This is a genomic window from Streptomyces sp. NPDC051921 (genome assembly GCF_040680975.1).
Lineage (GTDB): Bacteria > Actinomycetota > Actinomycetes > Streptomycetales > Streptomycetaceae > Streptomyces.
This window is the reverse complement of record NZ_JBFAXU010000001.1, coordinates 1-55,203: the sequence shown is the minus strand read 5'-3', so window position 1 is coordinate 55,203 and position 55,203 is coordinate 1. Positions and strand designations below refer to the sequence as shown.

The following is a 55,203-nucleotide window of genomic DNA, read 5'->3' as shown; positions in this document are numbered from 1 at the left end:
CCGACGAGGAGGAGCCCGCCGGCGGCCAGGAGCAGCGGGCTGCCCGGGCGCAGCCCGCGGACGCGGCCCGCGCGGCCGGCCGGTGCCCGTTCGGACCCGTCCATCGGCTCCGCGTCCTCGGCCCCGGCCGCGCCCGCGTCCTGCCCGTCGGCCTCGGCCGCGTTCCCGGCCCCGTCCTCCTCCTCGTCCTCCTCCGGCCGCGGGGGCCTCAGGAGTTCGGGGATCTCCACGCCGCCGACGAAGCCGGGGACCGCACCGGTGTCCGTGGCGCCGTCCTGCCACCAGGCCGCCGCACGCGGCCGGGGGGCGCCGGAGGCGGCGCCCTTCGGGGCGGCCGGGCCGGCCGGGGCCTGGCGCGGGAGCGCCGTCGGTGCGGAGGTCCCCGGGGCGACCCGGCCGACGACCTCGTCCGGCGACCCCAGGTCGCCGAGGATGCCCGGCACCCCCTCGCCCTTCACCGCGCGCCGCCGTTCGATCTCGTCGCGCAGCCCGGTGACGAGCTCGCGGCGTTCGGCCGCGGGCACCTGCCGCTGCTGGGCCAGGTCGCCGATCCGGCTCAGATAGTCGAAGACCAACCGGTCGTTCTCGTTCCCCTCGTTCCCCACGGCACGACGTTAGCGCCTGCGCAGGGGCTAACGTGGTGCGGATGGGGATCGGTGAGCTCGACCGGGAGGCGCACGTGCCCGACGCAACAGGCAACGGCGCGGCGCCGCGCACCCTCGCGGAGGCGCTGCGCTCCGGCGGCGACGAGGCACTCGGCGCGCTGCTGCGGGCCCGCCCCGACCTGCTGTCCCCCGTCCCCAACGACCTGACGCAGCTGGCCACCCGGGCCGGCACCCGTGCGTCGGTGGTGCGGGCCCTGGAGCGGCTCGACCGGTTCGTCCTCCAGACGGCCGAAGCGCTCGCCGTGGCCCCGGACCCCGCCCCGTACTCCGTGCTCCTCGGCCTGCTCACCGGTGACGCCGCCGACGCCCGGATCGAGGCGGCGCTGCCGCGCGCGGTCGCGGTGCTCCGCGAGCAGGCCCTGGTGTGGGGCGACGACGAGCGGCTGCGGCTCGTCCGGACCGCGCGGGAACTGCTCGCCCCCTCACCGCAGCACCCGTCCCCCACCGGGCTCGGCCCGACCGTCGCCGAGGCCACCGCGGGCATGTCGCCCGGCCGGCTCCAGGAGATCATCGCGACCGCCGGGCTGCCCGCGACGCACGACCCGGTGTCGGCGGTGGCCGCCTTGACGGAGCTGTTCACGGACCGTACGAGGATGGCGGCGCTCCTGGACACCGCGCCGCCCGAGGCGCTCAAGGTGCTCGACCGGCTGGTGTGGGGTCCGCCGTACGGCGAGGTCACCGCCGATCCCGCGCCGCCGGTGCGGTGGCTGCGCGACCGCGGCCTGCTGCTGCCCGCCTCGCCGCGCACCCTGGTGCTGCCCCGCGAGGCCGCCCTGCACCTGCGCGGCGGGCGGGCGCACCGGGCGCCGGAGCCGACGGCACCGGTCGTCGAGGTCGCCCGCGACTACCGTCCACAGGTGGTGGACAACGCGGCGGCCGGGCAGGCGTACACCGCGCTCGCGACCGTCGAGGAGCTGCTCAAGTCCTGGGACCAGGGCGGCCCGCAGGTCCTGCGGGCCGGCGGTCTGTCCGTCCGGGACCTCAGACGCACCGCGACCGCCCTCGACGTGCCCGAGCCGACGGCCGCGTTCTGGCTGGAGCTGGTGTACGGGGCCGGGCTGCTGGCCTCCGACGGCGAGGCGGACGAGCGGTACGCGCCGACGCCCGCCTACGACGACTGGCTCGACCTGCCGCCCGCCGAACGCTGGGCCCGGCTCGCCTCCGTGTGGCTGTCGGCGACCCGCACCTCCGGCCTGGTCGGCACCCAGGACGCCAAGGGCCGCACCCTCGCCGCCCTCGGCCCCGGCCTCGACCGCGCGCCCGCCCCGGAGGTCCGCCACCGCGTCCTCGCCCTCCAGGCGACCCTGCCACCGGGCTCCGCCGCCGACCGGGAGTCGGTCCTCGCCCGGCTGCGCTGGGACCGTCCGCTGCGGGGCGGGGGCGCCGGAACGGCGGGCCCGGCCCGGGGCCCCGGCGCGGCTCCGGGCTCGGGAACGGCGACGGCCGCGGGAGGCGGCGCCGCCGGTGGCGCGGGCCGGGCCGTCACCGCGGGCACCGGACAACCCGGCGGCGCCGCGGCGGACGGAGGCCCCGTCGACCTCCGCGAGCAGCTCGCCCGCTGGACCCTCGACGAGGCCGAACTCCTCGGGATCACCGGCCGCGGCGCGCTCGCCTCGCCCGCGCGGGCCCTGCTCAATCTGCCGCTGGCGGAGGCCGCCTCCGACGACGCCCTCGGGGGACACGACTGCGAGCCGGCCGTCGCCGCCTCCCGCGCGGCGACGCTGCTCGCGCCGCTGCTGCCCGAGGCCGTCGACCACGTCCTGCTGCAGGCCGACCTGACCGCCGTCGCACCGGGGCCGCTGCGCCGGCCGCTCGCCGACACGCTGTCCGTGCTCGCCGACGTCGAGTCGAAGGGCGGCGCGACGGTCTACCGCTTCACGCCCGCGTCCGTACGCCGCGCCCTCGACGCCGGGCGCACCGCCTCCGACCTGCACGACTTCCTGACCGCGCACGCGCGCACCCCGGTGCCGCAGCCGCTCGCGTACCTCATCGACGACGTGGCCAGGAGGCACGGCCACCTGCGGGTCGGGGCCGCTTCCTCCTACGTGCGGTGCGACGACGAGACCATGCTCGGCGAGATCCTCGCCGACCGGCGCTCGGCCGCGCTGCGGCTGCGCCGCCTCGCGCCGACGGTCCTGGCCGCCCAGGCGGACCCGGCGTCGATGCTCGACGGGCTGCGGGCGATGGGCTACGCGCCCGCCGCGGAGTCCGCCGAGGGCGACGTCCTGATCACCCGCGCGGACGCGTACCGCACCCCGCCCCGCACCGCGCCGGAGCCCGTCCCGGACGGACCGCCGTCCCCCGACGCGACGCTGCTCGGGGCGGCGGTCAAGGCGATCCGGGCGGGCGACCGGGCGGCGACGGTGGTGCGCAAGGAGCCGGCCGCCACCCCCGTCGCGGCCGGTTCCCTGCCCCGCACCTCCGCCGCCGAGACCCTCGCCACCGTGCAGGCCGCCGCGCTCACCGGCTCGGCCGTCTGGATCGGCTACGTGAACGCGGAGGGCGCGGCCAGCCAGCGGGTCATCGCCCCGGTCCGGGTCGAGGGCGGCTTCGTGACGGGCTACGACCACACGGCCGACGAGGTCCGCACGTATCCGCTGCACCGGATCACGGGTGTCGCCGAGCTGGCGGACGAGGAGACCGCCTAGCCCGACCCGAAGGGCCTGGCCCCAGGTCGTGTCCGCGAGGTGGAGCGCCGCCCGCCCGCAGGGCGGCTCGCGGCGTCCGGTACGTGCGACCGCCCTGTCGGAGGGGCGCCCCCGTACCGGGCGTACCCGGGCCGTCCCGACGACGCGGCGAGCGTGGGTGCCAGACGTCGCGAGCCGGGCGGGACTCCACGGACACGACCTAGCGGGCGAAGGTCGTCACCACCGCCGCGTGGTCCGACGGCCACGCGTTCGCCGCCACGTCCGGCCACGGCGCGGGCGTGCCCGTGACCAGCGTGCGGGAGTCGAGGACGCGCAGGCCGCGGGCGTTGTGCAGGACGTAGTCGATGCGGTCCTGCGGCTCGGGGCGCCCGGCCCGCTCGCCCTCCTCCGGGTGGACGGGGTGGACCGGCGACCAGGTGTGGCCCGGGTCCCGCACCGGGTCGGGACGGGCCTCCCGGTAGGAGTCGCGGAGCCCGGCCTCCTCGGCGGACTTCGTCACCGGCCAGGCGACGTCGGGCCAGTCGAGGTGCGAGGCCGCGTTGAAGTCGCCGACCAGGACGACCGGCCGGTCCTCCCCCGCCTCCTTGGCGATCCGCTGCAGCGTGTCCCGCATCTGCGCCAGCCGCACGTCCTCGTGGGCGATCAGCTCGGCGTCCCGCAGCCCGTCGAAGGCCGCCTCGTACGGCCCGTACGGGGTGGGATGGAGGTGGGCCGTCCACACGTCCACCTCGTGCTCCCCGTCGACGAGGACCCGGGTGCCCGCCGCACCGTAGAAGCCGACGTCCGGGTCGCCGAGTCGGGCGACGATCGGGTGGCGGCTGAGGATGCCGAGGTTCTCGCCGGCGTGGTGGTGGTGCCAGCCCAGCGCCTCGGCCAGCTCCTGGGTCGCGGTGCCGCCGGTCTCCTGGAGCCCGACGACGTCCGCGCCCGACGCGCGGATCGCGGCGAGCTGCTTGGCCCGGTGGTCCCCGACCATCGCACCGCCGAGCCACAGGTTCCAGCTCATGACGGTGAGACGGCGACCCGCCACGGCCCGCAGCCGGTCGGGAGTGACGTCGGTCAGTCCGTCCAGGACCGTCCGGCCGGGCGCCGCGTCGATCGGGGTGACCGAAGGGACCGCGAGCACCACGCAGCCCGCCGCCTCGGCGGAGGCGACTCCGGTGGGGGTGTCCTCGACGGCCACGCAGTGCGCGGGGTCGACGCCGAGGGCACGGCAGGCGGCGAGGTACGGGTCGGGCTCGGGCTTGGTGCGCCCGGTGTCGTCCGCGGTGACCGAGACGGCGAACTCCGGCGCGCCGAGCGCCCCGAGGGCGCCGAGCACGGTGTCGGCGACGGCCCGGGGCGAGGCCGTGACCAGGGCGGTCGGCACCCCGTCCCGGGCGAGCGCGGCGAGCAGCGCGAGCGCACCGGGCCGCGGCACGACACCGGCCCGTACCCGGTCGGCGAACTCCCGGTGCAGCGCGGCCGCGAGCTCGTCGGCCGGGACGGGAACGCCGCTGTCGGCGGTGACGCCGCCCGCCGCCGCCAGCCACGCCGCGGTGTGTTCGACCGGGCGGCCGAGGACGTCCGGGCGGTCGGCCTCGGTCAGCGGGCGGCCCGCGACCTGCTCCACCGCCTCCCACCACAGGCCCTCGGTGTCGACGAGCGTGCCGTCCATGTCGAACAGGACGGCTTGCAGGCGGAGTTCGCTGGTCACTCTGTTCGCTTTCTCTTGCGTGTCGTACGAGTCGGGCAGTCCGCACCACCGGTCAGGTGCCGCGGTGCGGACCGCCCGAGGGGCGGCTCGCGCCACCGGTCCAGTTGTCGCGCGAGCCGCGGTCTCAGGCGGCGCGGGCCGCGACGAGGACCGGGCGCTCGCGCGGGGTCACCGTCACAGCATCCCCCGCCGCGAGGGCGGCCGCCTCATGGGTGGGCAGATCCGCCTTGACCTCGGTGGCGTCGGCGAGCCGTACGGTCAGCCGGGTGGTCGCCCCGAGGAAGGCCGTCGCCACGATCCTGGCCGAGCACGCGCCCTCCGTGGTGACCCGCAGGTCCTCGGGCCGCACGAGCACGTCGACCTCGCCCGCCGCGGGGGCCTCGCCGTCGACGGGGAGCCGGCGGCCGAGCACGTCGACGGTGCTGCCGTCGAGGTGCCCGGGGATCCGGCTCATGGTGCCGACGAACTCGGCGACGAAGGCCGTCGCCGGGCGCCCGTACAGCTCGGCGGGCGGGGCGCACTGCTCGAGACGGCCGGCCCGCATCACGGCGACCCGGTCGGCCATGGACAGCGCCTCCTCCTGGTCGTGCGTCACGAAGAGGGTGGTGATGCCGAGTTCGCGCTGGATGCGGCGGATCTCGTCGCGCAGGGTGAGCCGCACCTTGGCGTCGAGCGCCGACAGCGGCTCGTCGAGGAGCAGGACGCGGGGGCGCAGGGCGAGCGCGCGGGCGAGCGCGACGCGCTGCTGCTGGCCGCCGGACAGCTGGTGGGGGTAGCGGCCGCCCTTGTCGCCGAGGCCGACGAGTTCCAGCAACTCGGCCGCCTGCCGGTGCCGTTCGGCCTTGCCGACCTTGCGCATGCGCAGCCCGAAGGCCACGTTGTCGACGCAGTCGAGGTGGGGGAAGAGGCTGTACGACTGGAAGACCATGCCCGCGTCGCGCCGGTGGGCGGGCACCTGGGTGATGTCCTGGCCGTCGACGAGCACCGCGCCGGAGTCGGGGGTCTCGAAGCCGGCGAGCATGCGCAGGGCGGTGGTCTTGCCGCAGCCGGAGGGGCCGAGCAGGGCGAGCAGCTCGCCGGGTGCGACGGTCATGTCGAGCCCGGCGAGGGCGGTGGTCGCCCCGAACTGCCGGCGCAGGCCCCGGAACTCGACGGTCGCGGCCTCGGCGGCGACGGCGCCGGTCGTGACGTCGGTGGTGGTGACGGTCATGGTTATCCCTTGGCGGTACGGGTGCGGCGGGCGCCGGGGGCGCGGCCGCCGGCCCCGGCGAGGGCCAGGAGCAGCACCCAGGTGACGAGGAGACTGAGCACGGAGACGGCCACGGACATCTGGGCCTGCGAGCCCGACCCGGTCGGCGCCCGGCTGCCCGCCGAGACCGAACTCGCCGCCCAGTACGGCGTGTCCCGCGGCACCGTCCGCCAGGCCGTCGCCGCCCTGACCGCCGAGGGCCTCATCGGCTCCCGGCAGGGCGCCCGCCGGGTGGTGCTGGCCGGCCGGCGCAGCCAGAGCTTCGCCGAGCTGCGCAGCTTCGCCCAGTGGGCGCAGGCGATAGGCCGCGAGGCCACCGGCCACGTCGTCGCCCAGGAGTACCGCCCGGCCACCCCGGAGGACGCCGCCCGCCTCCACCTCGCCGAGGGCGTCCCGCTGCTCAACGTGCTGCGCGTCCGCGGCCTCGACGGCGAGCCGGTCCTGGTCGAGCGCACGGTCTACGCCGACTGGATCTCCCCGGCGGTCGAGGCCATCGCCCCCGACTGCGCCTCGGTCACCCAGCGCCTCTACGACGAGACGGGCCTGGTCTTCGCCCACGGCGAGCACGTCATCGACGCGGTCGCCGCCGGCGCCCAGGACGCCGTCCTCCTCGCCGTTCGCCGCACCAGCCCCCTGCTGCGCGTCCGCCGCGTCACCACCACCCACGACGGTCGCCCCGTCGAATGGTCCGACGACCGCTACCGCCCGGACGCGGTGAGCTTCACGGTCCACAACGCGATCGGCCACAACGCGCTGGTGCGGACGACGGCGGGGTGAGCGGGGCGCGAGACGGGGCGGGCGGCAACGGCGACGCCCCCTGTCACCGGCGCTTCGGGCTCACCGACGCTTCAGGCTGACCGTCGCTTCGGGCTCACCGACGCTTCAGGCTGACCGGCGCTTCGGGCTCACCGACGCTTCGGGCTGACCGGCTTCGGGCTCACCGACGCTTCGGGCTGACCAGCGCCCCGGGGGCGACCTCGACCGGGAACGGCTTCTCGATCAACGTGCGCCGGGCGGCCTCGGCCCCGAGCGCTTCCCCCATCAATTCACGACGTACCCCGCGGTCCTCCCCCAGCGCCAGGATCTCCTCCGTCGTCCAGGGCCCGTAGTGTGGATCGTGCGCGACGCTCATCTCGCCACCTCCCTCTCGGCAGTCCGTCCCGTTCAGGGTGGCAGCCCCCACCGACATCGGCCGGCATCGGGCAGACTGGATGTTTGGCCACTTTCGGCCCGCGTGGAAGGGGATGCACGACACGTGAATGGTCCACTCATCGTCCAGAGTGACAAAACGCTCCTGCTGGAGGTCGACCACGAGCAGGCCGAGGCCTGTCGGCGGGCCATCGCGCCGTTCGCCGAGCTGGAGCGGGCGCCCGAGCACATCCACACGTACCGGGTGACCCCGCTCGGGCTGTGGAACGCGCGGGCGGCCGGGCACGACGCCGAGCAGGTCGTGGACGCGCTGGTGGAGTTCTCGCGCTACCCGGTGCCGCACGCGCTGCTCGTGGACGTCGCCGAGACCATGGCGCGCTACGGGCGCCTGACGCTGTCGAAGCACCCCACGCACGGGCTCGTGCTCACCAGCACCGACCGGCCGGTGCTGGAGGAGGTGCTGCGCTCGAAGAAGGTGCAGCCGCTGGTCGGGCAGCGGATCGACGAGGACACCGTCGCCGTGCACCCCTCGGAGCGCGGTCAGATCAAGCAGACCCTGCTCAAGCTGGGCTGGCCCGCCGAGGACCTCGCCGGTTACGTCGACGGCGAGGCGCACCGGATCGACCTCGCCGAGGACGGCTGGTCCCTGCGGCCGTACCAGCAGCACGCCGTCGAGGGCTTCTGGCACGGCGGCTCGGGCGTCGTCGTGCTGCCCTGCGGCGCCGGCAAGACGCTGGTCGGCGCCGGCGCGATGGCCAAGGCCAAGGCGACCACGCTGATCCTGGTGACCAACACCGTCTCGGCCCGCCAGTGGAAGCACGAGCTGGTCAAGCGGACCTCGCTCACCGAGGACGAGATCGGCGAGTACAGCGGGACGCGCAAGGAGATCCGGCCCGTCACCATCGCCACGTACCAGGTGCTGACGACGCGCCGGAAGGGCATCTACCCCCACCTGGAGCTCTTCGACTCCCGCGACTGGGGGCTCATCGTCTACGACGAGGTGCACCTGCTGCCGGCCCCCGTCTTCAAGTTCACCGCCGACCTGCAGGCCCGGCGGCGGCTCGGCCTGACCGCGACGCTGGTGCGCGAGGACGGGCGCGAGTCCGACGTCTTCTCGCTGATCGGCCCCAAGCGCTTCGACGCGCCGTGGAAGGAGATCGAGGCGCAGGGCTACATCGCGCCCGCCGACTGCGTCGAGGTGCGGGTCGACCTCACCGACTCGGAGCGGCTCGCGTACGCGACGGCCGAGCCGGAGGAGAAGTACCGCTTCTGCGCCACCACGGCGACCAAGCGGCGGGTCACCGAGGCCCTGGTGAAGAAGTTCGCCGGCCAGCAGATCCTCGTCATCGGCCAGTACATCGACCAGCTCGACGAGCTCGGCGAGCACCTGGACGCCCCGGTGATCAAGGGCGAGACGTCGAACGCGCAGCGCGAGAAGCTCTTCGACGCCTTCCGCAACGGCGAGATCAGCGTGCTCGTCGTCTCCAAGGTCGCGAACTTCTCGATCGACCTGCCCGAGGCGACGGTCGCCATCCAGGTCTCCGGCACCTTCGGCTCCCGCCAGGAGGAGGCCCAGCGCCTCGGCCGCGTGCTGCGCCCGAAGGCCGACGGCCACCAGGCGCACTTCTACTCGGTCGTCGCCCGCGACACCATCGACCAGGACTTCGCCGCCCACCGGCAGCGCTTCCTGGCCGAGCAGGGCTACGCGTACCGGATCGTGGACGCGAGCGAGCTGCTCGCGCCCTGAGCGGCGGCTCACCCGAGCGGTGAGCGGCCGTGGGGCCCGCCCGGATGCTCCGGTCGGGCCCCTTCCGCGCGGGGGCGGGCCCCTTCCGCGTCGGCCGTCCTCAGCCCGCCGGGTTGAGGACGATCTTCGCCTGGTCGTTGCGCGGGTTCGGGTCGAAGGCGAGCGGCGTGTCACCGTACGGCGGCTTCAGCGCCACATTCATGATCTCCTCGTTCGTCGTCACGGCGGTGCGTCGTTACGGCGGTGCGGTGAGGAGACCTACGGGGAGGGGGAAGGTGGCGCCCGATCGGCGCTGTTCAGGCGCTGTTCAGGTGCGCGGGGCGGGGGTCGCGGACACCGGCGCGTCCGTCGTGGTCCTCGTACGAGCCGAGCAGGACGACGCCGACGGCGGCTGCGCCGAAGGCCCGTATCGCGCGGAGTCCGAAGGCGAGGCGGTGCGGGAGGGTGGTGGCGGCGGTGGACGCGGGGGTGAGGGTGGTGGCGGTCATGCAACCATCATCCGAAACGGACATTCCGAACACATCGACCTGCGGGTGGAGCCAGGGTCCACCTTGAGGCAGACCCCGACCCCTACGGGTCCTCACTCGACGGTCGGAGCCCCCGCCCCCAGGCGCAGCGCCAGGCCGTCGAGCATGACGTCCAGGCCGTAGGCGAACTTGGCGTCGCGCATGACGGACGGGTCGAACTCCCGGACCGCGGCCTCGGCATAGGCGTCGGCCAGGTGTTCCCGGCCCTCCGCGGCCTGCTGGGCGGCGGGCATCAGGCGGGCGATGAAGCCGGCCTCCGTCTCGCCGGACCTGGCCACGGTGGTCAGCCAGGCCGCCTCGCTGCTGCTCATGCCGACCACGTAGGCGATGAGGGCGTCGATCGCGCGCGCGGGCTCGGGGAAGCCCGCGTCGACGAACAGGGCCGCCAGCCGCTCGGAGAACGCCATCAGGTTGGGGCCGAGGTAGGCCAGGCCGGCCTGGCCGAGCACGGAGGAGAGCCACGGGTGGCGCAGGGCCGTCGCCCGGAAGGACCCGGCGGCCTCGACGGCCGCCTCCCGCCAGCCCGCGGAGCCGACCGGCGGTACGTCGATCTCCCCGAAGACCTGGTCCACGGCGAGTTCCATCAGCTCGTCCTTGGTGGCGACATGGCGGTAGAGGGAGGTCGCTCCGGCGTTCAGCCGGGCGGCCAGCTTCCGCATGCTCAGCGCCTCGGTGCCGTCCGCGTCCAGCATGGCGATCGCCTCGCGGACGATCGCCTCCTGGGACAGCGCGGGCTGCTCCGCCTCGCGCGCCCGGCGGGCCCAGACGGACGGGATGGGCTGCTGCTTCTTCTCGGCGGCCATCGGCCCGCCTCCTTTGCGTACGTCGTGCACATCAAGCGTACAGACTTCAGGACTTGCGAACACTGTACGCATGAGCGTACGGTGTTCGCATCGCCCGGAACAGTGTGCGCACCATCCGGAACGGTGTACGCACCGAAGTGCCGAAGTCCCGAAGATCCGTAGCCCCGAAGTCCCGAAGTCCGGAAAGGACACCCCGATGAGAGCCGCAGCCGCAGGCCCCGAGCCCCGCAGTCCGCACCGCTGGTGGATCCTGATCGTGCTGTGCCTCAGCACGCTGGTCCTGGTCGTCGACAGCATGGCGCTGACCGTCGCCGTACCGGCCATGACCGAGGACATCGGCGCGAGCCCCCAGCAGATCCAGTGGATCCTCGACTCCTACGTGCTGGTCTTCGCCGGCCTGCTGCTGACCTCCGGGAGCCTCGGCGACCGCTTCGGCCGCCGCAAGGTGATGATCATCGGACTGCTCCTCTTCGGAGCGGCCTCACTGGCCGCGGTCTTCTGCACCACCCCCGGCGAGGTCATCGCCGTCCGCGTGGCCATGGGCGTCGGGGGTGCGCTGATCATGCCGTCGACCCTGTCGATCCTCATCACCGTCTTCGACGAGGAGGAGCGCCCGAAGGCGATGGCCGCCTGGGGTTCGGTGTCGATGCTCGGTCTGGTCGGCAGCCCGGTGCTCGGCGGCGTCCTGATCGACCACTTCTCCTGGCACTCGATCTTCTTCATCAACGTCCCGGTCGTCGTCCTCGCCGTCGCCGCCGGTCTGCTCCTGATGCCCGAGTCCAAGGCCCCCTGGCAGAAGCCCGACCCGCTCGGCGCCGTCCTCTCCGCCGTCGGCATGACCGCCCTGGTCTGGTGGATCATCGAGATCCCGCAGCACGGCGCCTTCGAGGGCCGCGGCCTCGTCACCCTGGCCGTCGCAGTCGCCGCCCTGACCGGCTTCGTGATCTGGGAGAACGTCACGGCCTCGCCGATGGTCCCGCTGGTCCTCTTCCGGCACCGCGACTTCAGCGGCGGTTCGCTCTCGCTCGCCCTGGTCCAGATCGGCAACGGCGGTCTGCTCCTGGTCCTCACCCAGTACCTCCAGTCCGTCCTCGGCTACTCCCCCGTCAAGGCCGGTCTCGCCTTCACCCCGCTGGCCGTGGCCGCGCTCATCGGCAACGGTGTCGGCGCGAAGCTCGCCTCCAAGGCCGGCCACCGCGCCCTGATCCTCACCGGCATGCTCCTGATGGCCGGCTCCTTCGGACTCCTGACCACCGTCACGACCGACAGCGGCTTCACCGTCCCCGCCCTCGCCCTCGGCCTGCTCGGCCTCGGCGCCGGCACGGCCATGCCGGCCGCGGTCGGCGCGCTGATGAGCACCATCCCGGCCGACAAGGCGGGCGTCGGCTCCGCCCTCAACGACACGATCCAGCAGGCCGGCACCGCGCTCGGCATCGCCATCCTGGGCTCGCTGCTCACCAGCACCTTCTCCGCGAAGATGCCGGCCGGCGCCCCGGAGCAGGCCAAGCAGTCGATCAGCGGTGCACTGGCCGCCGCCCGGAACGACGCGGGCCTGGCCCACGCCGCCAAGGAGGCCTTCACCTCCGCGATGTCCACCACGCTCACCGTCAGCGCCGTCGGCGTCCTGGCCGCCGCGCTGCTCGCGGTCGTGGTCATGCGGGGCGGGAAGAACGCGACCCCGGCGGAGACGGAGACGGCCCGGGACGCGCAGGAGGGCGCCGAGCGCGAGGACGAGGTCGTACCGGCCGCCTGAGGCACATCCCGCACAGCACACCGTTCCGCGCGGCGAGGCCGGCACCCGAAAGGGCGCCGGCCTCGCCGCGTCACCGGGGGGTCGGCCTCCGCGCGTCACCGTGAGTCTCCGCGCGTCCCGGCGGCCTGCCTCGCCGCGTCACCGGGGTCGGCCTCCGCGCGCGGGGCGGAGCGCGCGGGCGGGAGCCGCCGCCCGGAGCCGCCGGCCGGAGGCGCCGGCCGGTCGCCCCGCCGGCGAGGGAAATCCGTTCGCGCGCGGGAGGACCGTGGGGCTACACTCGCCTGCTTCCCCGCCTCCCGCTCGTGGAGCGCTGCCGTCCGGTCGGAAACCGGCGGCCACCTTGACGTGTCCGCGTACCCGACCCGGAGGCTTCACCGTGTCCGTAACGTCCCCAGCAGACGATCCGCTCGCGCGGGAGCGTGCGCACCTCACCGAGTCACGCGCCGCCCTGCGCGCGATGCGGGAGGACGTGGAGTCGCTCGACATCAAGGACGTCACCGCCAACTGGGTCAACTCGGTCGTCCTCACCCGCCAGATCGAGGAGCGCATCAAGGCGCTCGCCGACCTCGCCGACACGCCCCTGTTCTTCGGTCGGCTCGACTACCTGCACACCACGCAGGAGGGCCAGCGCTTCTACATCGGCCGACGGCACGTGCACGACGCCGTCGGCGACCCGATGGTGATCGACTGGCGTGCGCCGGTCTCGCAGCCGTTCTACCGGGCGTCGAAGAAGGACCCGCAGGACGTCGGGCTGCGCCGCCGGTTCGGCTACACGGGCGGCGACCTCACCGCGTACGAGGACGAGCACCTCTCCGATCCTCAGGAGCTGGAACGGACCAGCCGGCTGCTCCAGGCCGAGATCGAGCGGCCCCGCGTCGGCCCGATGCGGGACATCGTCGCGACCATCCAGCCCGAGCAGGACGAGATCGTCCGCTCCGACCTGTCGGGAACGATCTGCGTCCAGGGAGGCCCGGGCACCGGAAAGACGGCCGTGGGCCTGCACCGTGTCGCGTACCTGCTGTACGCCCACCGGGAACGCCTCGCCCGCACCGGCACGCTCGTCATCGGACCGAACCGCTCCTTCCTCCACTACATCGAGCAGGTGCTCCCGGCCCTGGGTGAGCTGGAGGTGCAGCAGGCGACGGTGGACGACCTCGTCGCGCACGTCGAGGTGCGCGGTACGGACGAGGCGGCGACCGCCGTCGTCAAGGGCGACGCCCGGATGGCCGAGGTGCTGCGGCGGGCGGTCCGGTCGCACGTGACGCTGCCGACGGAGCCGCTGATGGTGGTGCGCGGCTCGCGTCGCTGGCGCGTACCGGCGTACGAACTGGAAGAGATCGTGCGCGAGTTGACGGAACGCGACATCCGGTACGGGGCGGCTCGGGAGGCCCTGCCGCAGCGCATCGCGCACGCCGTGCTCGTACGGATGGAGCAGGCGGGCGAGGCGCCCGACGACCGGGTGCAGAACGCGGTCGCGCGCAACGCGGCGGTCAAGGCCGTCGTGAAGGAGTGCTGGCCGGAGGTGGAGCCGGCCAAGCTGGTCCTGCGCCTGCTGGGCGACGCCGAGTTCCTGGCGGAGCACGCGGCGGGGATCCTCGACGACGAGGAGCAGAAGCTCCTTCTGTGGGCGAAGCCGTACCGGAGCGTGAAGACGGCGAAGTGGTCGGCGGCCGACGCGGTCCTCGTCGACGAGGCACGGGACCTGGTGGAGCGCACCCACTCGCTCGGCCATGTGGTCCTCGACGAGGCGCAGGACCTCTCGCCCATGCAGTACCGGGCGGTCGGGCGGCGCTGCACGACGGGTTCGGCGACCGTCCTCGGCGACCTCGCCCAGGGCACCACCCCGTGGGCCACCGCCGACTGGACGCAGGCGCTCGCGCACCTGGGCAAGCCCCAGGCGGTCGTGGAGGAGCTGACGGCCGGCTTCCGCGTGCCGCGCGAGGTCATCGCGTACGCCTCGCGGCTGCTGCCGCACATGTCGCCGGGGCTGGCGCCGGTGGAGTCGGTGCGGGAGAACCCGGGCTCGCTGGAGGTGCGGCGGACGGCCCCGGAGGCGCTGGACGCGGACGTGGTCGCGGCCTGCGTCGCGGCCCTGGCGCACGAGGGCTCGATCGGCCTGATCGCCGCGGACGCGCGGATCGCCCCGCTGGCCGAGGCCCTGGGGGCCGCCGGCCTCGCCCACCTGTCGCCCGGCGAGGAGACCACCGCCGCGTCCCGCCTGACCCTGGTGCCGGCCTCGCTGGCGAAGGGCCTGGAGTACGACTACGTCGTCCTGGACGAGCCGGCCGCCGTGGTCGACGGCGAACCGGACGAGCGCACCGGCCTGCGGCGCCTGTACGTGGCGCTGACCCGCGCGGTCTCCGGCCTGACGGTCGTTCACGCGACGGACCTCCCAGCGCAGTTGGGCTAGCCGACCGGCGGGATCCGGGTCGCCCCGGCAGCACCGCTGCCGGGGCGACCGTGATCAGACGGCGGGGCCGGCCGTCACTTCGGGCAGGTGTCCTGGGTGACCTTGCCGCCCGAGGTGGCGGCGGTGGCCGGGTCCACCGACAGGCACAGGCCCGTCCAGTTGTTGACGAACCTGTAGGCCGCCCTGCGCTCGCCCGCCACCTCGACGGAGGTCGGAACGACGTTCCACATCTGGCTGCCCGAGAACCAGCGGGTCTCGCAGTCCCACCAGAACAGCTGGGTACCGGCCCCCGGCGGGGTGCCGTTGTTGTACGGGACCGTCAGGCACTTGCCGTTGCTCGCCTTGATCCAGTAGTAGCCCTTGCCGTCGAACGAGGAGGGGCGCTCGGCCCCCCACTGGTGGCTGCTGGGCGCAGTCGACTGGCACGCGCGCTGGGTGACCAGGCCCCCCGTCCTGGAACTGTCGAACTCGGGCCCGCGCACCATGCACCGGCCGTACTTGGTGTCGGCATACGTCTTGTCGGCCCTGACCTGCCAGATCGCCTGGTGGCCGGCCGTGACGAGTTGGCCCTGGTTGCGGGCGATGATGTTGTCCACCAGGGCCCAGCCGGGGAAGTCCATCATGACGACGCCGAGGTGCCCGTTGCCGCCACCGTTGTTCAGGTACTGCATGAACCGGTAGTTGACGCCGTGAACGGCGGGCTGCTGGTTGTGCCACCCCCAACCGCCCGCGAACATGGCCGGCGAGAGGTCGGGAACGGTGGACGCGGAGGTGTACGTCACGAACATCTCACCGCTGCCGTCGCGGACCGCCCGCTCGATGTTGTCCCTGACGTACCCCCACTTCTTCTCCGGGTGGGAGGCGTTCCAGGTGTCCTCCTTGTGGTCGTTGAAGGTCCTGATCCCGTAGTCGTCGACGTCGAGCCCGTCGAAGCTGCCCAGCACGATCTTTCCGCGGACCTGCGAGAGCCGGGGGACCCCCGTCCTGCCCTTGGCGACCGACGGGCTGTAGAAGAGGCCGGGGTACCGGGACACGTAGCTGCCGAAGATCTCTTCGAGCCTCCTGCTGTCGACCGTGTCCGGGTCGTTCTTGCAGTCGAAGGCGCCGCCGCCGCTACGAGGACACTCGGCCCTCAGCCGCATCACGATCGTCTCGCCCTTGTGCTGGCCGAGGAAGGCCTGCGCCTTGCTCAGGACGTCGTCGAAGTTGGCCTGCTGGTAGGCCGAGCCGTGATGGACCACGAAGTAGCGGTTCTCCGTGACGCGGACCCGTATGTCGATGGCGCGGATCCCTCGTTCCAGCTGCGCCGTCAGGGTGTTCGCGCTGTCCCCGAAGTCCTCCTGCGTCTGCGCGGCCGGGCCCCCGTGGATGGAGAGCGTGTCGTGGGTGCCGGGCAGGGACACCGCCGCGAGCCACGTGTCGCTCGCGAGGCCCTTCATCCAGTCGGCCCGGTTCGCCGGCCCGAGATTGCTGTAGGCGTCGGTGTAGGTCGTCCCGCTCGCCACGGCGGGACCGGTCGGAAACAGTGCCGCACCCGCGGCGACACAGGCCGTCACGAGGCGCGCCAGCCGGCGCGCGTGGCGTCGCGGCCCGCCGCGGACATCGCGGGAGGAGGATCGAGACATGGGACTCCTGTCCGGGATCAACGGCGGTGGTCAGCCGCCGTGACGGATCGCGACGGTGGTCGGCCGCCGCGACGGATCACACCGGTTCGACGGTGCGGGCCCCAGGCTCCTCCCCCGCCCTGCCGTACCGCTGCCGCCCCGCTTGCGTCCCGCTAACGGCCGGCGGACGGGGCCGCCCGGCCGGGCAGCGGCGCGTACTCCGGCAGGGCCTGGGTCCAGGAGCGGTGGGCGACGTCGGCGAGGACCGGGTTCTTCCCCCGGTAGTAGTGCTCCGTCACGATCCCCCAGCACAGCGCCCAGCCGCGCCCGCGCGCCCAGGTCGCGTCGTCGACCTGGGCGGCCTCGCGGAAGAGGGGCCGGGTCTCCGGGGTGAACAGGGTCCAGGCGGCCATCATGTCGCAGGCAGGATCGCCGACGCCGAGGGCACCGAAGTCGATGACGGCGCTGAGACGTCCGTCGCGGGTGAGCAGATTGCCGGGGAGCAGGTCGCCGTGGATCCAGACCGGCTCGTCCTCCCACTGCGGCAGCCGGAGCACCGACTCCCAGGCCACGGTGGCCAGTTCACCGTCGAGCGTCCCGTCGTCGGCGAGGTCCCGCAGGGCCCCGGCCATGGCTCCGCCCTCCCATGCGGTGACGGGCCCGCTGCGGGGGGACACGGGTCCCCCGGCCGCGTCGGCCTCCCTCAGCATGGCGCCGAAGCGCCCCAACTCCACGGCGGCCTGCGCGAGATCCTCCACCGGCGCGGTGTAGGCGTCCCGCCCGTCCAGCCACTCGTACACGGACCACGACTGCCCGAACCCCTCCCCGGGCAGTCCGGCCCCGACGGGCACGGGCACGGCCAGCGGCAGTCCCGGCGCGATCCTCGGCAGCCAGCGCTGCTCCTTCTCCACGTGTCCCACCGCCCAGTCCGCCTTGGGCAGCCGCACGACGAGCCCGTCGCCGAGCCGGAACATCGCGTTGTCGGTCCCGGCGGAGGCGACCTCTCGTACGGGGAGCCCGGACCACTGCGGGAACTGGGCGGCGACCAGCCGGCGTACGAGACTCGCGTCGAGGGGAGTGGATGTCATGCGCGGGAGGCTAACGGCGGCGCGGCCCGAGTCGCCACGGCTTATTCCGCTCACTCCGCGGGGGCCTCGGCAGCCGACCGGGAAGCCCCGCCCGCACCTGCCACCCCTCCGCCGCCCCTCGCCCGTGCCCGGTCACGGAACCGGACCACGGCGCCCACCAGCACCGCCCCGCCCCGTCACCGCGCGGCGCGGCGCGCGGTGACACCGCGCCGACTCCCTGGTGGGCGCCCGCGTCACCTCCGCCAGAACAGGTGGTGCGTCACGCCGCTGGGGCTGGGCACGACCTCCAGGTGGAACCGGTCGAGCAGCTCTTCGGGGGACTCCCAGAGCCGCAGTCCGGACCCGAGCTCGACCGGCGACACCGCCACGTGAAGGGTGTCGACGAGGTCGGCGTCGAGGAACTCCCGGACGGTGGTGACCCCTCCCCCGAGCCGGACGTCCTTGCCCTGCGCCGCTTCCCGTGCCCGCTCGAGGACCGTGGCGGGGTCGGCGTCGACGAAGTGGAACGTGGTGTCGGAGAGCGTGAACGAGGGACGCGTGTGGTGGGTCATGACGAACACCGGCGTACGGAACGGGGGCTCGTCGCCCCACCAGCCGCGCCACTCGTGGTCCTGCCAGGGCCCGCGCTGGGGTCCGAACTTGTTGCGGCCCATGATCTCGGCGCCGATGTTGCGGGCGAAGTCCCGCGTGAAGTAGTCGTCGAGCCCCCGGCTCCCTCCGGGATCCGTGCGCATGGGCCAGCTCGCCGTGGCACCGGCCCAGGCGAACAGCTCCTCGGGATGGTCGAAGCCGAAGGGCCTCTCGAGGCTCTGGTGCTCACCGGCAGCGACGCCGTCGCTCGAGACGTTGAAGTTCATGACTCTCAGCAGCTGATCCATGTGTCTCCTCGTCAGGTCCTGCCGCATCATCGCGCGGCGCGGCGCCGCACATCCTGACGTCGAACGGGACACGCCCGAATCGACAGCGGTCGGCCTCCCCTTTTCCGCGGGTGGCGTCCGCCGCATAGCGTTCACTCTTCACCTGTTGCAACGAGCGCGAGCGGGATGTTGCGTTAGATTCATAAGCGTTGCAACGATTTAAATACTCTGACCTGCACTTATATACTTCTCTCGCAACGAATCCGTTGCCCAGTTCTTGAACGCAACGTAGTGTTTCCGATGTCAGAAACGACGAGCGCAGCGCTCGGAACAAGGAGAACACCATGCAGAAGTTCGACACCCCCGCCCCGATCACCACCGTCCTCGACATCCCCGCCGGGCTCCTCACCTTCCTCGCCGGCGACCGGGCCGACACCACCGTCGAGGTCCTTCCCGCGAACGCCGCCAAGAGCCGTGACGTGAAGGCTGCGGAGCGGGTCGAGGTCCGGTACGCCGACGGTGAGCTGCGGATCGCGGTCCCGGACGGGGGGCACCGGATCCTGGGCGACTCCGGGTCCGTCCGGGTGACCGTACGGCTGCCGGCCGGCTCCCGGGTCGAGGCCAGGGCGGCGGCCGCCGAGCTCCGCGGCGAAGGGCCGCTCGGCGAGGTCGAGTTCGAGGGCGCGCAGGCGACCGTGACGATCGAGGACGCCGCGAGTGCCCGTCTCACCGTGCAGGCCGGCGACATCACGATCGGGCGCCTGGGCGGACCGGCCGAGATCAGCACCCAGGCCGGCGACCTCCGCGTCGTCGAGGCCGTCAGCGGCACCGTCACCCTGCGCACCTCGAAGGGCGACATCGAGGTGGGTGCCGCCCACGGGGTCTCGGCGACCCTCGACGCCGGCACCGCCCACGGCCGGATCCACAACGCCCTGCGGAACAGCGAGGGCGCCGGCGCCGGCCTGACCCTCCGGGCGACCACCGCCTACGGCGACATCACCGCCCGCAGCCTGTAACCGACCCCCGAAGCCCTCCAAGGAGAACCCCTCATGAGCAAGCCGGCCATCGCAGCGAGCGGGCTGCGCAAGTCCTACGGCGACAAGGTCGTGCTCGACGGCGTCGATCTGGCGGTCGAGGAAGGGACGGTCTTCTCCCTGCTCGGCCCCAACGGCGCCGGCAAGACCACCGTCGTCAAGATCCTCTCCACCCTCGTCTCCCCCGGGGCCGGCAGCGGGCCGATCAGCGTCGGCGGCCACGACCTCGCCGCCGACCCGCAGGCCGTGCGCTCCTCGATCGGCGTCACCGGGCAGTTCTCCGCCGTCGACGGCCTGATCACCGGCGAGGAGAACATGCTCCTGATGGCGGACCTGCACCACCTGTCCAGGAGCGAGGGGCGGCGGGTCACCGCCGAACTGCTGGAGCGCTTCGACCTCACGGAGGCCGCGAAGAAGCCGGCCTCCACCTACTCCGGCGGCATGAAGCGCCGCCTCGACATCGCCATGACCCTGGTCGGCGACCCGCGGATCATCTTCCTCGACGAGCCGACCACCGGCCTCGACCCGCGGTCCCGGCACAACATGTGGCAGATCATCCGCGAGCTCGTCACCGGCGGCGTGACCGTCTTCCTCACCACCCAGTACCTGGAGGAGGCGGACCAACTCGCCGACCGCATCGCGGTCCTGAACGACGGAAGGATCGCCGCCGAGGGCACCGCCGAGGAGCTCAAGCGGATGATCCCCGGCGGACACGTCCGGCTCCGCTTCACCGACCCCCTCGCCTATCAGCGTGCCGCCGGCGCCCTCTCCGGAGCCACGCGCGACGACGAGGCCCTCGCCCTGCAGATCGCCGGCGACGGCAGCCAGCGCGAACTGCGCGCCCTGCTCTCCCGGTTGGACTCGGCCGGGATCGAGGCCGACGAACTGACCGTGCACACCCCCGACCTCGACGACGTGTTCTTCGCCCTCACCGGCGCCGCCGCCGTCCCCGCCCAGTCCAAGGAGTCCGTCCGATGAGTTCCCTCTCCCTCGCCGTCCGCGACTCGAAGACGATGCTCCGGCGGAACCTGCTGCACGCCAGGCGCTACCCGTCGCTCACGCTGAACCTGCTGCTCACGCCGATCATGCTGCTGCTGCTCTTCGTCTACATCTTCGGCGACACCATGAGCGCGGGCATCGGGGGCGGCGACCGCGCCGACTACATCGCCTACCTCGTGCCCGGTCTGCTGCTGATGACCATCGGCAGCACCACCATCGGCACCGCGGTCTCCGTCTCCAACGACATGACCGAGGGCATCATCGCCCGCTTCCGCACCATGGCCATCCACCGCGGTTCGGTCCTCGTCGGACACGTCGTCGGCAGCGTCCTGCAGTCGGTCGCCAGCGTGGTCCTCGTCGGGGCCGTCGGCGTGGCGATCGGGTTCCGCTCCACGGACGCCACCGCCCTGGAGTGGCTGGCCGCCTTCGGGCTCCTCGTCCTCTTCGCCCTCGCGCTCACCTGGATCGCCGTCGGCATGGGGCTGATCAGCCCGAACGCGGAGGCCGCGAGCAACAACGCGATGCCGCTGATCTTCCTGCCGCTGATCTCCAGTGCCTTCGTCCCGGTCGACGCGATGCCGGGCTGGTTCCGGCCGATCGCCGAGTACCAGCCCTTCACCCCCGCCATCGAGACCCTGCGCGGGCTGCTCCTCGGCACCGAGATCGGCAACAACGGCTGGATCGCCGTCGCCTGGTGCCTCGGCCTCGCCGTCCTCGGCTACTTCTGGGCCACGTCGAAGTTCGACGACACGAAGTGAGCACCGTGACCGCGCCTCGAGGCGGCGTACCTTCCGACATCGCGTCGGGGTACGCCGCCTCCGGCGTTTCCGGGGCGCGCGGCGCGGTCCGCGCCGTACGCCTACGCGTCCACCGCCTCGCGCCAGGTCCGCACCGCCGCCGAGGAGACCGGGGCCGTCCAGCCCTCGGGGCGGGCGGCGCCGCCGATGTGGAAGGCGGTGAGGCCGGCGGCGCGCAGGGTCGGGAGGTGGTCGAGGCGGAGGCCGCCGCCGACCAGGATCTGCGGCTCGTAGCCCGGTTCGCCCGCGCGGGCCGCCTCCGCCCTCAGGGTGGCGAGGCCGTCGTCGACGCCGGTCGCCGCGCCCGCCGTGAGGTAGGTGTCGAGGCCCGGCAGGTCGGCGAGCTGCTTGCGCAGGGCGTCGCGGTCGGCCGCGCGGTCGATCGCCCGGTGGAAGGTCCAACTGCAGCCGTCCAGAACGGCGATGAGGCGCTCCACCGCCACCAGGTCCGGGTCGCCGTCGGGGGTCAGGAAGCCGAGGACGAACTCGTCCGCGCCCGCCTCCCGGAGCTCGCCCGCCCGGGTCACCAGGGCGGCCACGTGCTCGGCGTCCCCCGCCGCGAAGCCGTCCGTCAGCCTGAGCATCACGCGCAGCGGGATGTCCACCGCGGCGCGGATCGCGGCGAAGCCGGTCGTGGACGGGGTGAGCCCGTCCGCCGCCATGTCGGTGACCAGCTCGAGGCGGTCCGCCCCACCGGCCTGGGCGGCGACCGCGTCCTCCTCGTCGAGGGCGATCACCTCCAGCACTGCACGGTTGCTCATTGAGCCCATTCCTCCACGGATCGCACGGTACAGGTCTAGTCCAATGTCCAGACTAGCCGTGCGCGTGGCCCGCCGCATCGTGCGGCGCCGCACCCGTTCCACCGGCGGCCCCGCCCGCACCCGCGGCGGCCGCTCCCGCGCGGACCGTGAAGGCGGCCGTACGGACCTTCCCCTCGTGCTGGAAGTCGAGGAACAGGCGGTACGTGCCCGCGCTCGGCGCGGTCGCCGTGAAGGAGACGTCCGGGCCGGGGCCGCCCTCGTTCGGGTGCACGTGGAGGTAGGCGAGGTCGCCGCCGCGCAGCGCGACCAGGTGCCCGTACGCGCCGAGGTAGGGCTCCAGGTCCGTGACGGGCTTCCCGGCCTTCGTGACCGTGAGCCGCAGCTCCCCCGCCTCGCCCGGGTCCAGCGTGCCGCCGAGGCGCACCTGGTAGCCGTCGACCTCGGCGGTCGGCGTCACGGGCGGCATCGCCTTCGGGGTGTACGCACCCGGGACGGACAGGTCCACGCCCAGCGTCACGCCCTTGGCGCCCTTCACCGCGGGCTTGAAGTCCGCGAAGGCCTTGTACGCGCCCGCCGCCGGCAGGTCCGCGGCCACCGACCAGGTGCCGTCGGCGGCCTTCACCGGGTGCAGGTGGCGGAAGACCGTCAGGTCGCGCGAGGCGACGATGAAGTGCAGCTCCTTGCCGTGCTCGGTGGTGAACGCGGTGACCTTCCGGCCCGCCGCGTCCTTGATCGAGAACTTCAGCGTGCTCGTGCCGAGCGCGGGGGTCGGGGTGTCCAGGGCGAGGGTGTAGCCGCCCTCGGAGACCTGCAGGCCGCCGGCCGCGGGCGCGTTCGCCGCCTCGGCGTGTCCGCCGTGGCCACCGCCCTCCGCCGCGGGGGCGGCCTGCGAATGGCCCGCGTGCTCCGCCTTCTTCGGCTCCTCGACGGGGCCGACCCCCTTGCCGACCCCGTACGCGGTCCCGAAGGTCGCGGCGAGCGCGGCGGCAAAGGCAGTGATCTTCACTCCGGTGTTCATGACTGCTCTCCTGCTCTCCCGTACGCGGGGCGTCCAGGGTGACGTGATCGGGAACCTCCACTGCACTTCACCATACCCCTGGGGGGTATCAAGTCAAGTCGGATCGACACTTGCGTGGGATACCGGCGGGGGGTATACATGGACTCACGCAGATACCCCCCGAGGGTATCCGATACGAGGGAGAAGACCATGGGTTCCTGCTGCACCCCCGACAACAGCTGCTCGACCGGCACCGTCGAGATCTCGACGGCCACCGCCGTCGCCGACAGCACCAGCACCGTCTACGCCGTCAGCGGCATGACCTGCGGCCACTGCAAGACCGCCGTCACCAACTCCGTGAGCGCGCTCGACGGCGTCATCTCCGTGGACGTCGACGTGGCCGCCGGCCTGGTGACCGTCACCACCGGCGGCGAGCCGGACGACGCCGCGATCACCGCGGCGGTCGACGACGCGGGCTACGAGCTGACCGGCCGCGCCTGACCGGCGCACCACCGCCGACCGGCCGCCGGGGCTCGCCCACCACGCCCGGGCCCCGGCCCCCGACCCGTACGAACGAGGAGCAGACCTCATGACCACGACGACCCCCGGCACCGCCCAGGTCGAGCTCGCCATCGGCGGCATGACCTGCGCCTCGTGCGCGGCCCGTATCGAGAAGAAGCTCAACCGGATGGACGGGGTCGAGGCCACCGTCAACTACGCCACCGAGAAGGCGAAGGTCACCTTCTCCGCCGACATCCCCGTCACCGACCTCATCGCCACCGTCGAAGCCACCGGCTACACCGCCCAGGAGCCCACGCCGCCGAAGAGCGGGACCCCGGGCGCCGAGGGCCCCTCCGAGGAGGACCGGGCCGACGAGGAGCTGCGGCCGCTCAAGCAGCGGCTGATCACCGCCGTCGCGCTCGCCGTGCCCGTCATCGCCATGGCGATGGTCCCGGCGCTCCAGATCGAGTACTGGCAGTGGCTGAGCCTCACGCTCGCCGCGCCGGTCGTCACGTACGCCGCCTGGCCGTTCCACCGGGCCGCCTGGACCAACGCCAGGCACGGCGCGGCCACCATGGACACGCTGATCTCGGTCGGCACCATCGCCGCGTTCCTGTGGTCGCTGTGGGCGCTGTTCTTCGGCACCGCCGGCACGCCCGGCATGACGCACCCCTTCGAGTTCACCATCGCCCGCACCGACGGCGCCGGGAACATCTACCTGGAGGCCGCGGCCGGCGTCACCGCCTTCATCCTGGCCGGCCGCTACTTCGAGGCCCGTTCGAAGCGCAAGGCGGGCGCCGCCCTCAAGGCGCTGATGCAGCTGGGCGCGAAGGAGGTGACCGTCCTCAGGAACGGTCAGGAAGTCACCGTGCCGACCGCCGAACTCCAGGTCGGGGACCGCTTCCTGGTCCGCCCGGGCGAGAAGATCGCCACCGACGGCACCGTCGTCGAGGGCTCCTCCGCCGTCGACGCCTCCATGCTCACCGGCGAGTCCGTGCCGGTCGAGGTCTCCGCCGGCGACTCCGTCACCGGCGCCACCCTGAACGCCGGCGGCCGCCTGGTCGTCGAGGCCACCCGCGTCGGCGCCGACACCCAACTGGCCCGGATGGCCAAGCTCGTCGAGGACGCCCAGAACGGCAAGGCCGCCGCCCAGCGCCTCGCCGACAAGATCTCCGCCGTCTTCGTGCCGATCGTCATCGCGCTCTCGCTCGGCACCCTCGGCTTCTGGCTCGGTACGGGCCAGGGCCTGACCTCCGCCTTCACCGCAGCGGTCGCCGTCCTGATCATCGCCTGCCCCTGCGCCCTCGGCCTGGCCACCCCGACCGCCCTCATGGTGGGCACCGGCCGCGGCGCCCAGCTCGGCATCCTGATCAAGGGCCCCGAGGTCCTGGAGACCACCCGCAAGGTCGACACCATCGTCCTGGACAAGACCGGCACCGTCACCACCGGCCGGATGACCCTCCTGAAGGTCCACACCGCCGCCGGCACCGCCGAGAACGACGTGCTGCGCCTGGCCGGCGCCCTGGAGCACTCCTCCGAGCACCCGATCGCCCAGGCCGTCGCCACCGGTGCCACCGCCCGCGTCGGCACCCTGCCCACCCCGGAGGACTTCGCCAACATCCCCGGTCTCGGCGTCCAGGGCGTCATCGAGGGCCACGCCGTCCTCGTCGGCCGCGAGAAGCTGCTCGACGAGTGGGCGATGGCCCTGCCCGCCGAACTCAAGGCCGCCAAGGACACGGCCGAGCAGGCCGGCCGGACCGCCATCGCGGTCGCCTGGGACGGGGAGGCCCGCGCGGTCCTGGAGGTCGCCGACGCCGTCAAGGAGACCAGCGCCGAGGCCGTCGGGCGGCTGCGCGCCCTGGGCCTCACCCCGATCCTGCTCACCGGGGACAACAAGGCGGTCGCCGAGGCCGTCGCCGCCGAGGTCGGCATCGACGAGGTGATCGCCGAGGTCATGCCGCAGGACAAGGTCGACGTCGTCAAGCGCCTCCAGGGCGAGGGCCGTTCGGTCGCCATGGTCGGCGACGGGGTCAACGACGCCGCCGCGCTCGCCCAGGCCGACCTGGGGCTCGCGATGGGCACCGGAACGGACGCCGCCATCGAGGCCGGCGACCTGACCCTGGTCCGGGGCGACCTGCGGGCCGCGGCGGACGCCATCCGGCTCTCCCGCAAGACGCTCGGCACCATCCGCTCGAACCTCTTCTGGGCCTTCGCCTACAACGTGGCCGCCCTGCCCCTCGCCGCGGCCGGACTGCTCAACCCGATGATCGCCGGCGCCGCGATGGCCTTCTCCTCGGTCTTCGTGGTCGGCAACAGCCTGCGCCTGCGCGGCTTCCAGGCCGCCGACGGCCCCACCAAGTGACCGCACGCCACCGCCTGCTGTAACTGTCCGACAAGGAGGCCGCCGTGGCCGGTTACGTACAGCACAAGGAAGACATCATCAGACGCCTCCGGCGCATCGAGGGTCAGGTCCGGGGGGTGCAGCGGATGGTCGACGAGGACGTCTACTGCATCGACGTCCTCACCCAGGTCTCCGCCATCAACGCGGCGCTCCAGTCCTGCGCGGTGGCTCTCCTGGACGAGCACCTCAGCTGCTGCGTCACGGAGGCCATCGAGGCCGGCGGGGACCAGGCGAAGGTCAAGGTCGGCGAGGCGTCGAAGGCGATCGCCCGGCTGATCCGGACCTGACGAACTCCCACAAATGAACAGGCGCTCAACCGCCCTTGCGCGAAAGGCAGTCCGCGGTCAGCCCGACGCTCAGCCGAAGACACAGGCCGAGCACCTGACGGAGCAGCACGAGCTCCACCGAACCGGGCGGCCCGGGGACGCAGGCCTTCGCGCAGGGGCGGTTCTTCGTGAGGCTCGACATGAGGGTCGGCAGGAGGGTCGTCACCCCTCAGATCGTACCCCTGGGGGGTATACCTGGCCGGGTGGAGCGGCCCGTACGATGAGCCGCCCGTGAGCGGGGAGGGGATGCACGTGCGCCGGCTGGGAGAGCTGGAGGCCGAGATCATGGACCGGCTGTGGGCCTGGCAGCGGCCCGCGACGGTCCGCGAGATCGTCGACGACATCAATCTGGGACGCCGCGTCGCCTACACCACGGTGATGACGGTCGCCGACATACTCCACCGCAAGGGCTGGCTGCGCCGCGAGAAATCAGGCCGGGCCTGGCTGTACGAACCGGTCCGCAGCCGCGAGGAGTACACCGCGGGCCTCATGCAGGACGCGCTCGGCGACAGCCAGGACCGGCCCGCGGCACTGCTGCGCTTCGTGGAGACCATCTCCGACGAGGACATGGCCGCGCTCGACGCGGCCCTGCGCACCGCCCGGCGCGCCCAGGGCGGCGAGGACCGGTGAACCACCACGTCCTGCCGCCGCTCGGACTCGTCCTGTGCACCGGATTCCTGGTGCCCTGGCTGCTCGTCCGGGCCCGCTGGGCCCAGCAGGTGCCCCGGCTCGCGCTCACCGTGTGGGCGGCGAGCGGCACGCTCTTCACCGGCTCGGCCGCACTGCTCCCGGCCCAGCTGATCCTGCCCAGCCGCACCGGACACCGCCTCAGCGACGCCCTCTTCGCGCTCCAGCTCCCCCACCCCGAGCGCCTGTCGCACCTCACGGGCCGCGAGTACGTGGCCGTCGCGGTCGCCCTCGTCGTGCTCGCCGCGCCGCTCGCCGGCTTCGGCCGCACCCTCCTGCGGGCCCGCCGGGAGCGGCGGCTGCACGACGAGACCCTGCGGCTCGTCGGCCGGTACGACCCGGCCATCGGCGCCACCGTCCTGGAGCACGACCGGCCCGCCGTCTACTGCCTGCCCGGCCGCTCGCGCCGGGTGGTGGTCTCCTCCGGGGCCCTGAACACCCTCACTCCCCCACAGCTCGCCGCCGCCCTCGCGCACGAACGGGCCCACATCTCCGGCCGGCACCACCTGCTCGTCGCGGCCGCCGACTCCTTCTCGGGCGTCTTCCCGCACCTGCCACTGGCCCGGCACGGCGGTACGGCGGTGCCGCTGCTGGTCGAAATGACCGCGGACGACCGGGCGTTGCGCCGCTGTTCGCGCGACGCGCTGGCCACCGCGCTCTACGCGCTCGCCTCGGGCCAGGCGCCGCGGGAGGCCTTCGCGGCGGGCGGCCCCTCGGCCGCCCTGCGCATGCGCCGTATCCTCACCCCGCAGGCCGCCGGACACCCGGTGCTGCGCGGGCTGTTCACGATCGCGGCGGCGGGCCTCTCGGCGGCTCCGCTGATCATCGCCTGCTGCTCCTTCCCTAATTAATACTAAGGGAATTCGTAGATTTCACATCGGTCACACCCGCCCGAATTCCCGGCTATTGTGGGTACGTTGGTGTTCAGCTCGGCACGTGGAAGGGTACGGACCAATGCAGCTGGCCGACGTGCGGGCGGCCGAGGCCGCCGACGCGACGACGATATCCAGGCTGCTTGCGGAGTCCATTCGGGGCAGCTACACGGAAATACTCGGCGAAATCCCGACCCGCCGACTGATCTCCGCGCAATGCGCACTTCCCCGTATCCGCGCGGAAATTGAAATTCCCGGCGGAGCACCCGGCTGGCTCGGCTGGCTGGTGGCGACCGGACCGGACGGCACCCTGATCGGGGCGGCCGCCGGCGGCGTGCCCGTACCCGGCGAGGGCGAGCTGTACGCGCTCGCCGTGACGCCCGACGCGCGCCGCGGCGGAGTCGGCACGGCGCTGCTCACCGCGGCCGGCGAGCGGATGCGCGCCTTCGGCGCGACCGAGCAGCGGGTCACCCTGCCCACCGAGCAGGACCCCTCGCTCCCCTTCTACGCGCACCAGGGCTTCACCCCGATCGGCAGCACGCGCCTCAACCGGCCGCTCTGACGGCCTCCTCCGCCCGCAGCTCCGCTCCTCGCACGGCCGGGCGTGGCAGAGACACGCCATCGCGTGTTCACGCCCCGGGATCCACTGGAACCCGCACTCCGCCCCAGGTCAGGATGGAGCACAGCGGCGCGGACCCGGCGGCACGGGTGCCTCGCCCGGACGGCACGGACCGAGCGAGCCCTGGAGGAGCGATGCACACACCGAGCGGCACTTCCCTGCCCGTCGTGCCCGCGACGCTCGCCCCGGTCCTGCCGTCCCGGTACGAGGGTCCCGGCCACCGGCACTCCCGGCCCGGCCCGCACGGCCCCCTCGAACAGCCCGCGCCCGGCGCCGGGATCCGGCTCGCCCCCGACGCCCTGCCCGGCCTGGAGACGGTCGCCCCCGGCGACGAGGACTCGGTCTGGCTGCACGACGCGCTCCTCGGCCCGCACAGCGCCGACATCGTCCGGTACCTCGGTCTCGCCCGGTCCACCGGCGGCCCCGTCCTCGATCTCGGCTCCGGCGCCGGACGGCTCGCCGTCCCCTTCGCCCGGCACGGCTTCGCCGTGGAGGCCGTGGACCGGGACGGCCCCGCCCTGGAGCGCCTCGAGAACTGGGCCCGGCGCATCGGTCCGCAGGTCGCCGGGCTGGTCGTGACCACCCGGGCCGACCTCACCGAGCTGCGGCTCGACGGCGACTACCGGCTGGCCCTGCTGGCCGGCGCGATGGTCTCCGCCGTACCGCCGCGGGCGCGGCCCCGGCTGCTGCGCGAGATCGCCTCGCACCTGGGGGCGGGCGGAGCACTCGCGCTCGACTACACCTCGCACCTGCTGCCCGGCCTGGTCGCCGAGCCCCGGCGGACCTGGGCCTTCCAGGTGCCGAGGTTCGACGGGATCGACGAATGGGTGGTGGCCCGGCAGGACTTCGACCTGCGCACGATGAGCGAGCGGATCACGTACTACACGGCCAGGACCGGGAAGCTCTCCACCGAACGGGTGGTGCTCTCCACCGACAAGTGGATCGTGGACGGCGAGCACCTGGCGGCCGAGCTGCACTCGGCGGGCCTGCACATCGAGGGCCGCAGACGGCAGCGGATCGACGAGCGGACGGAGAGCGTGCTCCTCGTCTGCCGCACCGACGACTGACGCCCCCGCCGACTGACGACAAGGACCGCCAAGAGGTACGATGCCCACAAAAGTTTGGGCCGACCAGGTGGCGGGCGGAGAAGATGGCAGTCGCGGAAGACCTGACGGGACGCGAGGCGGTGATCCAGCGCCTGCGCGACGTCGGCCTGCGCGTCACCGGTCCGCGCCTGGAGGTGCTCACGGTGCTCGCCGCCGGCGGCCATCTCGACGTCGAGGCGATCACCGCGACCGCCCGCGAGCGGCTCGGCACCCTCACCAGCCAGGCCGTCTACGAGATGCTGCGGCACTTCCAGGAGACGGGCCTGGTCAGCAAGTTCGACCGCCCCGGCCTGCCTGCCGTCTTCGAGATCTCGGGCCCCCCGCACCAGCACGCGCTGTGCGTCCGGTGCGGCCGGGTGGAGAACGTGACGGCTGCCGCGCCCCAGGCGCCTCGCGGCAGCCTGCCCGACTGGGCGGTCAGCGACGCCGAGGTGGTCTTCAAGGGCCTTTGCCCCGAGTGCCGGGAAGCAGCCCCTTCGCGCTGAAAACACGAGAACACCGTGCACCCTGTTCGAATGTGTGGCAGGGTCTAGCGGGGCGTTTCAACGGGATCCGCGCGATCCGAGGGGAGTCTGCTGCGCCGTGTCCAAAAACGCCGCCGGAGGGCGTACGGGAAGCGAGCAGGCCCTCGCCCTCTACCAGGAACTTCGCGGCACGCCCCACGAGCCCTTCGACACCGTGGCGCGGCGACTCGAACTGACCGAGACCGAACGCGACCGCTTTCGCGCGGAGTTGATCGACCTGGGCCTCATCGAGCCGACGCTCGCCGGCCCCACGAAGCCCGCCGACACCGTTGTCGCCCCCGACGTCGCCCTGTTACGGCTGCTCCGGCACGAACGCGACCGCCTGGAGCGCCGGTTAGCCGAGACCAGCCGCGCGCACACGACCCTGGAGACCCTGGCCGGCCCCTTCCTCCGGGCGGGCATGGAGCCGGGCTCCGAGATCGAGGTCGAGATCGTCGACGACCCGGCCAGGGTCCGCCGCGAACTCACCGATCTGACGCACACGGTGCACGACTCCCTCCACGCCATGCTGACCGGGTCGGTCCGGCGCGAGGAGACGTCCCAGGAGCTCGCCCACGACCGCGACCTGATCGCCCGCGGGGTACGGATCCAGGCCATGTACAGCCACCGGGTCGGCCAGGTCCCGGAGATGGTCCAGCACCTCGCCGACCGCACCGCGCTCGGCGTCGAGGTGCGCCTGTCGCCCGTCGTCCCCATGAACATGGTGCTCGCCGACGAGAACTTCGCACTGCTCCCCACCGACTCCCGCGACCCGGACTCCGCCGCCCTCCTGGCCCGCGGCCCCGGCCTGGTGCGCTCCTACCGCGCGCTGTACGAGTACTGCTGGCAGGCGGCCACCCCGTACGGACACGAGGAGAAGCCCGAGCACGGCGGCGACGGCCTGTCCGAGCAGCAGCGCGCCGCGCTGCGGATGCTCGCCTCCGGGATCAAGGACGAGCAGGTGGCCCGGAACCTGGGCGTCTCGCTCCGCACGGTCAGCCGGCTGATCTCCGAGGTGATGCAGGAGCTGGGCGCCGCCAGCCGCTTCGAGGCCGGTGTGAAGGCGGCCCGCCTCGGTCTGCTCGACGGCGAGCCCCTCGAGCACACGACGTAGCGTGACGGTGGAGGACGCACGCGCGACGCACCGGGGCGGTGGTCCCGCCGGGCGGGGGACGTGGTGCGCCGGCGGATCGCCGAGATCGTGCGCGAGGGGGCCCGGAGCCGGGGCGCGACCTGGTGACTTGCGACGACCGGACCACGAAGAGAAGGGGAACCCCGCGTGATCACGACGGGTGGCGTCATGGGGGACGGCAGGGCGGACGACCGGTCGAGGGGGCCGGTGGACGGCCGCCTCCTGCCCCTCTACCAGGAACTGCGCCGACGCGGGGTGTCCAACTACTCCGAGGTGGCGGCCTCGTTAGGCCTCGCCCCCGAGGAGTACGAGCGATGTCGGGACGAACTGATCGCACTGGGCCTGATCGTCCCCACCACCAGCACCCACGCGCCCCCGCGCGACCTGCGGGGCACCGGTTGGCGGCCGGACACGGACGCGGTCGCCTCGGTCGACCCCGAGATCGCGCTGCTGCGCGTCCTGGACCGGGAGCGGGAGCGGCTGCGGGAGCACCTGGCGGAGGCGGACCAGGCGTACAGCACCCTGGAGACGCTGGCGGCGACCGTCCTGCGACCCGGTGCGCTGGCCCGCGCCGAGATCACGGTCGAGGCGATCACCGACTACCGGCGCATCCAGCAGGCACTGGAGGACATCGTCGACGTCACTCAGCGGGCCTCCTGCTCGATGTATCCGACCGGGCCCGCGCGGCAGGCCCCCGAGCGGATCTTCGAGCGCGACCGGCGCAAGCTCGCCCAGGGCGTGCGGGTGCGCGCCATCTACCGCAGCTGGGACGCCGCCCGGCCGGAGGCGGCGGAGGTGCTGCACCGCCGGGCCGAGCTGGGCGTCGAGGTCCGCGTCGCACCCGAGCTGCCGATGACGATGGTCATCGTCGACGAGCAGTACGCGCTGGTGCCGCTGCGGCCGGAGGCGCCCGGCGAGGGCGCGATCCTGGCCGGCGGGCCGCTGCTGGTCCGCTCGTTCCTGAACCTGTACGAGCACTGCTGGCACACGGCCACGCCGTTCGGTGACGACGTCGCCCCCGAGCGGGGCGGGGACGGCCTGTCGGAGCAGCAGCGGAACGCCCTGCAGATGCTCGCGGCCGGCATGAAGGACGAGAAGATCGCCCGGAACATCGGGGTCTCGCTGCGCACGGTGAGCCGGATCATCTCCGAACTCATGCAGGAATTGGGGGCGTCGAGCCGATTCGAGGCGGGGGTGCGCGCGGTGCGCCTGGGCTGGCTCGACTAGCGGACACAGGAATTCCCCGCGATCGTGGCAGGCCGATCGCGGGGAATTCCTGTGCCGGGGCGCGCCGTCGTCGGCGTCAGTTGACGGGCGGCGCGGTGGTGGGGGCCGGGAAAGGCCAGTCGTCGTTGGCGCCGGCCCGCTGCTGCTGCCCGGTGGGAGCGGCGTCGGGGGCGGCGACCACCGCGGCACCGCCCGCGATGGCCATACAGGCCACGAGTGCGACCGCGAACTGGCCGACGGTCCGGCGAATTCCGGAGTTCTGCTCAGCGGACATGATTCCTCCAGGAGTAGGAATGTGAATTCCGCCTTCCGGGGCCCGTGCCGCCGGGCGTTCCCTGAAGACATCTCCATTCTGTCGGCGCCTCCGAAGTGAATCCAGGGATCGTCGATGCGTGGACCCGCCATGGCGTGAGTGCGTCAATGCGCCGCCCTTTCAACGGAATTGGCGAATCCGGAGCGCATCTAACCTTTGGTCGGACCAAAAGAGATGCTAGACTCGTGCTACGGCCTTCTCGTTCCTCCAGGAGAGAGGGGCCGCCGGGGCAGGGGCGTGCCGCCGCCCTTGCCCCACCCTCGGCGCCGTCCGCTCCGGAGCCGCCAGCGCGCCCTCGTAGACGTCGACCGTCCGCGCGGCGGAAGCGCGCCAACTCATCCCCCGCGCGTGCCGGACCGCCGCCTCCCCCATGGACACCCGCGCCTGCGGGTGCCGGGCCAGCCAGAGCAGCCGGCGCGCGTACTCCACCGGGTCGTGGCCCGGCACGAGCAGCCCCGACACCCCGTCCCACACCGCCGTCGGCAGCCCGCCCACCGCGGAGGCGAGGACGGGCGTCCCGCAGGCCTGCGCCTCCAGGGCCACCAGGCCGAAGGACTCCGAGCGCGAGGGCACCACCAGCACGTCCGCCGCCCGGTACCAGTCCGCGAGCCGCTCCTGCGGCACCGGCGGGCAGGCCCGCAGCACGTCCGCGACCCCCAGGTCCGCCGCGAGCCGCCCGACGACACCCTCGCGGCTCGCCCCCGAATGCCCGCCCACCACCGGTACGAGCAGCCGCCCGCGCAGGTCCGGTGCCATCCGCAGCAGCTCCGCGACGGCCCGCACCAGGACGTCCGGTCCCTTCAGCGGCTGGATGCGCCCCGCGTACAGCGGCACGAAGGCGTCCGCCGGCAGCCCGAGCCGGGCCCGGGCCGCCGCCCGCCCGTCCCCCTTGCCGAAGGTCCGCAGATCCACCCCGGGCCGCACCACCTCGGTCCGCACCGCCTCCGCCCCGTAGAGCGAGCGCAGCGCCTCCGCCTCGTCGGCGGTGTTGGCGATGAGCCGGTCGGCGTCCCCCACCACCTGGCGCTCGCCGCGGATCCGCAGCTCGGGCTCCGGGGTGTCCCCCTCGGCCAGGTGGGCGTTCTTCACCAGGGCCAGGGTGTGCGCGGTGTGCACCAGCGGTACGCCCCATCCGAAGGAGGCGATGCGCCCGGCCTGGCCGGACAGCCAGTAGTGCGAGTGCACCAGGTCGTAGCGCCGGTCCTCCTTGAGCAGCGCCAGCGAGAAGGGCACGACCAGATCCGGCATGGCCTCCTTGGGCAGCGCCCGGCGCGGGCCCGCGTGCAGATGCCGGACCCGGACCCCGGGCTCCAGGTCGACGAGACCGGGCAGGCCCTCGCCGCGGCAGCGGGTGAACAGGTCGACCTGCACGCCCTGTTCGGCCAGGGCGCGGGACAGCTCGACCATGTAGACGTTCATCCCGCCGGCGTCCCCGGTTCCGGGCTGGTGGAGCGGGGAGGTGTGGACGCTGAGCATGGCGACGCGCAGGGACACGTGGGGCTCCTGTGGGGTGGGCGCCACGTGTCCCTGCGCGTCGCGCGCACGGTCACGCGGCAGGGGATGAGATGAGGAAGTACGCGACTTCTTAGCGGCTTAGAAGTGAGCGGCTCGGGCGGGAGCGGCTCAGAATCCGAACACCGGGCCGGAGGGAGGCGCGAGCCGCGTCCCCGGCAGCGGGGCGATCAGGGCGGACCAGTCGACCGGCCGGCCGGGCTCCACCTGGAGTGCCGCCGCGAGCCGGTCGGCCCCCTCCGGCATGGCCGGCCGCGACCAGGCCGACAGCGCGGAGGCCACGGCCAACTGGGCTGCCAGAGCGGGCAGATGGCGGCAGGAGGTGGTGGGGCGGCAGCGCTCGTGGGCGTTGACGTAGCCGAAGTCGGCGACCGACCGGACCATCTCGTCCAGGACGGCGACCGCCCGGCGCGGGTCGAAGGCGTCGGGGCCGTACGCCTCGCGCAGATCGTCCACGCCCCGGTGCAGCCGGCGCTCCAGGATCTCCCAGCCGGTGCCGCCGGGCAGCGCCTGCGGCGCGAGCCCGTCGCACTCCTCGCGGACGGCCGCGAAGAGCCGGCCGAGCCAGCTGTTCCAGCTCTCGTCGAGCTCCCGGCGGGCGGCGGCGAGCCGCTCCCGCTGGAAGACCGTCCGGCGGCCGGTCGGCCGGACCTGCAGGACATGGCGGCGCAGGGTGTCGGAGCCGTACTCGGTGAGCAGGTCGAGCGCCCACACGTTGCCCCCGCGGACGCCCTCCTCCACCACGTACGACTCGTTGACGTTGAACTCCTGCGGCAGCTTGACGTCCTGCGCGAGGAGCAGCACCGGCAGCAGCACCGCGTGGCAGAAGGCGTGCCCGAAGCCGCAGAAGTGGATCGCGCGGCGGGGCAGCGGGCCCTTGGTGTCGTAGCCGAACAGGTGCATCGCGGCGGCCTCGAAGCAGCCGTCGATCCGGTGCTCGGGGAAGCCCTCGACCGGCACCGGGAGGCCCCAGTCGGCGGGATGGCCGACGGCGATGTCCGGCAGCCCGTCCTCCACGAGCGACTCGCACAGCGCGGCGAGCCGCGGCGGCAGACCGGCCGCCGCCCAGTACTCGGCCAGCGTGTCGCGGAACGGCTCCAGCGGCACGTACAGCCGGCGGCAGCGCCTGGCGAGCGCGGGGGTGTCGCACAGCGAGCAGCGCGGCGATAGGAGGTCGCCACCGTCGTTGGGGCGGGCGCACTCGTGGCACATGCCGCCGTCGCTCCGTGCGCCGCAGTGCGGGCAGGTGCCGGTGACGTGCGCCCCGTACAGCCAGCGCTCGCACGGCTCGCAGTACGGCAGGAGACGGGTGCGGGGGGCGATCACGCCCTGCGCGTAGAGGCGGCTGAAGAGGTCCTGCACCCAGCGCCCGTACCCGCGGTCCCTGCGCGGTCTGACGATGTGGTCGAACTCGACTCCCGAACGCAGCCAGTCCGCGGTGATCGCCGCGCGGTAGCCCTCGGCGACCTCCTCCGGCTTGCGGCCCAGGCGCAGCGCCCGCACCTCGACGGAGCTGGCGTGGTCGGCGGTGCCGGTGGTGAACCGGACGGGTTCGCCCTCGGCGCGCAGGTAGCGGGTCAGCACGTCGGCGGCCACGTACGGTCCCGCGAGGTGACCGATGTGCAGTTCGCCATGGGTGGCGGGAGGGGTCGCGGTGATCCAGACGGGGGTGCTCATGGGACCTCCTGAGCGTCAGCGAGGTTCGAAGTGGAAGGAGCGGATGAAGCAGTCACGGGGCTGTTCGACGGCGTAGACGATGCATTCGAAGAGCGCCTGGGTGGTGAGCTTCTCGTCGGGGGCCATTCCGTCGGGATTCGAGCCGTCCCATTCCGCGAACCGCGGGTCGGAGGTCGAGAAGTCCGGTGGATACAGGGAGAACACCCGCACCCCGGAGGGCCGCAGACGGCGGGAGAGGATGTCGGCGAATCCCGCCTGGGCGCTCTTCGCCGTCCAGAACGCCTCGTGGGCGGCGGACGCCGTCGCCGCGGAGGCGCCCTCGGCGTCGCGCACCGCGACCATGTTGACGATGTCGGGGCGCAGCGAGCCGCGCAGCAGCGGCAGGAAGTGCTTCACCATGAGGACCGTGCCGCCGGCCGTCGACTCGATCGTCTCGACGATCTGCGCGTCGCTGGCCGCCTCCAGGTCCATGCCGTCCAGCCAGCGGGCCCCGTTGTTGACGAGCAGGTCGACCCGGTCGGTGCGCTCGCCGACCCGGGCGGCGAACTCCCGGATCTCGGCCGGCCGGCTCAGGTCGCAGCCGAAGGCGTGGATCCGGTCCCGGGCCGAGCCCATCACCTCGGCCCGGGTCCGCTCGGCCGTCTCGACGGTCCGGGCCGACACGTAGACCTCGGCGCCGAGATGCGCGAATCCGACGGCGAGCGCGCGGCCGAAGTAGCGGGACGCCCCGGTCACGACGACACGCAGGTTCTCGAATTTCATGAGTGTCTGCTCTCCCCACGGAAACGCACGGATACGGCCCTTATTCGGGTGCCGGGAAGCCGGGTTGGCGGTCGTCGTTCAGCGTGGCAGAGGAAAGCGGCGGTCAGCCCGGTGGAACGGCTGCGCGTTCACGCCGTTGCGTGGACACGCCACGGCAGCCGGAGCCGGTCGACGAGGTGGGCGCGCTTGGCGTGAACGCGCACGTGGCCGGGTCCGGTGGACACGACGACGTCCCCGCCGGGCGTACGGATGCTGCCGACCGGCCCCGGCACCACGGTCCCGTCGATCGCCCCAGCAACAGCGAACGCGGCGGCCCCGGTGAGCGCGAGCCGTGGATGCCAGCCGCCGACGGTGAGGGCGCGCACGAACAGCCCGTCGGGGGTGGGGGCGAAGGCGGCGATCTTGGGGAGCGGGGAGTGCGGCGGGTGCCCGAGGAGGACGGCGGCGTGCGCGCGGAGCCGCAGGAGGCGCGCTTCGAGACCGGGGGCGTCGTGGACGCCGTGAGCGCCGGAGGCGCCGTGGGCGGGCAGGTGCCGGGTGTCGACGAGGACGTAGGGATTCCCGTACCGCACGAGCGAGACGGGCACGCCGTCGAGGACGTCGACGGGGCGGCCGGTGGGCAGGGTGCCGGGGGCGGTGGGGGCGCGCAGGAAGTCCAGGTCGTACGCGCCGCCTCGGGGCCGGCACAGGACGGTGTCGCCGGTCGTCAGGGCGCGTACGGCGACGGGCCCCGCCCGGCCCTCGGCGACGACACAGGCGAGGAGGGAGTGCCCGCAGCCGGTGCGGAAGTCGAACCGGCCGTCGGGCAGGGCCTGGACGAAGCGGTAGTCGAGGTCGGCGGCACCGGGCCGCCGGGAAGGCCCGTACAGGGCGATCTTGTTGAGGTCCCGGTACGGGGTCCGGGCGAGGACCCGGCGCAGATACGCCAGCTCGCCGGCCGACGCGAGGGCGCCGGGCGGCAGCCGGTCGAGCCGCACGACGAGCGTCGGGCCGGGGGCGTCCTCGGCCCGTACGACGGTGGCGTCGGCCCGTAGGAACGTGGCTTCGGCCCGTACGACGGTGGCCTCGGCCCGTAGGAGCGTGGCGGCCGTCCGTACGGAGGTGGCATCGTCCCCTGCAGCGGCGGCGTCGGCCCCTGCGGCGGTGGCGTCGGCCCGTACGGAGGTGGCGTCGGCCCCTGCGGCCGTGGCGTCGGCCGTGCCCGGGTCAGGCGGCACAGCCCACCGGGATCCGCATGCCCTGGACGACCTCCGTCCACAGCTCGTGGACGGCGAGGGCCCACAGCGCCAGGGCTATGTGCTGGTTGGGGCGTTCCAGGTGGCGGGCGAGCAGCCTGTCGACCCGGTCCGCGCGGATCTTGCCGCCCAGGACCAGGCGGGCCGGGGACAGCAGTTCGCGGACGGTGTCGAGGAGCGGCCCGCCGGGGGCGATCATCGCGGCGATCGGCAGGGTGAAGGGCTGCTTGGGCCGGTGGAGCACGGGGGCGGGCAGCAGCTCGGCGCCCGCCTCGTACAGCGCCCGCTTGCCGTGCCGGGCCGTCACCGGCAGGGCCCGCGCGTGGGCGACCACGGACGGCTGGCAGAAGGGCAGCCGGGCCTCGACGGCCCACGCCATGGACAGGTGGTCGACGCGCCGCAGGTGGTACGCCGGCAGCCGCCACCGGGTCTCGAAGGCGCTGGTAGCGGTGGCCCGGTCGGCACCGGCCGCCTCGGCGGAGCGCAGCTCCTGCTCGATGCGGTCGGCGGCCGAACCCTGGTCCGCGACGAAGGCGGCGTACGAGGACGTGTAGAGGTGCTCGCGGAGCAGCCGGGGGGCGGCGGAGAGGGCGTCGGCGTAGGCGCCCGCCCAGTCGACGCCGGGCGGCGCGGCGAGGGCGGCGCGCATCCGGTCGTAGCCGCCGAAGAGTTCGTCCGCGCCGTCGCCGGTGAGGGCGACGGTGAAGCCGTTCTCGCGGACGGCCCGGAAGAGGGCGTACGTGGACAGGGCGATCGGGTCGGCGTTGGGCTGCCCGAGGTGCCGTACGGTCCGGGTGAGCAGCGAGGGGATCTCGTCGGGGTCGACGACGACCTCGTGGTGCACGGTCCGCGCCCTGCGGGCGACGGAACGGGCGTACGCGGCCTCGGAGCCGGGCCACTTGCCCCGGTAGGTGAGGTGGAAGGTGTGCAGCGGCGGCGCGTCCGTCTCCCGGGCGTGCTCGGCGGCGAGCGCGGTGACGATCCCGGAGTCGAGCCCGCCGCTGGTGATGGCGCAGACGGGCACGTCGGCGGTGGCGAGCCGCCGCACCTCGTGCCGCAGCACGTCCTGCGTGTCGCCGTGCGGACGGGCGTCGTGCGGGGCCCGGCGGCGGACGACGGGCGCGGCGCCGGGGCGGACGAGCGCGGTGGCGCCGGGCGGGAGCACGCCGACGCCGTCGAGGGCGGTGTGGGCGGAGTACGAGGTGCGGGTGGCGAGGACGGTGTCGAGGGCGTCCTCGCGCGGGGAGATCCGCACTCCCTCGAAGGCGAGCAGGGCGGGAATCTCGGAGGCGAAGCGGGTGGACCCGTCGGCCCGATCGTGGTGGAAGTGGATCGGCTTCATCCCCATGTCGTCGACGGCGAGGACGAGTTGGGTGCTACCGGGCCGCAGGTCGAGGACCGCGGCGGCGAACATGCCGTCGAGGTGCTCGGCGAAGCCGGGCCCGTACTCGGCGTACAGCGCGGGCAGCAGTGTGCCGTCGCAGCGGTCGGGGAAGCGGTGGCCGCGCGCGGCGAGCCGGCGCCGGAGCTCGGCGTGGTTGTAGATCTCGCCGTTGAGGACGGCGAGGATCCCGGGCAGGTGGGTCAGCCGGTACGGCTGCCGCCCGCCGCAGGGGTCGGTGACGGCGAGCCGGTCGCAGCCGAGCGACCAGCCGGGGCCGCTGAGCACCTGGTGCTCGTCGGGGCCGCCGTGCCGCTGCCGGGCCGAGACGGCCGCGAGCTCGGCCGGGTCGGGACGGTCCGCGCGCGCGGCGAAGGAGCCGAGGATCCTGCACATGCCGGTCGCCTCCGGATCTCGTGAGCAGTCACTGTCGAGCCGGACCGGGAACAAGGTCGGCCCAATGATTTGAATCTACCAAGTTTTTGAATGGCGCGTAAGCGCCATGTCCGGTTCCCGCCACGAGTTGGCCTTGCGACGCCCCCGGCACGCCAACAGGCTGGCCCCATGGAGGACTTCGCACCCGACCCGACGGCCCGCTCGGCACCCGAGTCCCTGCTGGTGGTGGCGGCACACCCGGACGACATCGAGTTCTGCGTGAGCGGCACCGTCATGCAGTGGATCGAGCGCGGCACCCGCGTCACGTACTGCATCGTCACCGACGGCGGCGCCGGCGGTTACGACGAGGCGCTCCCCCGCCAGGCCATGGCGGACCTGCGCCGCGCCGAACAGGTCCACTCTGCCAAGCTCAGCGGCGTCGCCGACGTGCGCTTCCTCGGCTATCCGGACAGCTTCGTCGAGGCCTCCGTCGAGCTGCGCCGCGACCTGTGCCGGATCATCCGCGAGGTCCGGCCGCAACGCGCGATCATCCCGTCCCCCGAGATCAACTGGGCCCGCGTCGCCGACCTCCACCCCGACCACCGGGCCGTCGGCGACGCCTGCCTGCGCGCCGTCTACCCCGAGGCCCGCAACCCCTTCGCGCACCCCGGACTCCTGCGGGACGAGGGCCTGGAGCCCTGGATCGTCCACGAACTGTGGCTGATGACCGGCCCCACGCCGAACCAGTACGTCGACGTCACCTCGGTCTTCGACCGCAAGGTCGAGGCCCTGCGCATCCACACCTCGCAGACCGCCCACTTCGACGACCTGGCGGGCCTGCTGCGCGACTGGCTCGGCGAACACGCGACGGCGGGCGGACTGCCGGCGGGCCGGATGGCGGAGGCGTTCCAGGTCGTCCACATCGACTGAGGGCCGCCCGCCCGGCCCGCTCCACCTCGTAAGGTGCAACCGGTCACCGGCAAGATCGCCGGGGTGCTGTGGAGACCACGACGGGGAACGGGAGCGGGGAAGACGTGCGCGGATTCTGGAAGTTCTGGGGGACGGCGGCCGCCGTCGCACTGGCGCTGATCGGGGTGGGCCCGAGCGGCACGGTCGCGGCGGCCCCGCCGCCGGGCACGAACCTGCAGGTGCTGAGCTGGAACATGTGCGACGTCGTCCGCTGGGGCGGCTGCGCCGAACGCCGGACCGAGCAGAAGGTCGCGCTGCTCAAGCAGAAGGTCCAGGAGAACTACGTCCAGGCCATGCTGCTGCAGGAGGTCTGCCAGAGCACGCTGAGCGCCCTGCTGACCCAGCTCGGCCCCGCGTGGAGCGCCAACTTCACGCCGTACCACTGGTCGCAGAAGGGCGCCCTGACGGTGAGCCCCTGCGAGACCAAGCCGGGCACCAGCGAACCGCTGGACCCGAACGACGACGTCGGCACGGCCATCGTGGTCAAGGCGGGCCTGTCGGATCCGGTCGCCTACCCCACGATGCGGGCGAGCACGGAGCTGATCCCGCCGCTCCAGTGCGCGACGGCCACCTACTTCGAGGTGCGGCTCTGCGCCGTGCACTCCCCGCGCAACGACTCCGACCGGGACTTCCCCGGGCTGATGGACTACCGCGACGACTACCAGATGGCGCTCAGGGACATCGTCGAGGACCAGCCCCGGGTCGTGTTCGGCGGCGACTTCAACGCCACCCCGCCGGACCTCGGCGCGGCGAGCGCCAAGGTGTGGAAGCCCGCCGAGCTGTACGCGGGACCGGGCATCCCCGGATACGCGGAGTGCGACCAGCAGAACCACCCCGGCACCCGTACCGGCAGCGCGACCCACGACAGCGGCGTCAAGATCGACTACATCTTCGGCAGCCTGCCGGGCCGGTGGTGCATCGTGGAGCCCAAGGCGCCGGAGGGCCAGACGAACCTGTCCGACCACCGGTACCTGATCTACAGCGTGGCGGTGGCCACCGGCTGACCCGGTGGAAGGCCGGCGTCGAGGGCCGGGCCCCGGACCACCGGCCCCGGCACCTCCTCCGCACCGAGCCGTTACCGTGACCGCCATGACCGATACCTTCTGGACCCGCCCCGCGGACACCCGGGTGTCCGGCTCGGGCGAGTGCACGCTGACCGTCCTCACCCCACCCTTCCCGGACTCGATCGGCTCCTTCCCGCCCCACGACCCGGTGCGCGCCCGCGCGTTCGCCGAGTCCTTCCCCACGGTGGAGCGCATCGTGGAAGACCTCGGGGTCATGCCGGCGGACCAGGTGCCCGAGCCCGGGACCCGCGAGGGTCTGGACGTGATCGCGGTGGGCTGCTGGGGCGGGGTGACCTGCGTGTCGGACCCGGCGCTCGCGGACGACGGGACGGACTGCGCGGTACGCGAGGAGGCGCGGGCGCTGCACCGGCGGTACCCGGGGTCACTGGTGGTCGGATCGGCCCACGTGGACCTCGGGGAGGACCACGTCGAGGACGTCGTCCTGCTGCCGGACGGCACGCTGCTGCACGCCTCGGGATACCCGGGCTTCGAGGACCCGTGGGAGAGCCAGGGGGATCCCCGCGCGGTCCTCCGCGCGCTCGGGGTGGACGTCGACCTGCTCGACGAGGACACCCGCGAGGACCTGGGCCTGGACGGCGAACCCCACCTCACCAACTGGGAGATGGTGATCTCCCTGGCCCTGCAGGACCGGGACCCCCGGCGCCAACCGCACCTGGACGTCTCCGTGTTCCGGGTGCGGCACACCCGGGCGTACACGGCGACCATGGAGGAGATGTGGCTGTCCCGCCACTGACACTGCACACCTGTGCGCGAGTTGGTCGCCGACACGCCGATATCTCCATACGCGGAACGGACGTTGCGCCCTAGGGTGGGTTGCTCTGCGGCGCCAACGACCACGGGGGCCCCTGGCGCCGCACCGACCCAAGGTCTTCCTGGGCTCCCGGGAGAGTTCACCTTGAACTACCCGATATCCGTGTCCCGCGGCCGCGCCACGCGCGTCGCGGTCGCCGTCGCCTGTGCGGGGGTGCTGTCCTTCACCGGGCTCACCCCGCTCACCGGCGAAGCCGTGGCGGCGCCGAAGCAGGTCCGCTGCGACGACAAGTACAACCTGCGGGGCAAGAACATCACGCCCGCCACCGAGTTCCCCGGGGACGCCTCCCGCATCAAGGCGAAGTGGGACTCCTACCGCTTCCCCAACCAGCGTCACGCGATGGACGGCCTGAAGCTGCCCACCGACGTCGCCCAGCAGAAGGCGTTCCTCGCCCGCTACGACAAGCCCTACAAGGAGTACGCCGAGGGCACACCGGAGCGCGTCTACGCCACGTACAAGAAGTACATGGAGGACAAGCGGTGGAACGACCAGAAGTACGGGTCGTTCGACAACTGGCTCAACGACGCCTACATCGAGCTGGAGGCGCGCCGCACCCGCGGTGACGCCTTCGAGGCCAAGGTCGTCGAGGACATGGGCCTCGTCGGCCCGGACTGGCTGTGCCAGGAGTACGTGGAGTTCGAGCGGGACGCCAACGGCAAGCCGCAGTACCGCAAGTACGACGCGGTGAACTACAAGCGCGGCATCTTCGTCGAGATGAAGTCCGGCGGGGACAACGACGGCAGTCAGACCCCCAAGGACCGCAAGCTCCTCACGAGCGACAAGTACAAGGACTTCAAGATCCGGTTCGCGTTCGGCGAGGCCGTCTCCGACGACACCCGCAACCGCATCAGGAACATGAACCTCAAGATCGGTCCGGACGCCAACGGCAACAACCGCGTCACCGGTTACGCGCACCACTCCACCGCCACGCCGGACTACAAGGCCGGCAAGTGGACCAAGCCGGGCACGCTCATGACGCCCACCCCGGGCCAGTCCCCGGCCTCACCGGGCACGGACAACATCAACCGGTCCCAGCCCACCCCCAACGACGCCCGCCGCCAGCAGGAACGCGCGAACGCCGCGAACCGCAACGGCTCGGGCGTGAAGGGCCCGGGCGGCGTCGACTTCACCACCCTCGACCTGCGCTACGTCGGCAAGCCCGTCAAGGGCAAGGGCCTCGACTACTCCTTCTCGGCGAAGGAGGTCACCGACGGCAAGCCCGGCTGGGGCGGCCAGGAGAAGGCACAGCTCATCTCCGACTCGTTCTTCACGTGGATGGCGCTGACCCCGGAGAAGTTCTGGGTCAACCTCAACCCGGACGAGCCCGACCGGGTCATGGACAAGCAGTTCGGCAGGACCGACGCCGGGCGGGTGCTGCTCCAGGCCGACCTGGAGATGAAGCACGACTACGCCAAGCTCATGGACCCGCGCGAGGGCCTCGGCAAGCAGTACTCGGACGCGATGCGCGAGGCGGGTGTGCCGTGCGGGACGGTGACCCGCAACTGGATCGTCCCCAAGACCGCGGTGGTCCGCGTGGACGACAGCGGCATCTACATCCTCGACGCCCCGCTGAAGGTCAACTCCGAGGCGTCCGAGGTGGAGACCCCGGACCCGAACGGCGTCGACTGCAAGCTCACGCCGGCCCAGCGCAAGATCTCGGAGGACCTGGTCAACCGGATCATCATTCCCGAGGTGGAGCGGCGCGTGAACAACGCGCCGAACTACGCGGACCTGCGCCGGGTCTACACGGCCCGGGTGGCGGCGGAGTACGTCCGCCAGCAGGACCAGGCGGCGGCGACGGACTTCCGGCCGGTCATCAACAGCAACGACGTCACCAAGTGGCCGCTGCGCGGGGCCAACAGGACGTGGACGCCGAAGCAGACCTTCGACGACTACGTGAAGTCGTTCACCAAGGGCGACTACTCCTTCCCGTGCGAGGTCAACGGCCAGAACAAGATCTGCGTCATGGGCGGCGTCGACTTCTCCAAGGCGCCCAAGCGCAACGTGACCCGCGCGGAGTTCACCACGCAGCACCGGCACCTGCCGCGGACCACGAAGACGTCCACCAAGGCCATGACCGACGACGCCGAGACCGAGGACACCCTCTTCCTCGGCGGCAACACCAAGGACAGCGGCGGCGGTACGCACCCGACGCCGACCCCGAGCCCCACGGACGGCCCGAAGCCGACGGACCAGCCGTCCACGCCGGCCCCGTCCAGCCCGGCCCCGTCCACCCCGGGCCCGAGGCCGAGCGATGACCCGCAGCACCCCGGCGGCGACCTGGCCGACACCGGCGCCGGCGCCCCGGTCGGCCTGATCACCGGCCTCGCCGCGCTCCTGCTCGCCGCCGGTGGCGGCCTGGTGTGGTGGCTGAAGCGCCGCAGGACCACGACGTAACGCGTCGATCCCGCACACGGCCTCGGCCCCGGACCGCACCCAGCGGCCGGGGCCGACGCCGTCCGCCGGGGCGGTCACGGCGGGCCGGATCACCAGGGAGTCATGCTCATGCCCTGGCCGACCCAGTCCGCGAAGGACACGGGCCGGCCGCCCCGCTCCAGGGGGAGGATCAGGTCGCAGGTGGCCCGGCCGTCGAACCACATCTCTCCGCGGTGCGGACCCGTGACGACGAGGAGGGTGGAGAAGCCGCAGCCGCCCTCCTTGATGTAGACGGCCCCCGCCGTCTTCCGCTCCTGCAGCACCCCGCACTCGGCGTCCCACATCTCCCAGGCCTCCGCGTCCTCCCGCGGCGGCTCACGCCCGTCCAGCTCGTCGTCGTACGCGCGGTACGAGTCGGGGTGCGGAAAGGGCTCGGTGAGCAGGTCGTAGTTGGTGTCGGTGTCGCCGTACCAGCCCCAGCCGTCCGGGCCCGGACCGAGGCGGTTGATCCGGTGACCGGCACTGACCCGCAACAGATGGTCCCGGTACTCCTCGGGGAACGTGATCCCGAGGTCCGCCTCCGCCCCCCGCACGTCCGCCTCGGACAGCGGCGCCGGGGGCCGGTCCGCCCCCCTGGCGTGAGGCCGCGCGGGCTCGAAACGGCGCCCCCGCGCCAGGCGCAGGTACTCCGCCGTCCAGTCGATGCTCATGGCCCGAGGGTAGACACTCCGGCCTGCCCGCCCTCACCGTGCTCGGCCCGTCCCGCCCGACGCACGGCCCGGGGTCTCCGTCCGCCTCCCACCCCGTGGCCGCCTCGCCCGGTATTCCCTCGCCCAGGAGGTCGTCGACGCCCGTTCCGGTCAGCGAGATGCGGATTCCACGGGCAGTACGATCGGGACCGACGTCAGCATCATCCGATGAAGGAGATTCCTCATGGCGCAGGTCGCGCTCAAGGGCAACCCCGTAACGGTCGACGGCTCCCTCCCCGCGCAGGGCAGCCAGGCCCCCGAGTTCACCCTGGTCGGCGAGGGTCTCGCGGACAAGTCGCTGAAGGACTTCGCGGGCGTGCGCAAGGTCCTCAACATCTTCCCGAGCGTCGACACCCCGACGTGCGCCTCCTCGGTGCGCGCCTTCAACGCGAAGGCCGCCGACCTGGAGAACACCGTGGTGCTGTGCATCTCGGCGGACCTGCCCTTCGCCCAGGCCCGCTTCTGCGGCGCCGAGGGCCTGGAGAACGTGCAGAACCTCTCCACCCTGCGCGGCCGTGACTTCCACACCGCGTACGGCGTCGCGATCGCCGACGGCCCGCTGGCCGGCCTGACCGCCCGCGCCGTCGTCGTCCTCGACGAGGACGACAAGGTCCTCCACACGGAGCTCGTCAACGAGATCGCCGACGAGCCGAACTACGAGGCCGCGCTCGCCGCGCTGAAGTAGGCCCGAGCGGCACCCACCGGGGCCCGTCCGGCGCACCGCGCCGGGCGGGCCCCGGACGTTCCGCGCCGCCGAGCACGGCGGTGTTTCCCGCCCCCGGACCGGTACGACCGGCCTACGATCGGCAGATGGGCATCAGCAGCGGTCGCAGCCGTCGGAGCTCCGGCTCCTTCCTCTCCCTCTGGTCGAAGGACTCGTTCCTGTCGATCGGGTCCGTCGGGTCCTTCATGTCCATCGGGTCCGTGGGCTCCGCGTTCTCGATCGGGTCCGTGGGGTCGTTCCTCAGCGTCGGGTCCCTGCTGTCGGCGCGGTCGGCGCTGGCCGTCATGTCGTGGCGGTCCACCGGTGCCGTCATGAGCTCCCGCAGCCGGCGACCGGGGTCACCGACAGCACGTCCGTGACCGCGATGTCGATCGTTCGGCCCTGGACGCTCAGGGCCAGGGCGCCGCTGCCGCGGGTGAGCTCGCCGCACACGGTGCCGGCGGACGTGGTGACCTCGACGGTCGTGGCGGTGGAGGAGGCGGAGGCGTCCGGGGCGGGCCACCAGGAGCTCGTCGCCGCCAGGGCCGTGAGCAGCACGGTCACGAAGGTCAGCACGAGGCCCGTGCGCAGGCGGCGGGCGGCGTCCGCGGGGGCGTCCGGGGTCGCCGCGTGCGGCCAGGCGGTGCGCCCGACGAGGTAGACCGCGAGGCAGGCCAGGAGCAGGGCGAGCAGGACCAGCACGCCGGCCACCGCCTCGACCCCGCGCGGGGCCGGGGAGCCGGAACCGCCGGCCTTGAGCGCTCCGCACAGGCCGACGAAGCCCAGGGCCGCGAGCTGGAGTGTCAGCCAGCCGCGGGCCGAGGCCTGCACCTCGTACGTACCGACCTCGCCACCGCCGCCACCGTCGCTCATGGGCGCAAGGATGCCGACGTCAGGGTCCGGGAGGCGGGGTGCCACGCCGAGGGGCAGACTGGAGGTGGGCCCCGACGGGCCCTTAGCGCGGCCGTCGTCGACAGGGGGAGCCCTGGAGGATGGTCATGGGCGGCACGGCTGTGGAGACACTGCGGGAGCTGTTGCGCGGCGAGGTCATCGGCCCCGAGGACGCGGGGTACGACGAGGCCCGGGAGATCTACAACGCGATGATCGACCGGCGGCCGGCCGTCATCGCCCGCTGCGCGGACTCGACGGACGTACGGGCCGCGGTGCGGTACGCCCGCGAGACCGGCATGGATCTGGCGGTGCGCGGCGGCGGGCACAGCGGCGGTGGCCTGTGCCTGGTCGACGGCTCGCTGATGATCGACCTGTCGGGCATGCGCTGGGTGCGGGTCGATCCCGAGGCGCGGACGGCCCTGGTGGGCGGCGGTAGTCAGCTCGGCGACCTGGACCACGAGGCGCACGGCTACGGGCTCGCGACCCCCGCCGGCGTCATGTCGACGACCGGGGTCGGCGGGCTGACCCTGGGCGGCGGGCACGGGCACCTGACCCGTGCGTACGGGCTGACCGCCGACAACCTGCTCGCGGCGGACGTCGTCCTCGCGGACGGCTCGACGGTCACCGCTTCGGCGGACGAACACCCGGACCTCTTCTGGGCCTTGCGCGGCGGCGGCGGCAACTTCGGCGTCGTGACCGCCTTCCGCTACGCACTGCACCCCGTGGAGAACGTCGGGCTCGGCGTCACCCTGTGGGAGCCGGAGCACATCGGGGCCGTGCTGCGCTGGTACCGCGACTTCCTGCCGGCCGCGGCGGAGGACCTGAACGGCTTCTTCGCCATCCTGCGGGTGGCGCCCGGACCGCCGTTCCCGGAGGAGATCCACGGCAGGAAGATGTGCGGCGTCGTGTGGTGCTCCACGGGCGCGACGGACGAGGAGAGCCTGGCGAAGACCTTCGCCCCGGTCGCCGAAGCCGCCCCGCCCGCCTTCCACTTCGCGACCCCGGTCCCGTACCCGGCGATCCAGGCGATGTTCGACGAGCTGATCCCGAAGGGGCTGCAGTGGTACTGGCGCGGTGACTTCTTCGACCGGATCACGGACGGCTCGATCGACGTGCACCGCACCTTCCTGGAGAACATCCCGACCGCGCTGTCGACCATGCACCTGTACCCCGTCGACGGCGCGGCCCACCGTGCCGGCCCGATGGACACGGCATGGGCGTACCGGGACGCGATCTGGTCCGGCGTGATCGGCGGCATCAGCCCGGAGGCGTCCGACGCGGAGAGCATCCGCACGTGGGCCGTGGACTACTGGGAGGCCCTGCACCCGCACTCGATGGGCGGCGCGTACGTCAACTTCCTCGGCGCGGACGAGGGCGGCGACCGTGTCCGGGCCACGTACCGCGGGCACTACGACCGGCTGGCCGAGGTGAAGCGGACGTACGACCCGGACAACGTGTTCCACCACAACCAGAACGTGGTGCCGGCGGGCAGCTGAGAGGCGTCTCCCTGGTCCGGCCGTGTCTCCCTGATCCGGGCCGCGCGGGCGCCGGTGCTCATCGGGCGCCCGCCTCGGCCCGGGTGGCGGCGACGCAGCGGGTGGTGAAGAGCATCGGGAGGACGAAGCCGGCGGCCTGGACGAGCGTGGCGCGGTGGAGTGGCCCTGGCCGGCGTGTGTGGGCAGCGCGAGGGCGGTCGCGATGCGCCGGGAGTGGGCGGCCGGGCAGCTGCGCTGACACCGGCGGCCGGAGGCACGCCGAGGCGAAGGCTCGATCCGGAGACCGGACCGGGCCTTCGCGTCGGCGAGCCGGGAGCGAGGGTCAGGGGCTGGGCGCTGGGGACTAATACCAAGGGCGGGCGTCATGCGTGGGCAGAGGACGCAGTGTCGGCCAGCGTACGAGCAGGCGGTCGGCCAGGGCGGAGCTGAGGCGGCCGACGGCGTGCAGGTGATCGTGGTCGCGGGTCATGTCGGCGACCACGCCCAGGCGGTGGACGAGCCGCTCACGGGCGGAGACGTAGCCCCACTCGAAGTCCTCGGCGGGCACCCGGGCGAGCTGGTCGACCGTCCCGCGGTGAGCCCGCTCGACGAGCGCGTCGCCCTGGATCAGCCAACCTGCGCACGCGTCGGCGAGGTCACCCGGCGCGTCCTTCCCGGTGAGGCCGCGCCAGGTGGTCCGGTAGACGTCCTCGACCTCCGCGAGCGGGGCCGCGGTGACCGACATGGCACACCAGCAGGTGGGGAAGCCGATGCGGAAGTAGGCGAGTTCGATGAGGCCGTTGCCGAGCGAGGCCCGCTCGAAGTCGACGAAGCGGACGCCGTCGGCGGTGCGCAGATCATTGCCGGGGCAGGGGTCGCCGTGCAGCAGCGCATGGTGCGAGGTGGGGTCCAACCGCTCCAGGAGATCGGCAAGTTCCTGGGGAACCGTGGACGGTACGGGCACGTCGAGCGCCCTGGCCAGGGCGAGGAAGGACTCCGCGTCGGTGGCCGTGGGCCCCGACCAGACCGGTAGTGCGCCCGCGTCGGCGGGCCCGGTCAGGGCGTGCAGCCGGGCGAGCGACTCGGCGTACCCCGGCATCCAGTCGTCCGTCCTGCCGAGGTCGTCCACGTGCTCGAGGACCATCACCCGCGAGGACGGGTCCGTGGCGAGCACCGCGGGGGCCACTGCGGGCCCGGAGGCCCGCCCCGCCAGGCGCAGGCCGGCGACCTCCCGCGCGAAGCGTGTGTTCGCGTCGGCGCCCGTGTCCCCGCCGTCGGTGATCTGCTTGACGACCACCAGCCGCCGATCGGCCAGCCGCACCCGCCACACCCGTGACCGCGGACTGCTGTCCAGGAGCTTGGTCTGGTTGGGGGTGCCCACGGTGGAGAGCAGCGCCTCGTTGAACGGAACCCGGTTCAGCATGCCGACGAGCGTAGCCGTCGCTTCGCACGCGCGAGCGACGCCCGTCGGCCCCGCCGAAGTCCTCCCTCGGAGCCTGGGCCTAGACCCCGCCCCCCTCCGACCGCTGCTCCTCGAAGGGCCACGCGATCTCCAGGCGGTTGTCCGGGTGGTCGGTGGTGCCGGTCCAGCGCTGGAAGACCATGCGGACCGGTCCCGCGAAGGCGAAGCCGTGTTCGGTGATCCAGTCGGCGACGGCGTCGTAGGCGGTGAGGATCTCCGGGAAGCCGGCCGCGCGGCCCTGGATCTCCGTGGTGGCGAAGGCGTTCTCCGGAAGTTCCCGGACGTACGTGCCGTCCGGGAGCTCCTCCGGGGGCTGGGCGCCGTCCGCCCAGAACGGCAGGCACGCCTCCACCAGGGCCTCGTTCTCCTCGTCGCACACCCCGTGGAAGCGGACGAACGCGGGCCCGGTGAAGGTCAGCGGGCCGCGCCCGGCGAGGGCGTACAGCTCTTCGTAGGCGGTGCGCAGAAAGGTGTCGAGGCCGGCGTTCGTGAGGGTCGCGGCGCGCACGAGGACGCGCTCGGCGGGGTTCTGCCGGACGGTGACGCGGTGGGTCATCCCTGCTCCTTCGGTCAGTCGGGTCACCAGGCCGTGGACGACGGACCGCTGGACCTCCAGGCGCCGCTCGGCGGCCCGCAGGTGGGCGTGCAGCGCCGGCGCCAGCTCCTCGCCCGCGACGGCGCGGGCGAGGAGCTCCCGCACCTGCTCGATGGGCATGTCCAGCTGCCGCAGGGCCCGGATGAGCTGGGCCGAGCGGACCTGGTCGCGCCGGAAGTAGCGGTAGCCGCTCCCCGGGTCGACGTACGCCGGAGCGAGCACACCGCTCGCGTCGTAGTGCCGCAGTGCGGTGATCGTCAGGCCACTGGCCTGGGCGAACTGCCCGATCGGCAGCAGGTCTTCTCGGTTCATCCGGTCCGTCGTGTCCACGGCGACGACTCTGGTGTCTCGCGTCGCCCGAGAGTCAAGCGGTCGCGGGGACCGGGGCCAGGAGCGTGGTTGCCGTCGTCGCTCACGGAGGCGACAAGTCAACCTTCGCCTGGGCTCCGGCCCTGGACGACCCATGGCCGGAGATCATCGCGGTCCAGCGCGACCTGGTCCGGATCGGTCACCATCGCGGCCCGTCCCCCATGGACATCCTGATCGCGCTGACGGCCCAGCAGCACCGGATGACGCTGATCCACGTCGACGACGACTTCGGCGCCATCGCCGAGGTGCGCCCCGACATCTCGATGCTCCGGCTCGACACCCGCTGAACCCTCTGAACCCCTACCCCACCAGCCGTACCGCCAGGACCACGATCAGCGTGCTCGACGCCAGGGCCGTGGCCAGGCGGCCGCGCGGGCCCGTGAGGGTGCGGCCGAGGAGGCTGCCGCCGGTGGTGAGGAGGAGCTGCCAGCTGGCGGAGGCCAGCAGGGCGGCGGCGGCGAAGACGGTGCGCTCCGCGACCGTGGACGGGGCGTCGGGGCCGGTCGCCAGGACGAGGGCCGCGAAGTAGACCACCGTCATGGGGTTCAGGATCGTGATGCCCAGGAAGGTGACGTAGGCACGGACCGGCGTCAGGGCCGTCGTGCCGTCGTCGCGGGAGGCGAGTGACCCGGCGCGGTAGGCGCGGACGGCCGTGAGGCCCGCCCGTACGGCGAGGATCACCAGGACCACCGCGGAGGCCCAGCGCAGCGGGGTCGTCACCGGGGTGAGGAACGGGACGAGGGCCGAGCCGCCCGCGACCGCGAGGAGGGCGTAGACGCCGTCCGCGGTGGCGACGCCGAGGGCCGCGCCGGCGCCCGTGCGCCAGCCGGTGCGCGCCGTGACGGCCACCAGGTAGGCGCCGACCGCGCCCACCGGGATCGCGATGCCGTAGCCGGCCAGGAGGCCGGCCACCGCCGCGGTGATCACGCGACGGCGGGGGTCGCTCCTACGGGGGCGCCGGGCTGTCGTCGGTAGGCCGAGCCGTCCTTCGTACGGGCCAGGTGCCCGCCGATGACGAGATAGCGGCGGAGGGCCGGGAAGTCGTCGTGCACGGTCTTGAGGGCCTCGTTGACCTCGCGCTCGGTGTAGACGCGGGTCGGCTCGAAGAGGGTGCCGGCGAGGTGGTCCAACAGGGCGGCCCGGCGCGCGGGCCTGCGCGGGATCGCCTTGAGGCGCCCGTCGGCGGCGAAGAGGTCGGCAGTCATGCGGAGCAGCGTCCCGCCGGGGACCGCCCGCCCGCAACGGAATTACCCGGCGCGTCCGCGGCCGGCGGCGGGACGCCCGGTCTACTTGACGATGACGTTCACGAGCGGGTCGACCCTCGGCATGACCGGTGGCATCCCGGTCTCCTGCATGATCGGCGTCGCCTGCTCCACGAAGGCCCGGAACGCCTCCTCCGACTCCCAGAAGTCGACCACCCGCCAGCCGCCCGTGCCGTCCGGACCCGCCGCGTGGGCGATGAGCCCGGGGGGCGGGAACCACGACGCGGAGGTGATCCGCTCGTTGGTGCGCTCGTACATCTCCTGGGTGCCGCCGGGGATCTCGACGGTGACGATGACGGCCATGGTGCTGCTCCTGTACGCGCGTGGGGCGAGGGTCCCCGCCAGCACACCAGCCGCTCCCCGCGCCCGCACCGCCACCGCGACCGAACGGGCTATGCCGATGGGCCTCGTCCCGTCCGGGACGCCGGGTTCAGAGCATGTGTCCGCCGAGTTCCGGGACGGACACGGCATCGCGCGCTCCAGCCCCAACAGGGCAGAACCCGCGCCGGGTTGGCGCCCGCTGATGGCGCGTCACTCGCACGGGGCATATTCACTCGCCGCGTCCATACCCTCACGCTCCGTGCGGTACGGTTCACGCAAAACGGCCCCCGCGATGGTTCGCACCCATCGGCGAGGGCCTCGACCAGCTAGTGGAAGACGACTCCACCGTGATCTACCGGAACTTTATCGCGCCCCCGCGCGCCTTCACCCAGTTCTCCCACGAGATCATCCGCCATCCGCGGCTCAGCTCCGACGCCGTACGCCTGCTGACCTGGCAGCTCTCCCTCCCTCGCGGTACCCGCGAGTCGTTGTCGCGGACCGCCGAACGTGCCCGGATCGGGTCATGCGCGTTCACCCGGGCCAAGCGGCAGCTCAAGGAGGAGGGGTTCGTGCACGAGCGGCGGGTGCAGGTGGCCGGGGGGCGCTGGGTGACCCAACAGCTCGTCTCCAGTTCGCCGTTGAGCGCCGCCGAGGCCGTCAAGATCCTCGCCCGGACGCCCGTCCCGGCCGGCGACGTCGACGTGTCTCCGCAGGTGGCGCCGAGTGCCCGGATCCCGGCCGCCGGTGATCCGGCGGGCCCGTCGACCGGCGGTCATCCAGACAAAGATCCCGGAGAGGACACCTCCAACCGTCCGGCCGAGCCCGGCGCAGCGCCCGCGGAGGAGTGCGGGCGGCTGGGAGAGGCCCGCGCCCTCGTCGGCGCGCTGCCCCTCCTCTCGCCCGCCCTCCGGCACATCCCGCCCGGCATGCGCGACGAACTGACCCGGCTCGTCGCCCGGTGGCTGGCCGCCGGGCACACCGCCGCCGGCGTGCACGAGCACATCCTGCGCGGACTGCCGCCGGCCGGGACTCCCGTGCACCGGCCGGGCGGGCTGTTGCGCTACCTGCTCCGCGAGGTCCCGGCCAGGGCGGCAGCGGCGCCGGCGCCGCCCGGCCCGCGGCTGTCGGCGCGGCTCGCAGGGGCGCGGGAGTGCACGGGCGACCATGTGCAGCCGATGCTGTTCCGGCCCGTCGCCGACGAGTCGCTGTGTGCCGCGTGCAGTCCCGGTGGGCGGCCTACCGTCCCAGCCGGTACCTGACCTTCTTCACGAGCTCCTGCAGGTCGGGCGCCCGCAGCAGGCTGTAGTGGTCGGCGTCCAGCTCCACCACCGCCGGCGGGCGTGTCGACCAGCCCGTCACGCCCTCCAAAAAGGAGTAGTCGTCGCCCCGCGCCTTGAAGATCGTGACCGGGCAGGACACCTGGCGCTCGGTCAGCTCCTGGAACGTGTAGGTGAAGTCGAAGGTCTTCTCGACGATCGCGATGATCCGGGCGACCAGGTCCGGGTCGAGGGACGGGAAGCTCTCCGCCACGTACGTCGCGAAGCCCGCCGCGTCCGTCGCCGGGACGTCCTCGAGCGCGCCCGCGAAGACCGAGTACAGGATCTGGGTGAAGCCCGGGTTCTCGTACGAGGTGCGCCTTGGTGTCGACCTTGCCGTTGGCGGACAGCGGCAGCCGGTCCAGGACCACGACCCGGTTGGGGATCATGTAGTCGGGCAGGTGGTGGACGAGGTCGTCGCGGATCATCTCCGCGGGGCCCTTCATGTGGACGGTGTCCTCGTACATGCCCTCGCTGAGCCGCTGCTCCTCGCTCACCCGGCCGCCGACGAAGAAGTACGAGGGGCCGGTCTCGCGGCCCGCCGCTGTCAGGACCTCGTCCATGCGGCGCGCGGCCGGCAGCGGGTTGCCGGACATGGGTGAAAGGGGCGGGCCCCGGTCCTCGGGGACCGGGGCCCGCCACCCTCAGCGGTAGATGAGTAGTTCCTGCTCCGTCGCACCCGTCAGTTCGTAGCGGGTGCGGACCAGGGGGCGACCCGCATAGATGCGGATCAGCGTGGCCGCGTCGCCGTGGAAGCGGGCCGGGGCGCGGCCCTCGATCGCGTTGCCGAGGTCGACCTCGCCGCCCCGGTCCGCGAGCACGCCGACCAGGCGGGGGGTCTCCCTCCTGCGGCTGGTGACGGACAGCAGCGGCAGCGCCAGGTCGAGGGCCTCGCCGCAGTACGCGCCGGGTTCGCCGATGGCCTCCCGTACGTCTCCGGCGTGCACCCACTCGCCGAGCGCGACCGCGTCGAGCCGGCCGTCCTCGTGCCCGGCGATGACCGGGCCGGCCTCGGTGAGGCCTCGCTCCAGCTCGTCGAGGACCCGGTCGAGCGGCCAGTCCTCGCGCTCGGCCACGTCGCGGGCGTTGGCCTCGGGCAGGAACACGCCCTCCTCCAGGCGGCCCTCCACGATCCGTACGAGCGCCGCCCCGCAGTGGGCGATCACCTGCCGGACCGTCCAGCCGGGGCACGCGGTGCGGAGCCCGTACGCCGCCACGGGCGTACGCCGCAGCAGCGGCATCAGCAGGTCCCGCTCCGTCCGCAGGAGCCGGTCCGGCAGCCAGGGGTCACGTTCGTCGTCGGTACACATCTCAGTAGCGGTAGTGGTCGGGCTTGTAGGGGCCGTCGACGGGGACGCCGATGTAGGTGGCCTGGTCGGGGCGGAGGGTGGTGAGTTTGACGCCGA

The 55,203-nt window shown here is 73.2% G+C and carries 56 protein-coding genes (1 of these 56 only partly in view); 26 read left to right on the top strand and 30 right to left on the bottom strand.

The genetic code is table 11. The features are described 5' to 3' along the window. A protein-coding gene (locus tag AB0M16_RS00280) for a hypothetical protein (protein WP_365337091.1) crosses the window boundary here: on the bottom strand, positions 1-605 show its 5' portion. 277 nt of this gene lie to the left of the window's left edge; the window shows 605 of its 882 coding nt (coding positions 1-605); its start codon is at positions 603-605; its stop codon lies off the left edge, out of view. 41 nt (positions 606-646) lie between these two features. Between AB0M16_RS00280 and AB0M16_RS00275 the strand changes: the two genes are divergently transcribed. Continuing rightward, positions 647-3,313 (top strand): helicase C-terminal domain-containing protein, encoded by a 2,667-nt coding sequence (locus tag AB0M16_RS00275; protein WP_365337089.1) that lies wholly within the window; start codon positions 647-649, stop codon positions 3,311-3,313. Positions 3,314-3,512: 199 nt separating this feature from the next. On the opposite strand, the gene AB0M16_RS00270 is transcribed toward AB0M16_RS00275, so the two are convergent. After that, positions 3,513-5,009 (bottom strand): HAD-IA family hydrolase, encoded by a 1,497-nt coding sequence (locus AB0M16_RS00270; protein ID WP_365337087.1) that lies wholly within the window; start codon positions 5,007-5,009, stop codon positions 3,513-3,515. A 124-nt stretch (positions 5,010-5,133) separates the two neighbouring features. Next, positions 5,134-6,219: an ABC transporter ATP-binding protein gene (locus tag AB0M16_RS00265; RefSeq protein WP_365337085.1), complete on the bottom strand. Its 1,086-nt coding sequence runs from the start codon at positions 6,217-6,219 to the stop codon at positions 5,134-5,136. 81 nt (positions 6,220-6,300) lie between these two features. On the opposite strand from AB0M16_RS00265, the gene AB0M16_RS00260 reads away from it, so the two are divergent. Beyond that, a complete protein-coding gene (locus AB0M16_RS00260; RefSeq protein ID WP_365337083.1) occupies positions 6,301-7,035 on the top strand; it encodes a GntR family transcriptional regulator in 735 nt (244 codons plus the stop codon). A gap of 160 nt (positions 7,036-7,195) precedes the next feature. On the opposite strand, the gene AB0M16_RS00255 is transcribed toward AB0M16_RS00260, so the two are convergent. Then, on the bottom strand, positions 7,196-7,390 hold the full coding sequence (locus AB0M16_RS00255; protein ID WP_365337081.1) for a hypothetical protein: 195 nt from the start codon (positions 7,388-7,390) through the stop codon (positions 7,196-7,198). Between the two features lie 123 nt (positions 7,391-7,513). On the opposite strand from AB0M16_RS00255, the gene AB0M16_RS00250 reads away from it, so the two are divergent. Beyond that, the gene (locus AB0M16_RS00250) at positions 7,514-9,154 is read left to right on the top strand and encodes a DNA repair helicase XPB (RefSeq protein WP_365337079.1); all 1,641 of its coding nucleotides are present in this window, start codon (positions 7,514-7,516) and stop codon (positions 9,152-9,154) included. A gap of 100 nt (positions 9,155-9,254) precedes the next feature. Here the strand turns inward: AB0M16_RS00250 and AB0M16_RS00245 are convergent, their stop codons facing one another. The 3 genes from AB0M16_RS00245 to AB0M16_RS00235 all read right to left on the bottom strand — a co-directional run bounded on the left by AB0M16_RS00245 (position 9,255) and on the right by AB0M16_RS00235 (position 10,484). Next, positions 9,255-9,377 carry a hypothetical protein gene (locus AB0M16_RS00245; RefSeq protein ID WP_365337077.1) on the bottom strand — a complete coding sequence of 41 codons (123 nt, stop codon included), beginning with the start codon at positions 9,375-9,377 and terminating at the stop codon, positions 9,255-9,257. 73 nt (positions 9,378-9,450) lie between these two features. Further along, on the bottom strand, positions 9,451-9,642 hold the full coding sequence (locus AB0M16_RS00240) for a hypothetical protein (protein WP_365337075.1): 192 nt from the start codon (positions 9,640-9,642) through the stop codon (positions 9,451-9,453). A gap of 92 nt (positions 9,643-9,734) precedes the next feature. After that, a complete protein-coding gene (locus AB0M16_RS00235) occupies positions 9,735-10,484 on the bottom strand; it encodes a TetR/AcrR family transcriptional regulator C-terminal domain-containing protein (RefSeq protein WP_365337073.1) in 750 nt (249 codons plus the stop codon). A gap of 196 nt (positions 10,485-10,680) precedes the next feature. Here AB0M16_RS00235 and AB0M16_RS00230 point away from each other — a divergent pair, with 196 nt between their 5' ends. Both AB0M16_RS00230 and AB0M16_RS00225 read left to right on the top strand, forming a co-directional pair. After that, positions 10,681-12,237, top strand: a complete 1,557-nt coding sequence (locus tag AB0M16_RS00230) for an MFS transporter (protein ID WP_365337071.1) — start codon at positions 10,681-10,683, stop codon at positions 12,235-12,237. Between the two features lie 376 nt (positions 12,238-12,613). Next, positions 12,614-14,647 (top strand): UvrD-helicase domain-containing protein, encoded by a 2,034-nt coding sequence (locus AB0M16_RS00225; RefSeq protein ID WP_365337069.1) that lies wholly within the window; start codon positions 12,614-12,616, stop codon positions 14,645-14,647. Between the two features lie 74 nt (positions 14,648-14,721). Here AB0M16_RS00225 and AB0M16_RS00220 read toward each other — a convergent pair whose 3' ends face one another. From AB0M16_RS00220 to AB0M16_RS00210, 3 genes are all read right to left on the bottom strand, one after another. Next, positions 14,722-16,272: a phosphatidylinositol-specific phospholipase C domain-containing protein gene (locus AB0M16_RS00220; RefSeq protein WP_365337067.1), complete on the bottom strand. Its 1,551-nt coding sequence runs from the start codon at positions 16,270-16,272 to the stop codon at positions 14,722-14,724. Positions 16,273-16,424: 152 nt separating this feature from the next. Continuing rightward, a complete protein-coding gene (locus AB0M16_RS00215; protein WP_365337065.1) occupies positions 16,425-17,339 on the bottom strand; it encodes an aminoglycoside phosphotransferase family protein in 915 nt (304 codons plus the stop codon). Between the two features lie 233 nt (positions 17,340-17,572). Then, complete coding sequence (locus AB0M16_RS00210; RefSeq protein WP_365337063.1) at positions 17,573-18,217, bottom strand: dihydrofolate reductase family protein; 645 nt, start codon at positions 18,215-18,217, stop codon at positions 17,573-17,575. 323 nt (positions 18,218-18,540) lie between these two features. Here AB0M16_RS00210 and AB0M16_RS00205 point away from each other — a divergent pair, with 323 nt between their 5' ends. From AB0M16_RS00205 to AB0M16_RS00195, 3 genes are read left to right on the top strand one after another with little or no spacing between them, the layout of a single operon-like run. Beyond that, positions 18,541-19,212 carry a DUF4097 family beta strand repeat-containing protein gene (locus tag AB0M16_RS00205; RefSeq protein ID WP_365337061.1) on the top strand — a complete coding sequence of 224 codons (672 nt, stop codon included), beginning with the start codon at positions 18,541-18,543 and terminating at the stop codon, positions 19,210-19,212. A 33-nt stretch (positions 19,213-19,245) separates the two neighbouring features. After that, the gene (locus AB0M16_RS00200) at positions 19,246-20,208 is read left to right on the top strand and encodes an ATP-binding cassette domain-containing protein (protein WP_365337059.1); all 963 of its coding nucleotides are present in this window, start codon (positions 19,246-19,248) and stop codon (positions 20,206-20,208) included. Continuing rightward, the gene (locus tag AB0M16_RS00195) at positions 20,205-20,987 is read left to right on the top strand and encodes an ABC transporter permease (RefSeq protein WP_365337057.1); all 783 of its coding nucleotides are present in this window, start codon (positions 20,205-20,207) and stop codon (positions 20,985-20,987) included. Before AB0M16_RS00200 ends, AB0M16_RS00195 begins: the two co-directional genes overlap by 4 nt. Before the next feature lie 101 nt (positions 20,988-21,088). Here the strand turns inward: AB0M16_RS00195 and AB0M16_RS00190 are convergent, their stop codons facing one another. After that, positions 21,089-21,787, bottom strand: a complete 699-nt coding sequence (locus AB0M16_RS00190) for a copper homeostasis protein CutC (protein WP_365337055.1) — start codon at positions 21,785-21,787, stop codon at positions 21,089-21,091. Positions 21,788-21,839: 52 nt separating this feature from the next. After that, complete coding sequence (locus AB0M16_RS00185) at positions 21,840-22,805, bottom strand: hypothetical protein (protein ID WP_365337053.1); 966 nt, start codon at positions 22,803-22,805, stop codon at positions 21,840-21,842. A 189-nt stretch (positions 22,806-22,994) separates the two neighbouring features. Here AB0M16_RS00185 and AB0M16_RS00180 point away from each other — a divergent pair, with 189 nt between their 5' ends. From AB0M16_RS00180 to AB0M16_RS00170, 3 genes are all read left to right on the top strand, one after another. Beyond that, positions 22,995-23,285 carry a heavy-metal-associated domain-containing protein gene (locus AB0M16_RS00180; protein ID WP_365337051.1) on the top strand — a complete coding sequence of 97 codons (291 nt, stop codon included), beginning with the start codon at positions 22,995-22,997 and terminating at the stop codon, positions 23,283-23,285. Between the two features lie 88 nt (positions 23,286-23,373). Beyond that, positions 23,374-25,647: a heavy metal translocating P-type ATPase gene (locus AB0M16_RS00175; RefSeq protein WP_365337049.1), complete on the top strand. Its 2,274-nt coding sequence runs from the start codon at positions 23,374-23,376 to the stop codon at positions 25,645-25,647. A gap of 44 nt (positions 25,648-25,691) precedes the next feature. Next, positions 25,692-25,973, top strand: coding sequence for a metal-sensitive transcriptional regulator (locus AB0M16_RS00170; protein WP_128981368.1), 282 nt, complete (start codon positions 25,692-25,694; stop codon positions 25,971-25,973). A 25-nt stretch (positions 25,974-25,998) separates the two neighbouring features. On the opposite strand, the gene AB0M16_RS00165 is transcribed toward AB0M16_RS00170, so the two are convergent. After that, complete coding sequence (locus AB0M16_RS00165) at positions 25,999-26,178, bottom strand: hypothetical protein (RefSeq protein ID WP_365337047.1); 180 nt, start codon at positions 26,176-26,178, stop codon at positions 25,999-26,001. Positions 26,179-26,264: 86 nt separating this feature from the next. On the opposite strand from AB0M16_RS00165, the gene AB0M16_RS00160 reads away from it, so the two are divergent. The 7 genes from AB0M16_RS00160 (at position 26,265) to AB0M16_RS00130 (ending at position 32,158) form a co-directional block, all read left to right on the top strand. Next, the gene (locus AB0M16_RS00160; RefSeq protein ID WP_365337913.1) at positions 26,265-26,642 is read left to right on the top strand and encodes a BlaI/MecI/CopY family transcriptional regulator; all 378 of its coding nucleotides are present in this window, start codon (positions 26,265-26,267) and stop codon (positions 26,640-26,642) included. Beyond that, positions 26,639-27,550, top strand: a complete 912-nt coding sequence (locus AB0M16_RS00155) for a M56 family metallopeptidase (protein WP_365337045.1) — start codon at positions 26,639-26,641, stop codon at positions 27,548-27,550. The genes AB0M16_RS00160 and AB0M16_RS00155 overlap by 4 nt, the downstream gene beginning before the upstream one ends. Before the next feature lie 103 nt (positions 27,551-27,653). Beyond that, positions 27,654-28,133, top strand: coding sequence for a GNAT family N-acetyltransferase (locus tag AB0M16_RS00150; RefSeq protein ID WP_365337043.1), 480 nt, complete (start codon positions 27,654-27,656; stop codon positions 28,131-28,133). Between the two features lie 191 nt (positions 28,134-28,324). Then, positions 28,325-29,257 (top strand): class I SAM-dependent methyltransferase, encoded by a 933-nt coding sequence (locus AB0M16_RS00145; protein WP_365337041.1) that lies wholly within the window; start codon positions 28,325-28,327, stop codon positions 29,255-29,257. An 83-nt stretch (positions 29,258-29,340) separates the two neighbouring features. Further along, positions 29,341-29,781, top strand: a complete 441-nt coding sequence (locus AB0M16_RS00140; RefSeq protein WP_365337039.1) for a transcriptional repressor — start codon at positions 29,341-29,343, stop codon at positions 29,779-29,781. Positions 29,782-29,878: 97 nt separating this feature from the next. Beyond that, positions 29,879-30,913, top strand: a complete 1,035-nt coding sequence (locus AB0M16_RS00135) for a helix-turn-helix domain-containing protein (protein ID WP_365337037.1) — start codon at positions 29,879-29,881, stop codon at positions 30,911-30,913. 165 nt (positions 30,914-31,078) lie between these two features. Next, positions 31,079-32,158, top strand: a complete 1,080-nt coding sequence (locus tag AB0M16_RS00130) for a helix-turn-helix transcriptional regulator (RefSeq protein WP_365337035.1) — start codon at positions 31,079-31,081, stop codon at positions 32,156-32,158. A gap of 76 nt (positions 32,159-32,234) precedes the next feature. Here the strand turns inward: AB0M16_RS00130 and AB0M16_RS00125 are convergent, their stop codons facing one another. The 6 genes from AB0M16_RS00125 to asnB all read right to left on the bottom strand — a co-directional run bounded on the left by AB0M16_RS00125 (position 32,235) and on the right by asnB (position 39,434). Then, positions 32,235-32,432: a hypothetical protein gene (locus tag AB0M16_RS00125; RefSeq protein WP_365337033.1), complete on the bottom strand. Its 198-nt coding sequence runs from the start codon at positions 32,430-32,432 to the stop codon at positions 32,235-32,237. 216 nt (positions 32,433-32,648) lie between these two features. Continuing rightward, the gene (gene mshA / locus AB0M16_RS00120) at positions 32,649-33,947 is read right to left on the bottom strand and encodes a D-inositol-3-phosphate glycosyltransferase (RefSeq protein WP_365337911.1); all 1,299 of its coding nucleotides are present in this window, start codon (positions 33,945-33,947) and stop codon (positions 32,649-32,651) included. 147 nt (positions 33,948-34,094) lie between these two features. Continuing rightward, positions 34,095-35,660 carry a class I tRNA ligase family protein gene (locus tag AB0M16_RS00115; RefSeq protein ID WP_365337031.1) on the bottom strand — a complete coding sequence of 522 codons (1,566 nt, stop codon included), beginning with the start codon at positions 35,658-35,660 and terminating at the stop codon, positions 34,095-34,097. Positions 35,661-35,675: 15 nt separating this feature from the next. After that, the gene (locus AB0M16_RS00110) at positions 35,676-36,422 is read right to left on the bottom strand and encodes an SDR family oxidoreductase (RefSeq protein ID WP_365337029.1); all 747 of its coding nucleotides are present in this window, start codon (positions 36,420-36,422) and stop codon (positions 35,676-35,678) included. A 128-nt stretch (positions 36,423-36,550) separates the two neighbouring features. Then, positions 36,551-37,639, bottom strand: a complete 1,089-nt coding sequence (locus AB0M16_RS00105) for a PrpF domain-containing protein (RefSeq protein ID WP_365337027.1) — start codon at positions 37,637-37,639, stop codon at positions 36,551-36,553. Then, entirely contained in the window at positions 37,629-39,434 is a 1,806-nt protein-coding gene (gene asnB / locus AB0M16_RS00100; protein WP_365337025.1) for an asparagine synthase (glutamine-hydrolyzing), read from the bottom strand. The genes AB0M16_RS00105 and asnB overlap by 11 nt, the downstream gene beginning before the upstream one ends. 168 nt (positions 39,435-39,602) lie before the next feature. On the opposite strand from asnB, the gene AB0M16_RS00095 reads away from it, so the two are divergent. The 4 genes from AB0M16_RS00095 (at position 39,603) to AB0M16_RS00080 (ending at position 44,675) form a co-directional block, all read left to right on the top strand. After that, the gene (locus tag AB0M16_RS00095; RefSeq protein WP_365337023.1) at positions 39,603-40,343 is read left to right on the top strand and encodes a PIG-L deacetylase family protein; all 741 of its coding nucleotides are present in this window, start codon (positions 39,603-39,605) and stop codon (positions 40,341-40,343) included. Between the two features lie 104 nt (positions 40,344-40,447). After that, positions 40,448-41,386, top strand: a complete 939-nt coding sequence (locus tag AB0M16_RS00090) for an endonuclease/exonuclease/phosphatase family protein (RefSeq protein WP_365337021.1) — start codon at positions 40,448-40,450, stop codon at positions 41,384-41,386. A gap of 85 nt (positions 41,387-41,471) precedes the next feature. Next, complete coding sequence (locus AB0M16_RS00085) at positions 41,472-42,200, top strand: DUF6333 family protein (protein ID WP_365337019.1); 729 nt, start codon at positions 41,472-41,474, stop codon at positions 42,198-42,200. 162 nt (positions 42,201-42,362) lie between these two features. Beyond that, positions 42,363-44,675, top strand: coding sequence for a hypothetical protein (locus AB0M16_RS00080; protein ID WP_365337017.1), 2,313 nt, complete (start codon positions 42,363-42,365; stop codon positions 44,673-44,675). Between the two features lie 89 nt (positions 44,676-44,764). Here AB0M16_RS00080 and AB0M16_RS00075 read toward each other — a convergent pair whose 3' ends face one another. Beyond that, a complete protein-coding gene (locus AB0M16_RS00075; RefSeq protein WP_365337015.1) occupies positions 44,765-45,364 on the bottom strand; it encodes an SMI1/KNR4 family protein in 600 nt (199 codons plus the stop codon). 223 nt (positions 45,365-45,587) lie between these two features. On the opposite strand from AB0M16_RS00075, the gene tpx reads away from it, so the two are divergent. Then, positions 45,588-46,088, top strand: coding sequence for a thiol peroxidase (tpx, locus tag AB0M16_RS00070; RefSeq protein ID WP_365337013.1), 501 nt, complete (start codon positions 45,588-45,590; stop codon positions 46,086-46,088). A gap of 112 nt (positions 46,089-46,200) precedes the next feature. Here the strand turns inward: tpx and AB0M16_RS00065 are convergent, their stop codons facing one another. Continuing rightward, positions 46,201-46,440 (bottom strand): hypothetical protein, encoded by a 240-nt coding sequence (locus AB0M16_RS00065; RefSeq protein ID WP_365337011.1) that lies wholly within the window; start codon positions 46,438-46,440, stop codon positions 46,201-46,203. Continuing rightward, complete coding sequence (locus tag AB0M16_RS00060; RefSeq protein WP_365337009.1) at positions 46,437-46,979, bottom strand: hypothetical protein; 543 nt, start codon at positions 46,977-46,979, stop codon at positions 46,437-46,439. Before AB0M16_RS00060 ends, AB0M16_RS00065 begins: the two co-directional genes overlap by 4 nt. Positions 46,980-47,104: 125 nt before the next feature. Here AB0M16_RS00060 and AB0M16_RS00055 point away from each other — a divergent pair, with 125 nt between their 5' ends. After that, entirely contained in the window at positions 47,105-48,493 is a 1,389-nt protein-coding gene (locus AB0M16_RS00055) for an FAD-binding oxidoreductase (protein WP_365337007.1), read from the top strand. Between the two features lie 343 nt (positions 48,494-48,836). Here the strand turns inward: AB0M16_RS00055 and AB0M16_RS00050 are convergent, their stop codons facing one another. Continuing rightward, positions 48,837-49,895, bottom strand: coding sequence for a phosphotransferase (locus AB0M16_RS00050; protein ID WP_365337005.1), 1,059 nt, complete (start codon positions 49,893-49,895; stop codon positions 48,837-48,839). Between the two features lie 79 nt (positions 49,896-49,974). Next, positions 49,975-50,859, bottom strand: a complete 885-nt coding sequence (locus tag AB0M16_RS00045; RefSeq protein ID WP_365337003.1) for a MerR family transcriptional regulator — start codon at positions 50,857-50,859, stop codon at positions 49,975-49,977. A 65-nt stretch (positions 50,860-50,924) separates the two neighbouring features. Between AB0M16_RS00045 and AB0M16_RS00040 the strand changes: the two genes are divergently transcribed. Continuing rightward, the gene (locus AB0M16_RS00040) at positions 50,925-51,185 is read left to right on the top strand and encodes a hypothetical protein (RefSeq protein ID WP_365337001.1); all 261 of its coding nucleotides are present in this window, start codon (positions 50,925-50,927) and stop codon (positions 51,183-51,185) included. Between the two features lie 13 nt (positions 51,186-51,198). Here the strand turns inward: AB0M16_RS00040 and AB0M16_RS00035 are convergent, their stop codons facing one another. The 3 genes from AB0M16_RS00035 to AB0M16_RS00025 all read right to left on the bottom strand — a co-directional run bounded on the left by AB0M16_RS00035 (position 51,199) and on the right by AB0M16_RS00025 (position 52,463). Then, positions 51,199-51,825 (bottom strand): LysE family transporter, encoded by a 627-nt coding sequence (locus tag AB0M16_RS00035; RefSeq protein WP_365336999.1) that lies wholly within the window; start codon positions 51,823-51,825, stop codon positions 51,199-51,201. Beyond that, positions 51,822-52,103, bottom strand: coding sequence for a DUF2087 domain-containing protein (locus tag AB0M16_RS00030; RefSeq protein ID WP_365336997.1), 282 nt, complete (start codon positions 52,101-52,103; stop codon positions 51,822-51,824). Before AB0M16_RS00030 ends, AB0M16_RS00035 begins: the two co-directional genes overlap by 4 nt. An 81-nt stretch (positions 52,104-52,184) precedes the next feature. Continuing rightward, entirely contained in the window at positions 52,185-52,463 is a 279-nt protein-coding gene (locus tag AB0M16_RS00025) for a hypothetical protein (RefSeq protein WP_365336995.1), read from the bottom strand. A 347-nt stretch (positions 52,464-52,810) separates the two neighbouring features. Here AB0M16_RS00025 and AB0M16_RS00020 point away from each other — a divergent pair, with 347 nt between their 5' ends. Next, positions 52,811-53,740: a hypothetical protein gene (locus tag AB0M16_RS00020; protein ID WP_365336993.1), complete on the top strand. Its 930-nt coding sequence runs from the start codon at positions 52,811-52,813 to the stop codon at positions 53,738-53,740. Here AB0M16_RS00020 and AB0M16_RS00015 read toward each other — a convergent pair. The 3 genes from AB0M16_RS00015 to AB0M16_RS00005 form a co-directional block, all read right to left on the bottom strand. Then, positions 53,718-54,011 (bottom strand): hypothetical protein, encoded by a 294-nt coding sequence (locus tag AB0M16_RS00015; protein WP_365336991.1) that lies wholly within the window; start codon positions 54,009-54,011, stop codon positions 53,718-53,720. The genes AB0M16_RS00020 and AB0M16_RS00015 overlap by 23 nt on opposite strands. A gap of 430 nt (positions 54,012-54,441) precedes the next feature. Beyond that, positions 54,442-55,107, bottom strand: coding sequence for a maleylpyruvate isomerase family mycothiol-dependent enzyme (locus AB0M16_RS00010; protein WP_365336989.1), 666 nt, complete (start codon positions 55,105-55,107; stop codon positions 54,442-54,444). Between the two features lies 1 nt (position 55,108). Beyond that, positions 55,109-55,203, bottom strand: a 95-nt coding sequence (locus tag AB0M16_RS00005) for an adenosylhomocysteinase (protein ID WP_365337909.1), incomplete at its 5' end; no start/stop codon positions are given.

Bases quoted from the DNA above. Each gene is read 5' to 3' on its own strand.
- AB0M16_RS00180 (WP_365337051.1), top strand. From the start codon at position 22,995: ATGGGTTCCTGCTGCACCCCCGACAACAGCTGCTCGACCGGCACCGTC.
- AB0M16_RS00140 (WP_365337039.1), top strand. From the start codon at position 29,341: ATGGCAGTCGCGGAAGACCTGACGGGACGCGAGGCGGTGATCCAGCGC.
- tpx (WP_365337013.1), top strand. From the start codon at position 45,588: ATGGCGCAGGTCGCGCTCAAGGGCAACCCCGTAACGGTCGACGGCTCC.
- AB0M16_RS00195 (WP_365337057.1), top strand. From the start codon at position 20,205: ATGAGTTCCCTCTCCCTCGCCGTCCGCGACTCGAAGACGATGCTCCGG.
- AB0M16_RS00085 (WP_365337019.1), top strand. From the start codon at position 41,472: ATGACCGATACCTTCTGGACCCGCCCCGCGGACACCCGGGTGTCCGGC.
- AB0M16_RS00210 (WP_365337063.1), bottom strand. From the start codon at position 18,217: ATGGATCAGCTGCTGAGAGTCATGAACTTCAACGTCTCGAGCGACGGC.
- AB0M16_RS00175 (WP_365337049.1), top strand. From the start codon at position 23,374: ATGACCACGACGACCCCCGGCACCGCCCAGGTCGAGCTCGCCATCGGC.
- AB0M16_RS00215 (WP_365337065.1), bottom strand. From the start codon at position 17,339: ATGACATCCACTCCCCTCGACGCGAGTCTCGTACGCCGGCTGGTCGCC.
- AB0M16_RS00275 (WP_365337089.1), top strand. From the start codon at position 647: ATGGGGATCGGTGAGCTCGACCGGGAGGCGCACGTGCCCGACGCAACA.
- AB0M16_RS00115 (WP_365337031.1), bottom strand. From the start codon at position 35,660: ATGAGCACCCCCGTCTGGATCACCGCGACCCCTCCCGCCACCCATGGC.
- mshA (WP_365337911.1), bottom strand. From the start codon at position 33,947: ATGCTCAGCGTCCACACCTCCCCGCTCCACCAGCCCGGAACCGGGGAC.
- AB0M16_RS00145 (WP_365337041.1), top strand. From the start codon at position 28,325: ATGCACACACCGAGCGGCACTTCCCTGCCCGTCGTGCCCGCGACGCTC.
- AB0M16_RS00055 (WP_365337007.1), top strand. From the start codon at position 47,105: ATGGGCGGCACGGCTGTGGAGACACTGCGGGAGCTGTTGCGCGGCGAG.
- AB0M16_RS00050 (WP_365337005.1), bottom strand. From the start codon at position 49,895: ATGCTGAACCGGGTTCCGTTCAACGAGGCGCTGCTCTCCACCGTGGGC.
- AB0M16_RS00125 (WP_365337033.1), bottom strand. From the start codon at position 32,432: ATGTCCGCTGAGCAGAACTCCGGAATTCGCCGGACCGTCGGCCAGTTC.
- AB0M16_RS00110 (WP_365337029.1), bottom strand. From the start codon at position 36,422: ATGAAATTCGAGAACCTGCGTGTCGTCGTGACCGGGGCGTCCCGCTAC.
- AB0M16_RS00265 (WP_365337085.1), bottom strand. From the start codon at position 6,219: ATGACCGTCACCACCACCGACGTCACGACCGGCGCCGTCGCCGCCGAG.
- AB0M16_RS00205 (WP_365337061.1), top strand. From the start codon at position 18,541: ATGCAGAAGTTCGACACCCCCGCCCCGATCACCACCGTCCTCGACATC.
- AB0M16_RS00255 (WP_365337081.1), bottom strand. From the start codon at position 7,390: ATGAGCGTCGCGCACGATCCACACTACGGGCCCTGGACGACGGAGGAG.
- AB0M16_RS00030 (WP_365336997.1), bottom strand. From the start codon at position 52,103: ATGACTGCCGACCTCTTCGCCGCCGACGGGCGCCTCAAGGCGATCCCG.
- AB0M16_RS00075 (WP_365337015.1), bottom strand. From the start codon at position 45,364: ATGAGCATCGACTGGACGGCGGAGTACCTGCGCCTGGCGCGGGGGCGC.
- asnB (WP_365337025.1), bottom strand. From the start codon at position 39,434: ATGTGCAGGATCCTCGGCTCCTTCGCCGCGCGCGCGGACCGTCCCGAC.
- AB0M16_RS00220 (WP_365337067.1), bottom strand. From the start codon at position 16,272: ATGTCTCGATCCTCCTCCCGCGATGTCCGCGGCGGGCCGCGACGCCAC.
- AB0M16_RS00235 (WP_365337073.1), bottom strand. From the start codon at position 10,484: ATGGCCGCCGAGAAGAAGCAGCAGCCCATCCCGTCCGTCTGGGCCCGC.
- AB0M16_RS00230 (WP_365337071.1), top strand. From the start codon at position 10,681: ATGAGAGCCGCAGCCGCAGGCCCCGAGCCCCGCAGTCCGCACCGCTGG.
- AB0M16_RS00025 (WP_365336995.1), bottom strand. From the start codon at position 52,463: ATGGCCGTCATCGTCACCGTCGAGATCCCCGGCGGCACCCAGGAGATG.
- AB0M16_RS00240 (WP_365337075.1), bottom strand. From the start codon at position 9,642: ATGACCGCCACCACCCTCACCCCCGCGTCCACCGCCGCCACCACCCTC.
- AB0M16_RS00150 (WP_365337043.1), top strand. From the start codon at position 27,654: ATGCAGCTGGCCGACGTGCGGGCGGCCGAGGCCGCCGACGCGACGACG.
- AB0M16_RS00060 (WP_365337009.1), bottom strand. From the start codon at position 46,979: ATGAGCGACGGTGGCGGCGGTGGCGAGGTCGGTACGTACGAGGTGCAG.
- AB0M16_RS00095 (WP_365337023.1), top strand. From the start codon at position 39,603: ATGGAGGACTTCGCACCCGACCCGACGGCCCGCTCGGCACCCGAGTCC.
- AB0M16_RS00190 (WP_365337055.1), bottom strand. From the start codon at position 21,787: ATGAGCAACCGTGCAGTGCTGGAGGTGATCGCCCTCGACGAGGAGGAC.
- AB0M16_RS00010 (WP_365336989.1), bottom strand. From the start codon at position 55,107: ATGTGTACCGACGACGAACGTGACCCCTGGCTGCCGGACCGGCTCCTG.
- AB0M16_RS00200 (WP_365337059.1), top strand. From the start codon at position 19,246: ATGAGCAAGCCGGCCATCGCAGCGAGCGGGCTGCGCAAGTCCTACGGC.
- AB0M16_RS00065 (WP_365337011.1), bottom strand. From the start codon at position 46,440: ATGACGGCACCGGTGGACCGCCACGACATGACGGCCAGCGCCGACCGC.
- AB0M16_RS00185 (WP_365337053.1), bottom strand. From the start codon at position 22,805: ATGAACACCGGAGTGAAGATCACTGCCTTTGCCGCCGCGCTCGCCGCG.